Origin of the sequence: Cohnella sp. GbtcB17 (assembly GCF_019091135.1) — a bacterium.
GTDB lineage: Bacteria > Bacillota > Bacilli > Paenibacillales > Paenibacillaceae > Cohnella.
Window position 1 is genome coordinate 1 of the sequence record NZ_JAGXJW010000021.1, and the last position, 57,671, is coordinate 57,671.

Below are 57,671 nucleotides of genomic sequence, written 5' to 3' on the forward strand. Positions count from 1 at the left end.
GGCTAATTATCAAATCGCCGCACAAGTTTCCGCAATGGATGTACATTATGCGCCCGACGCCGAGGCGCCCCCCCATCCTTTAAACGGGAAACGTATCAAGGTTCTAACCTTAAAGCTGAAAGACGGGCAATTGATGAACGCCTATCCGTTTCTGAGCAACGGTACGTTTCTTCTGCTGCACTTCCATTTAAAAGAACAGAATAGCGGTCAATGGGAGAATTATAGCAACCTTCAAGTCGTACATGCTTCTTTGGTTGGGGCAGAAGCGGATTGGAACGATGTTCATACGGCACTAATTCGGCCGGATGGACATATTGCCTGGGCGATTTCTCTATCGGATCCGAATCCAATGCAGACCATAAATGAAGGAATCGCTCGCTGGTGCGGTCATCATCCAGCTTAAGTTCAAAATGAAAAAGAACGTCCGGGAGAAGGACGTTCTTTTTCACCTGCGGCCGCCCAGCTTCAACTTGCCGCTCAACGCCCCAACGCCCTGTCTCCCGGCACTCATCCGCATCTTCAAGATCGCCACGAGCACGATCGCAATGGCGACGCCAGCCATCCCAACCCATGTAACCGACGAGAGGGACGTCCGGTCGACGATGACCCCTCCGATTCCAGCACCCGCTGCCATCGACAATTGCATCGTAGATTGGTTCAGACTCAGCATAATTCCAGAATAATTCGGCTCAATTCGCACCAGATTGTATTGTTGCGTTGGACCGGTGGACCAGGCCGCAAACGACCATAAGATCAGGAGGGTGACAATCGGCAGCCATGCGTGCGTATAAGCAACGGTTAGAGAGAGGAGGAGCAGTGCGGTGACGTGCAGGAGCATTCCCCCGGACAAAGTCGGGAATACGCCCCATTTATCCGTGCTGAAGCCGCCGGATCTGGATCCGATCAGGCTGGCGATGCCGAATGCCAACAGCACGCCGCTCAGCATTCCTTCTTTCAAACCGGCAACATGAAGCAGGTATGGTGAAATGTAGGTGTAGGCAATCGAGTACCCGCCGAGCCAGAAAAAGGTGATCGCAAGCCCTAGCGCTACTTTGCCGTTTTTCAGGAAGGCTAGCTGCTCGGACAAGGGAATCGGTTTATCCCCTTGAACCCGAGGGATGACGGCGTACAGGACGACCATAGCTGCCAGACCTGCCAGTGCCAATAGACCGAACACGGATTTCCACCCGAATTGCGCTGCGACGATACGTCCAAGCGGCACGCCGATAATTAAGGAGGCTGTGAAGCCCATAACGACGGTGGCAATCGCGCTCGCTTGTTTGCCTGCAGCGGCGATTTTCGCGGCAATGTCCAAGGCGGTGACCACGACCATTCCCGCGCCTATGGCCATGACCACGCGAGCTGCGACAAATAGGGAATAGCCGGGTAAAATGAATGAGAGTACATTCCCGATTACGAAGATGCCCAGCGCCCCGACCAACAATTTTTGTCTTTCTGCCTTGGCCGTGAGTGCCATGAGGATCGGGGTGCTGATGGCGTACACAAAGGAAAAAATCGTGACCAACTGCCCCGCAGAAGTAACGGAAATGCCCATCGTATCCGAGATCTTATCCAGGATGCCGGAAATAACGTACTCGGATGTGCCCACCAAAAAAGTAACCAAAGCCAAGAAATAGACTTTCCACGTGTTAGACAAGGCTGCTCTTCTCCTTTTTTATTATTTAATGATCGCCAACTAAAACTACATATCGTGATATGTCGATCTGTATAGCGAAATAAAAACTGAATACGTTTGAGGTATTCAGTTCAGATTAGAGTTCCTGATTCAAATAGGCAGCCAGCTCGCTTATTTTCTCTTCGTCGCGTTTGTAGTAGGTGTATTTGCCGATCCGCTCGGTCCGAATTAATCCGGCTCGTTGCAGAATGGACAAATACTGCGAAGCCGTTGACTGCGTCATATTTAACTTATCCGTCACCTGGCTCACGCACACCCCGATTGTCCTCATATCCACTCCTTCATGGGGCACAAAATGTTTCTCGGGCTCTTTGAGCCACTGTAGAATCTGCAGCCTCGACTCATTGGACAATGCCTTGAATACTTCAATAGGATCCATAGCTCATATTATATCTACATTTCTCGATATGTCAATTTCATATTATCGATCTTAGCTATGAACTTGAGCACTCCTGCCAAGGAATTCATGTTTATATATATCAGTGATTCTGTCCAGTACACGCTGCGCATATTCGGTGAATTTCAAGTCCGCAACCCGACCTTTTAACAAAAACACGCCTGATTTATCGCGATGTTTGCCGAGGGCTGCCTCATATAATTGGTCGGCGCCATGGGTCGGCGGGGAGGATAGGATTCTAAAAAGCAGTTGAAACCATAGGGGCATTCCCGAATCCTTTCCTTTTTTGAGCGTATTGTTAAGTCCCGGATCGACGCTGCGGATCTTGATGCCTTCCCTGGCAAGCTGCGGCGCCATGGCTTGCGTCCACAACGATAGCGCCAATTTTGAGGTCGCATAAGGACCAACCATTTTGCGAAAAGCTGTGGGATGCTCCAGGTTCTCGATCGAGAACTCCTTCGTAAATTTAAGGACCTGCGATGAAGTGTTAATTACCGTTTTTAATCGGCCGTTCTTCAACAGTTCCTTCAATTCCATCAGGATGAGATAGGGCACGACCGTCAATAACTCATAATGCTTTTCGCGGCCTTACAACGAATAGCACAGCTCGCTTAACCCGCCACCGGCGTTGTTGAACAATATATCGATCTTCTGCTCCTTGCCTTTGATATCCTCCAAAGCGCGCCTCAAGCTGTCATAGTCGGTGAGATCCGTTACTTTATAGGCTCGAAGCGATCCGTTCTTGAGGGCGTTTTGAATGAACGTATCGTCCGCCGGAAAGTCGGAACGGTTCAAAGTAACCACCTGCCAGCTCTGCGATAGCAATTTCCGCGCTAATGCCAACCCGATCCCCTGGCTTGCGCCTGTGATCAACGCGATTTGTTCTCGTTGGTTCGTACTCAATGTCTACCCCCCTTTTCCAAATACTTGTCTGGGCGACCGGGAATGTGGTGTGCTCAGATCTGGGAGCCGCCTCCGTCGACGGGGAACTCAGCCCCGGTCGTATAGGTGGCGTCAAATGCCAGGAATGCTACGACTTTGGCAACCTCGGACGGATCGCCCAAACGCAGCATCGGGATCTGCTGTGTCATCTGTGCCTTGGTCTGTCTGGCGGCTTCTTCCGGCATGGCCTTCTCCATAATACCTGTGTCAATGACGCCAGGACTGACTGCGTTGACGCGAATATGTCGAGGCAATAGCTCACGCGCCAGACTTCGAGTCATGGAGCGCAGTGCCGCCTTACTAGCTGCGTATGCACTCAGCATCGGGAGACCGACTACGTTTACGATCGAAGTGGTAAGGACGATCCCGCTTCCTTCGCTCAGAAGTGGAGCGAGCTTTTGCACGGTGAAGTACGACCCTTTGACGTTGATTGTATGTATCTCGTCGTATGCTTCTTCGGTCGTTAACTCGAAAGGGGCAAAGCCCGTGACACCTGCGTTAACGAATAGGGCATCTATCGTTCCAAATTCAGCCTTCGCTCGATCGGCCAGCGCAGCGATATCCTCCATGGAGGCGGCATCGCTCGATAGTGCGATGGCGTTGGCGCCGAGTTGCTCGCGAGCTGCGTCAAGCGTCGCCTGCGTACGTCCGGTAATCAGAACGCGTGCGCCTTCATCCACGAGCAGCTTCGCCGTCGCGAGGCCGATTCCACTGCTGCCTCCCGTGATCACAACCTTCTTGCCAAACCATTTGCCGTTGCCGAATGACTTCATTGAATATTCCTCCCTTTAGATGATCCGCAACCGGATGATTGGGTACAGGACAGATTATACAACAAACAATTAATAAAATAAACTCAATTAATTAAATTAGTAAATCTAATTCATAATATAATTGGTGTAAATAAAAGCAGCATATTTGTTATAATGCATTTGACAAGCATCAAAGGGGGCCTTTTCGTGAGAAAAACCGTAAGTGTAGAGACCTATGTAGAAAAAATAAAACCCGTCATAAGAAGGACCAAGTTCAGCCAATTGAAAGTCGACGATCTCGCCAAATGTATGGATATTAGCAAAGTGACGCTCTACAAGCATTTTGCCTCCAAAGATGACATTATCGAACAGGTTGTCCATTATTACATTGATTACGCGGAGAAAGCCGACATCGTGGTCCAAGATGATTCCGTTTCTTTTCTGGATCGTTTTCAAACGACATTTTTACAATCCTTGATGTGTGCCGCTTATATTTCTGATTTGTTCCTGCAGGATCTCAAGGATTTTTATCCGCGCCATTTGGACAATCTGTCCCTTGCCCTGCAGAATCGGAATAAAAGCTTGCAAACCTTTTTTGAAAAGGGAATGGAGCAGCATATTTTCAACCGATTGAATGCCGTATTGTGTATGGTACAAGATGACGCCGTGCTGCGGCGCTTTATCGAGCCGTCCTTTTCGATTCAGTACGATATCACCTTGAAGCAAGCCATTATGGATTTCTACCGCATGAAGAAGTATCAACTGCTCCAGCCTGAATATTTGAACAGGATCGACGACGCCGATATGGAAAGGAAAATCGTACAAATTTTGCAAACCATCTCATAGATGAGGCATGAGGCCGGATCGCTTTGGCTTTCAATGTTATGAAATGTCACAAAACAATCCACTAATTTCATCTAATATTGATGAAAATTACGAATGTACACAATCGTTATTGACTATCAATGGTTATAAGGTTATATTCCCTTACATACAAAGGAGGGGAATGCTACATAATGAATCAATTAAAACGTCTGCGTAAAGGTAAAAAGCAAGTGATAGCTGCTTCAATTGCATTCTCCGTTATCGCAACGGGCGTGTTTCCGTTTCAATCTGCGGATGCCTTAACTCGAGTTACCTCTGAGAGCGGCACGGTATGGGAGATTCACGATGCTTTTGCCCCTAGCTTAGACACGGGAAGCTTACGTACGGTGGGTACGACGCAGGTACAAGGCTTCGGCAATATCTTTGTTAAAGTGTCATCCCCCTCAGCTTCGCTGATGAACGGTCAGATGATGCGCGGGTTTAACTTGTCCTATGACGGCGTCAATAAATTTGTTTCCACGCAATCTGTAAATCTGGGAAATATATTGATCACCCGCGAGGTTTACGTTGATACCAAAAATAATAGAACGAGATTTTTTGATACTTTTACGAATGTGAATAACGTGGCCGTAAAGGTCGATGTCTCATTTGGGGGCTCTTTAGGATATGGTACAACAACGAATGCCGCAGTCGTAAAGGCAACCTCTTCGCACGATCTCAAGGTGACGACGGATGACTCATGGGTGGTTGTAGACAGCACCGCTAAAAACAATAAGCCGCTAGGTATTGCCGTCGGATCTCCGGATCCATTCGATAATGGATTAACCGGATTAGGCGACCAGCAAAAGGATCCATTCACGACGCCGTTAGCCGAATCCGGAAACGAAGCGAATTTTTATGGATTCATTCATACCTTACATATTGAGCCGGGCGAATCGAAGTCGCTCGTCAATTATGTACAAGTCGGAGAAGCCGGCGAAGAAGGATTAAACAATCTGGTTGCTACGCTGGATGGACTTAACGGTCAGCTGGATGTAACCGGATTAAGCAATGCGCAAATTCGTTCCATCAGCAACTGGGATATATCCGGCATCGAGGGACTTGATACGGGAGATCAGCTGGTTATTCCAAATGCGCCTGCAGCCAATCCATTCGTAACTTCATCCCCCTATGACGTGACCAATAAATCGATTGCAGAAATGCAGCAGGATATGATGGCTGGCAGAACCACTTCCGTACAAATTACGCAAGCCTATCTGGATCGGATTAAGGCCTACGATATGGGTCAATTGGGATTTCATGCCTTCTTGCATGTATCGGAAACCGCACTTAACCAGGCACAAGCTGCTGACAATGCTCGCGCACAAGGGGCAAAAGGCGATCTGCTAGGGATTCCGATTGCAATAAAAGATATTTATGATACGAAGGATATGCCGACGACAGGCGGCAGCAAAGCGCTCGAGGGCTGGCGGCCTGAATCCGATGCCTTCCAAGTCAATAAGCTGCGAGAAGCGGGAGCCGTCATTATCGGTAAGGTAAACACATCCGAGTTTGCGAACAGCGGCAGCTTTAGCGAGAGTGGCTGGCAGCAAACATGGAACGCGCTGTATCCATCCAAAACATCGTTTGGCTCGAGCGGCGGGTCCGCAGTATCGGTTGCGGCTGATTTTGCAGCGGCGGCCATGGGATCGCAAACAGGGGTATCTCTCTATGCGCCGACGACAGGCGCTAGCCTGAAGAGCTTCCGCGGTACGGATGGGATGGCCAGTACGACGGGCGTGATTCCGCTCACTTGGGGACAAGATTATGCAGGTCCGATTGCTAAAACGGTGACGGATCTGGCGATTATGTTGAATGCGACAACGGGTACGGATCCGAAGGATATTTTCACAGTGACCGCCGATGCAGATCACAAACGTCCCGCCGACTGGAAGGAATCGCTAGACGTTAATGCCTTGCAAGGAAAGAAAATCGGCTATATTCCTGCATCCTTCGTATCCACCTATGCGGACGATGATACCGGACAAGCCGTCATGGATAAGTTCTCGCAGCTTCAAGCGGCCGGCGCAACCATGGTTGAGATGTCGGCATTGCCGGCAGCGCCTACTCGTCCTGCGGGTATTAACGGATCTACGGAGGGCTGGGCACGTTATATTGAGCTTCATAAGGATTTCCCTTACGCGGATGGAGCGAGCGTATTAGCTTCGGATAAGGTGCTTATCTATAATAAAAGAGATTATACGGCACCAACGCGTATGACGGAACAGGCTGTACAAGATTACATGAAGTATCGAACGGACTATAAGGAAGTTATTAAAGGTTGGATGGACGCAAACGGCGTCGATGCTGTCGTCTACGCAGGCTTCATCAGCGACGTATATAACAATGATGCAGCAGCCGCTCAACTAAGCTCCGACCGCGGCACGGGCGTATTGACGTCCAATGTCGGTCTGCCTACGGTAGTTGTTCCCGTAGGGACGAACGATAGCGGATATTCGATCTCGATGCAGCTTGTAGGCCGAGCATGGGATGATGCAAAGGTGCTAGGTATGGGCTATGCGCTTGAGCAACAAACGAAAGCCAGATTGCTCTCATCGTTTGTTCCGGCACTGCCATACGTTTCAAATAATCCGGGCCCCATCATCGATAATGGACCAACGCCTCCACCAGTTAAAGAAGAGCCTGTGACGCCTCCAGAAACAACGACACCTCCTGAACAGCCGGAAGTCGTTCATTTCACGGATACAACGTATCATTGGGCTAAAGCCAGCATTGACGTTCTTATTGCTAAGGGATTACTAGCGGGTTACTCCGATGGAACATTCCGTCCGAACGCGGGATTGACTCGTGCCGAAGCCATTAAGGTCATTGCCACTTACATGGGGCTTGAAGGAAAAGAAAGTAACTTTGCAGACGTATCCTCAACGCATTGGGCAAATAAGTTTATCGGTGCAACTGCCGAAGCTGGCTTGATGACCGGATATAGCGACGGAACATTCCGTCCGGATGTGAAGATGAATCGTAGTGAGTTAGCTGCACTCATTGCCAGAGCCTTTAAGTTAACGGGCACCGGACAAACGTCATTCAAAGATGTTAAAGGAAATGCCTGGTCGTACGCATACATTGATGCACTCGCGTCCAATCAGATTATTACAGGCTACACGGACAATACGTTCAAGCCTGAACAAGAAATTTCCAGAGCGGAGTTTGCAACGATTATTGCCAGATTGATAGGAACGAAGGAATAAGCGTGGCAGTGCAGATAGCTGAAACAAAGCCTTAAACGTAAAACGGGGCGGAGCAGGGGATTTCCTGCTTCGTCCTGTTTGCGTTTTGGTCCATGGGTCTGGACTTTCATAGTTCTTTCATTGGCCCATGTTATGATGTGGGACGGAAAATCATGGAGTGATGCGTCGGGAAAACTGTAAATTTATTTGTGAGTAGGGGGCAGTAAAATGAAGGATATGCGAGAACGATGGATCATCGTTTTTCTCGTGTTTGTGCTGTGTTGCGCTTCTTTCCCGGGATGGATGGCGACTGGGGGGATCGTTTACGCGGCGGACGACTTTGCGGGAGGAGACGGAACGACGGGCGACCCTTATCAGATCGAATCGGCAGATCAACTGGATCGTGTGAGGGATTACTTAGACAGTCACTTTGTTTTGAATCATGATATCGATATGCGTGCGTTCGATGCCGATCATCCGTGGGAGCCGATTGGCGATGAGACGATCCCATTCACAGGGAGTCTGGACGGCCGAAATTTTAAAATTACGAATTTAGTCATTAATGCCCCTGCTTCCAGTCAGCCTGTGGGGCTATTCGGCGTTGTAGCAGGGACGAGCAGTTTTATACAGAATCTCATCATCGATGCAGTTGAAGTAAGAGGCCTTGATTACGTAGGGGTGCTGGCTGGCCGGAATAGCACGACGATCCATAACGTTGGCGTTGCGGGGAACGTATACGGTCAAAACTTTGTAGGCGGTCTGGCAGGGGCGAGTGCAGACTCCCATTTAACGAACAGCTATGCGACTGGCGACGTATTCGGAACAAATGATGTAGGCGGCTTGAGCGGACGCGTGGATAACGGAGTTGTATCCTACAGCTATGCCGCGGGCGATGTCAGCAGCCCGGTTGATGTAGGCGGACTAATCGGTAAACAAGAGGATACCCATGTCTCTTACAGCTATGCAGTTGGTAACGTAACGGGCTGTGAAGATGTCGGCGGTCTCGTAGGAGATAATGGCGACAACTCGCTCATTTCCAACAGCTATGCCACTGGAGCGGTGACCGGCTCGTGTGAATCCGGGTATCCAGGCGATTCTGTGGGCGGACTGGTAGGGGATAATAGCGATGGCGATATTGAAACGAGTTATGCAATCGGGCGAGTTATAGGGGGTTCTAACGCAGGCAGCCTGGTCGGCATTAGCGGCAGCGGGTATGTGGACAACAGCTTCTATAATATGGAGACGACGGGGCAGTCGGATGTTAGCGGGCAAGGTCTGACTTCCGACGAAATGAAGGACAAGCAGAACTACACGGGCTGGGACTTCGATACGGTATGGAACATGGAAGCACCGCACCACGGTGGATATCCCTATGTAAAGGCCATTCAAGCTTTCGTAACTTATGCCGGGAACGGTACGGACGGTAGTGGTGAACGGACGAGCAGTCAATCTTATTTGCCCGGATCGTTTGTGGAAATTCAAGATATAAGCCACGAATGGACAAGAGCGGGCTATCGATTCAATGGCTGGAACACAGCGGCAGACGGCAGCGGGGATGCTTATGGCGCCCATCAGACGATTACATTGAGCGGCAATATTCTTTTGTATGCGAATTGGAAGCAGCCAGCCGTACCTGCGATCGCGACACCGACGGACGGTGAATATACGAATAACCGCTTGCCGGCGATCAGCGGTTTGGCGGATGAAGGCGTATCGGTAGTGATTAGATTGGATGGAAGCGAAGCGGCAACGGTAACGACAGCGGCTGATGGGAGCTGGTCATGGACGCCGCCTGGCGGACTTGCAGACGGCTTGCATACTGTGAGCGCTGGCGTAGTCGATTCAACCGGGAATCCAGTCAGCTTATCGGCGGAGCATGCGTTCACGGTGGACACGGTGCCCCCTGTCATTGCCCTGTCCGGAGATGCGACGGTTACCCTCACGGCAGGAACCTCCTTCGTTGATCCTGGCGTAACCGTGGCAGATGCGGAAGGGGACATCGTGGCTTCGGTCACGGGCAGCGTAGACCATCAGGTGCCAGGCACTTATACCTTGCGATATGATGCGACAGATCGCGCGGGAAATGCTGCGGTGCCGGTGATCCGTACGGTGCAGGTGATCCCGCGGAGCTCCGGGGGAGATATTTATCAGCCGTCAAACAACGCGAATCTCGTGCGGTTGATCGTGAAGGCGAAGGAAGGCGATCTGGCATTAACGCCGGCATTCCCGGCAGGCACGACCCGTTATCAAGCGGAGACGACTGCGAACGAGGCAACGATCGAAGCGATCCTTTCCGATGCGAAAGCGACTGTAACCTTGGATAAGACCAATCTGGTTGGAGGAATAACGGTTGCCCTTGATGAGGGAGACAATGCGTTCGAACTCATCGTTAGAGCGGAGAGCGGCGCCCTCAAGACGTACAACCTGACGATTCGTCGTTTGACAAAGCCCGAGGAACCAGGGACGGTAACCCCCGTCTGCACATTCCGGGATATCAAGGGTCATTGGGCAGAGCTCCCCATTTGCGAAGCCTTCGAGATCGGGATTGTAGAGGGCCGGTCCGAGGCGGCGTTCCAGCCTCAAGCGGATATTACCCGCATCGAGTTTGCGGCCATGCTGCTGCGTGCGCTTGGCACTGACACAGGGCCTGCCGAGCGCGCGCTCCCCTTCACCGATCAGGGGCGAATTCCTGCTTGGGCGAGCGATGTGGTCGGTACGGCAGTAGAGAACGGCGTATTGCAGGGTTATCCGGATCGTACGCTTCGACCGATGCAAAGGGTAAGCCGCTCGGAGATGGTTGTCATAATGGCAAGGGCAATGAAGTGGGAGAGCGAGCCGGGAGGCACCGCCTTCGCAGACGATGCGGATATTCCGCATTGGGCGAGCGGATACGTCCAGGGCGCCGTTCGGAGAAATCTGGTGCAAGGACGCGAAGGCAATCGGTTCAGTCCATCGGATCCGGCTACAAGGGCGGAAGCAACGGCGTTGCTATTGCGACTGTGGCGCAATCTCTCAGTGGCTCATTGATGTATTCTCCGGTTAGAATAAGGTGACACGAATGGCGGCCATAGGGCCGCCATTCCTTTTGGCCGATAAACCTGTTAAGGAGAACCGTACCATAAATAACGGCATGTTTTGTGCTTGCTGCCCGAGCTGCGGTAACCTTTTGCACGGAGGCCGGCACTTAGTATGTAAGACACGGATACAAAGGAGGTGCCGCAGGTGCGACAATGGATAGAACAAGCGAAGCTGGGCGATCCATATGCCTATGAACAGGTTGTTCTTCATTTTAAGGGAATGGCTTATACAGTGGCATATGGAAAGTTAGGGGATCCGTTCTTGACGGAGGATGCGGTGCAAGAAGCATTCGTGGAGGCATTCGCCAATCTCGCCAAACTGCAAGATGCTGAAGCGTTCCCTGGATGGTTTAAAAAAATCGTCGAGCGTCAATGCTATCGATTCCTTCGCAGGAAGAAACGGATCGCGTTGCCGCTCAGCAAGGCCGTTGCTATACCGGCGGACACCGGCGACGTGGAGTCGATCATTGAAAGCAAAGAAAGGCGGGAGACGCTGCTCCTCTCTATGGAGGGTTTGCCTCAGCATTTGAAGCTGGCGGTACGCCTCTTTTATTTTCAAGGCTACTCGCTTAAGGAAATATCGAGTTATTTGGGCGTGTCTTCCTCGGTCTTGAAAAAACGGCTTTTCGACGCCCGGCGAAAATTGAAGACGTCGCTGCTGGTCTCCGACTTTGTATCCGTGTTTAATGACTTGTACCAGGGAGGAGTACCCATGCTCCATATTGTGAACGGGGACGTTGTCGGTAATAAGCTAAGACAAGGAAATATCGCGGGAGACATTTTAGTCTGGAGGGAGATCTATCCGGTGGGCCCGGCGTTTGAAAAAATGAACGGGCGCAAGGAAAGGTTATGCAGGGCTCAATATTTGGAGCGGACCCTCGGTATACCTGCTATGGACTTCATTAAGAACTGCGAAACGCAGGAGCAAGCGATCCAGCGCTTCAAAAAGTACGAAGAAGTGGTGATGTGGTTCGAGCATGATTTATTCGATCAAACCATGTTGTGCTACTTATTGGATTGGTTTGCCAAGCAATCTTTAGGCAGAACCCGGATCAATCTCCTCTGTATCGGGGACTATCCCGGTATCGACTTGTTCCGCGGGATGGGACAGCTGACATCCGAACAGTTGATGACTTTATCCGGCACGTGGAGCCGCATTGGAGAAAGGGAACTTGAACTGGGCAGCCGTATTTGGAAGTCGTACACCTCACCGCGTATAGAGGATCATATTGAAATCTTGCAGCTGGACACTTCGGCACTGCCTTTTGCACGTGCGGCTTTTACCCTGCATGCAGCTCGTCTTCCTTCACCGGTTAATGGATTGGGCATTGTCGAGCAAACGATTCTGGCGTTAGCCCAAGCGGGCATTCAATCATCTATCGAACTGTTTAAGGAGATGGGCAAGCTTCTGCACGAGCTGGGAATGGGGGACTTGGAGTACTGGTATCGGTTAAAAACGATGTCTGCGCAACCGGGTGCTCTCCTTATACTTAACGCTCCGGATGCATCCCTAGACAAATCCATGGTGGAATTAACGGATCTGGGGAGGAGGGTATTGTCCGGAGAAAAAGATTGGCTAAAGGAAAAAGGTATCGATGAGAGATATGGAGGTTTGCATCTTACGGAAAATACCGAGTGGCGCTGGGACCGGACGGGGAAACGGTTAGTCTATATTTAGATGGAGCAGGATCAGGGCTCCATGGCAATGCCGGTATTCGAGGGCGCCAGCCAATGGGTTACTAAAGTATACCTTGTTTACATCTTCATATTGATTTTACAAGACCCGATATAAACTGTTGGACAAACAACCAGTGCAACAGGTATCGGAGGACGGAATTTTATGAAGTTCAAGGGGAATCGGGGAAGAAGCTCTATACGGCTGAAGCTGTCGATCGTGCTGCTCATGATGGTCATTCTTCCCTTGCTAGGTACGACGGTGTTCTTTATTCAGTACTTCACAGGCGTCTCGAAAGACAACAATGGACGAATCCAGGAGACGATCGAAGAGCTGAATATTTCCCGAATCGACGATTGGATGCAATCCAAATTTTCCGCTTTACAGGAGTTAAGCGGGCAACATCAAGGCGAGTTCCAGACGGCGGATCCAAAGAAAATCATACCCATCCTTAAGGTGCTCGACGAGAGCGATAAGGAGATCGGCGCGTATACTGTGCTTGATTCGAACGGCAAAGGCATCGATACGAACCAGCTACCCCTCGACGCTTCGGATCGGGAATATTTCATCAAGATTAAGGAGACGAAGCAGCCGGTCATCTCGGACATGCTGGTCAGCAAAAAGACGAAAAAGTACGTCTTGCCTTTGGTCGTTCCGCTGCTGGATGCTTCCGGCCAATTCGTCGGCGCCATTTCGGCTAGCGTGTCTCCCGAGATTCTAACGACGTTGACCAATAAAATCAAGGTTGGCAAAACCGGGTTCGGTTACATCCTATCGGGAAGCGGCGACTATTACACCTATCCGGACCAAAGCAGGATTGGAAAAAAGCTAGAAGACTTCCAGCCCTCCGATAGCGAGAAAAAAGCCTTTCAGAAGATTCTGGCGGCCAACTCGAGCGGGTCTGTCGAATACCGGGAGTCTGGAGGAAGGCAGCTTATCGTTCATTACGACTCGATTCCGAACACGGATTGGAAGCTGATCGTGGCTGCGCCCAAAAGCGAAATCATGGCGGATGTGAATCACGCCAAGACATTGACCGCTTGGATTATCGTCGCGGTACTTCTGATCGTCGGACTGATCGCCGTGTTCGTGACGGGCTTGATCGTCAAGCCAATCTTGGCGATCTCTGGCGTGATGAAAAAAGTGGCTGCCGGAGACTTGAAGGACCGTGTACCAGTCCGGACAAAAGACGAGCTCGGGCAGATGGGCGGCAACATTAACGAGATGATCGACTCCCTTGCCGGAATCGTACGGCAAATCAATAAGACGGTAGACCAGGTGGCGAGCGAATCGGAGGAGCTGAAGCGGTCGGCAGAGCAGTCTTCCGATGCCGCTTCGCAGATTGCAGCCTCGATTCAAGGGGTGGCGGACGGTGCCGATGCGCAGCTGCAAGGGTCGGAGCAATCAGCCCGGGCCATGGAGGAGGTGGCTGGCGGCATCCAGCGAATCGCCGAGTCCTCCGGCAGCGTGGCGGACATGACCAACCGCGTTGCTCTTGAAGTCGAAGACGGCGTCGCCGACATCCGCACCGCGATCGAGCAGATGGATGTGATCGGCGCTTCCGCGGGAGAAGCGTCGACTGCGATGGAGGAATTGTCCGCACGCTCCAACGAGATCGGACGGATCGTCGACGTCATCTCGGAGATTTCGAACCAAACGGCGCTTCTCTCCCTGAATGCCTCGATCGAAGCCGCACGTGCCGGCGTACAGGGCCGAGGCTTCGCGGTCGTGGCCAATGAGGTCAAGAAGCTCGCGGAACAAACCCAACGTTCGGTAGAGGACATTGGCAGCCTGATCGGCGGCATTCAACTGACCTCGGACAGGGCCCTGCGCTCTATGCAGCGAAACGTGGAAGCGATCGACGAAGGCGTCGTAAAGATGAGAAGCATCGGCGAAGGGTTCCAGCAGATCCGCGTCGCGGTGCGAGATACGGCCGGACAGATCCAGGATATCTCCGCCACGACCGAACAGCTGTCCGCCGGCTCGGAGGAGATATCTGCGTCCGTCGCGGAAATGGTCGGAATCTCCAAAGCATCTGCAGAGAATACGCAGACCGTGGCAGGTTCGGCGCAAGAGCAAAGCGCCATTGCAGAGGATATCACCGCTTCGGCGCAGACGGTGAATCAGCGGATGGTCGAGCTCAGATCGATCGTGCATACATTCAAAGTATAATCGTGATCGCCGCTATGTCCTTTTGCTTATAATAATTGACCAGTACGATCCTTCTACAAAGACAGGGCCATCCCAATGGGACGGCTCTGTCTTTTGCTGCCTTGGTTAAACAAAATGCAAGGCACAGTCAAATTTTATCCCTAGAGAGTGGGCTTGCCCCACTCCTTTCTTTGAAGAGGAGGACTATTGTAGAGGATAACGGTAACTGCTTGCGAGAGATAATGAAGGCGGTTACAAAACGTTTATTTTAGGAGGTACATATGCTAACGAGAAAAGTAACGGCTTTGCTACTCGTGCTTGCCATCATCCTCACAGGCTGGATGCCCCGGACGGTCGGTGCTGCCGACTTCGATCAGAACGAGACCGTGTCCTTAACGGATACCGCCGCCACGGCTGATTTGATCTCTTCGCCGCAGGCCGCCGAGGAATCGGCGATCGTGCAGAGCTATCCGATGCCATCCATCTATACGCCATCTCAAGTCTATTCCTTAAAGGCGGGCAATGAAACGGTTCCCGTCATCGAATATTTGCCGGAATACGACTACGCCGAGTTTTCTTTTTCCGGGACGGTCAGCATCGAGGTGACGGCGGATGAGCCGATTACCTCGTATTCGATCAGCCCGCTGGCCAAGAACATCCAGGGGACGATCGACGGGAACAAGCTGACGTTTACGCTTTCTTCCTCTACCTATGTCATCGTGGATATCAATGAAGTTCCGGGGGAAAAGGCGGACGAGACCGATCCTGCGAAAATCCGAAAAAGACTCGTCATTGCGGCCGATCCGCTTGAGACGGATATTCCCGCAGCTTCGGGTCCCGGCATTTATAACGTGACGGCCGCGCCCTACAATGCGGACAACACAGGGGCCACGATGGCATCGGATGCGATTCAGCTAGCGATCGACGATGCCAATCAAGCTGGGGGAGGCACGGTATATATTCCAGCCGGCGTCTATCTCTCCGGCAATCTGACCTTAAAAAGCAACGTCACCTTCTATCTGGCCGGCGGCGCCGTCATTGTCGGCACGGGCAGGGGCGAGGATTACCGGAACGACTTCCGCAAAGATTCCATCTCGGACGGCACGTACTTTATCCGAACGGAAGTGAATTCGGAGAATATCACCATGCGCGGCCGCGGCACGATCGACGGCAAAGGGATCGAGATGCGCAAGCGCAAGATGACGAATCCCCCGTCTACGCATAAGGCAGGGGAAGGCTTCATCAACAACCTGGTAGTGCCGATGGCGACCAGCCATTTTACGTTCGACGGATTGATTCTGCGCGATGGCGGCTTCTGGGCGTTCCTGGTCGTTCGTTCCGACAATGTGACGATCACGAATTACAAGGGCTTTCAAGATCTGCATGTGCTGGAGGATGACGCCATCGATATCAACGAGAGCCAGAACGTGCTGGTGAAGCATGCTATCGCCATCTCGGACGACGACACCTTCTCCACCAAGACATGGCCGCAGAAAGGCATGTCCAAAGATTGGCCCGGCGCGATCGAGAATCTGGTGAATGTAGTGTTCGACGATTGTCTGGCCTGGACCCGCGCGGCGGCCTTCAAGATGGGCATGGGCATATGCGTGCCGCAGATCGGCGTCGTCTTCCGCAATTCCTATGTGTATCAAAGCGCCAGAGCGCTGCTCGTCGATCATGCTTATACGGAAAATCCGCTTCCGGTGGAAGGTTGGGCCAAGGACATCACGTTTGAGAACATCGATATCGAGCGGGTCGGCATTAACCAGTTCGGGAATTATTGGCTCCGGGTATCCACCAGCACGGCCGGCGACGTGAGCAACGTCCTGCTCAAAAATATCAATGTCCGCCAAACGGGAGGAGAATCCCCGATTCAAGGAAACCCCGTCAGAGGCGGCATGGTGAACGGGGTCACGTTTACGGATATTTATGTGAGGGGCACGCTTGCGAAAAGCTTGAGCGATATGAAGGTAGCCGTGAAAAATGAAAATGTGAGCGGCTTGGTCATTGCCAACTCGACGCCGGCCATTTTCAGCGACAACTTCGAGGATGGCGATACCGGGGGATGGACCAGCTTTGCAGGCAGCTGGACGGTGACAGACGACGCCTCGAACGGCGGCGCCGCGAATAAAGCGTTGTCCAGCTGGAACCAGACCAAGACCTCTCTCCTTACCGCCAACGCCGGCGCCTCCTGGTCGGATTATGCCTATGAAGCCAAGGTGAAGCTGCCTTTTATCAACGGCGAGGAGAACGCAGGCCTTCTCTTCAGGGTGCAGGATGAAAATAACTATTACATGTACCGGATGAACGCCAAGTCCAAGAAGATGGAGCTGTTCAAGTCCGTAGCCGGAACGCTCACCCTTGTAGCCGACACGCCCTTCACGTCCGCGAAGCAGTGGTATACGGTCAAAGCGGTCGTCCACGGGAATACGGTCAAAGGCTATGTCGACGGCGAATTAAAGACGGAATGGACGAATCCGACAACAGAATTGACAGCGGGCGGAATCGGTTTCCGCACCACCTCGGCCAAGGTATTGTTTGACGATGCAGCCGTGTCCGCCATTAATGAAGCGCCGACGGATATCGTGCTCTCGCATGACAGTATCGCCGAAAATACGACCGCGGGAGGCGTTGTCGGAACCTTCTCCACCGTCGATCCCGACGAGCAGGATACGTCCGCTTATGCGCTGGTGGAAGGGGAAGGCGATACGGACAACGGCAGCTTCTCGATTGCCGTGCTCGGGAATGCGCTGATGGTCCGCTCCGAACCGGATTACGAAACGAAGGACAGCTACAGCATTCGGGTGAGAACGACGGATTCGGGCGGACTTTATTACGAGAAGAGCTTTACGATTCATATTCTGGACAGGGATGAGACTCCCGTCGATTCGGATCCGGATGCCGTCCTGTACAGCGACGATTTTGAAGACGGGAATACGGCCGGATGGACTTCTTCCGGAGGCACCTGGAATGTCGCGACGGATGTCACGAAGGCGCTCGTCCAGAAGTCGAGCACGACGGCCTTTATTGCAGCCGGCGATTCATGGACGGATTACGTATTTGAAGCCCGGGTCAAGGTTCCGATTACGAATGCGAATGCAGGCATCGTCTTCAGAGCGACGGACAACAAGAACTTTTATATGTACCGGATCAACGCCTCCAACCAAAAGCTGGAGTTGTACAAATGCGTGGAAGGCACCATGACCCTCGTATCCAGCACGTCGTTCACGGCTGCCGCGAAGCAGTGGTACACGTTAAAAGTGATCGTGCAGGGGAATACGATAAAGGGTTATGTAGACGGGGAACGGAAAATCGAGTGGACCAATCCCGTAAACGAATTGACTGCAGGCAAAATCGGCTTCCGAACGACCTCTGCAGATGTCATGTTCGATCAAGTTCTCGTGACGGGCATCGCGCAGGCGCAGTCCGAGCCGCACAAGGCCGATGAATCCAAGAACACTGTAACCCTCGACCGAAGCAGCGCAGCCGCAGGGCAAACGGTCGTCATAACGGCTGAAGGGGACAGACAGTCGGCTGACGGCGCAGTTGAGGGAGACGAGAAATTCGTCCCTGCAACCTGGACTTCCACAGAGGCCGGCAAAAACGGCAGCTTTGCCTGGGATGAGGAGGCGGGCGCGTACATCTCCAGCTATACCGTCTCCGAGGTCGGCGCTCATGCCGTAACGGCTACTTTTCAGAAGCAAATATGGACGGAATCCGCCTGGGTTAACGAAACGACGGCTGCCCGGTCGGTGACCCTTACCGTATATGCGCCGGCGGACGTCAAAGAAAATTTCCTCAGCGTCAGTCCAAGCCAATTGGTGCTGGGGCAGACCGCCGTCCTGACGGCGGAGGGCTACCATCAGAACGTGGAGCCTTCGATCGTCGGCGAGGAACGGTATTATCCAATCGCGTGGAGCTCCACGGAAGCAGGCAAGTCGGGGGAATTCAGCGTAGCCGGAATCGTATATCAGGCAGACTACACGCCCGCCGAGGCAGGGCGCTTCACGATAACGGCGACGTATCGGAATCAGGTGTGGGACGGAACGGCATGGACCGATACCGATCTGACCGATACCAAAGCCGTGAATCTGACGGTTGTGGCCAAATCAACAGACGATGGCGATGGAAATGGTAATGGTGATGGCGATGGCGATGGCGATACGCCTCCTTCGCCGGCACCGGGTACCACGGGAACAGGTACGCCTGCGGCTACGCCGCTCGATATCGGCCAGGCCACGTCCGCGCAGGAAGGCGGGAGGACCGTCACAACCATTTCGATCGACCCGGTTAAATGGGAGCAAAAGCTGGCGCAGGGTGGCATGGGCGCCACCATTGCCATTCCGGTGAATGCGCCATCCGACAAGACCGTGGTTGAATTGACCGGGCAGTTGCTGAAGGCGATGGAAGCCAAGGAAGCCGTGCTGCAGATCCGGACGGAGAAGGCCACCTATACGCTGACCGCGGCGCAAATCGATATGGATGCCGTATCAAGGCAGTTGGGGGCGCCGGCGGACTTGCAGGACATTAAAGTCGGCATTACGATCGCGACGCCAGCGGATGAAGTCGTGAGTCAAATGCAGGACGCTGCCAAGGAGAAAGGGTACCGGATCGTCGCGCAGCCGATTGAATTCAAGATTACGGCCAGCAGCGGCAGCAACGCTTTAGAGGTCTCGAGCTTTAAAGGTTATGTGGAAAGAACCCTTCTTCTTGAAGAAGGGACCGACCCGGGCCGGATGGCGACGGGCATCGTTTTCCACGAGGACGGATCCTTCTCTCCGGTGCCAACTCAAACGGTGGTCGTCGACGGAAAAGTGTATGCGAAGATCAACAGCCTGACCAATAGCATCTATTCGGCCGTTTACACTTCCAAGTCCTTCACGGACATCGCTTCGCATTGGGCCAAGGATGCGATCGATGACTTGAGCGCGAGACTTGTCGTCGACGGCAGCGGCAACGGGCGGTTCGAACCCGACAGGGAGATGACCCGTGCGGAGTTTGCGGCTATCCTCATCAAGGGACTCGGGATCGCGCGGCCGGGTACCGGAACGGATATTTATAACGATGTGACCGGCGACAGCTGGTATTACGATGCCGTCGCGCAAGCGCATGCATACGGAATCATCGACGGGTATGGCGACGGCGCATTCGGACCGTCGGATACGATTACCCGCGAGCAGGCTATGACCATGACAGCAAAAGCGATGCAAATCACCGGATTAAAGGCGGAGCCGGCGAAGGACGAAGCCGATCTCCTACTGGCCAGGTTTGACGATGCCGGCGATGTCTCCGACTATGCCAAAGCCGGCATCGCATCCTGTCTGAAGGCCGGGATCATTTCCGGACGGAACGGAACGACCCTGGCGCCAAAAGATTCGATCACCCGCGCGGAGGTGGCCGTCATCGTTCAGCGGCTTTTGCGGCAATCCGGATTGATTTAGCAACGGCATGGCCAGCGGGGCAGCGTTCCTCTTACGGGAGGGCACGCTGCTCTTTTTTTGGCGGTAGCGGCCTGCTTGAAAAGGCACTTTATGATCTGATCGCAGGCATTTGAACCCCATTTACGCATATAAATTGCTGTTAGCAGTTTGAACCGGTCGGAGGGGATTTTTATCCAAGCGATGCTGCCGAGCGAGAGGTACTTTGGCAAGTTCGAGGCGGTTTTTTTATTTTACGGCGCGATGCCTACAGGCGTTGCTGTTTCTGAAACCGGGCGAATTTTTACTTGTTTTCCGAAATGGGGAGACGACGTTAAATTTACGGTCGCTGAAATCGTTCGCGATACGTTGGAGCCTTACCCTAATTTAGAAGCGAATGAGGCAAGCCCGGCGAATATCACAACGTCGTTTATTAGCGTCCAAAGCGTCGTTGCCGATGGAAAGGGTACGCTCTGGGTGCTGGATACGGGAGCTCCTAATTTCTCCGAACCTATCAAAGGAGGGGCGAAGTTAGTCGCTGTTGATTTAAATTCAAATACCCTAAGACGCATATATACATTCACGGAGGAGATTGTCCTGCCGACCACTTATTTGAATGATGTCCGGTTTGATTTTCGTGTCGGCAAAGCAGGCTATGCTTATATACCGGATTCGTCTTCCCGGGGGCCAGGAGCCATTATTGTCGTCGATTTAGAAACCGGCCATGCCTGGAGACGGTTAAACGGAGCCCATTCGACTTCGCCCGATCCCTTTTTCTTGCCGAAAGTGGAAGGCCAAATCCTGGCGAACCGAAACAAGGACGGATCTACTTCGCCCTTTAGATTGGCATCCGACGGTATCGCGATTTCTCCGGACGGCAAGACGTTGTATTATTGCCCGCTCTCCAGTCGTCATCTGTACTCGATATCAACGGAAGCGCTGAGGGACCGAACGATACCGGATATGAATGTACAGCAGCAAGTGATGTATCGGGGAGAAAAAGGAGCTTCGGATGGCATGATCACCGATGCCAAAGGAAACGTATACGCGGGAGACTATGAAAACAATAGCATTCGAAAAATATGGCCGAATGGAACCATGGAAACCATCGCGCATGATCCGAGAATTTTATGGCCGGATACGTTTTCGATTGGCCCCGATCGATACTTATATTTTATCGTGAACCAATTACACCGGCAGTCCAGATTTCATTATGGCAAAGACCTGCGGCAGAAGCCGTATAGTCTACTCCGTATGAAAATAGACGAACCGCCTGCTCCATCCTTGTAGTTAGCGAAATTCTATGTTTGACTCCAAAAACGAAAGATACTTTGGGTCGTCTTCCATAAATATCTCAATGCCGGCGCCCATGTAAGCCCGAGTTAACTCGTCGGCTGACTTTTCAAAGTTTTCCTGTTCGTAATAGATCTGCCCCAGCCGAAGATGAATATACGGATTACCCAACCCCTTCGGACACTGTACGGCATTAAAAAAGCACTTGAAGGCCTTATCGTAATTTTTCATCCGATAGTGGACATCCCCGATAGCGACATAGATCCAGGTAGCGGCTTCCCATTCTTGATGATTTTCAGGCAATAAACGGAGGGCGGCCAAATAGTTTTGCTTGGCAGCCTCCAGATCGCCTGTCTTCACTAAATCATCGCCTTGTTGACATAGTGCCCTGATTGCGGAATGAATGGAATCTGAGAGCTGCAACGCGATCGCTCCTGTTCAAGCCCTCTCGTGATTACGCATCGCGAGAGGGCTTACCTTTTATTTTTTAACCACAGGAACCCAAAATTCGCCGTAGAAATGGCCGTCACCGTTTTCCTGGCGATAAGTCGCATTCGGACCGCCGATATAAGCATAGTCGGTGACTTGCGGCAACACTTCGCCAAAAGCACGGTAAGTCAACTGATCGAACAAAGCTTCCTTTTCGCCGGTTCCTGCAACCACGATGTACTCGCTCTCCGGAAACTCGATGATGCGCGTGGCGTCAGCCACCGCTTTGCCGGCTTCCACCGCGAAATAATTCCACGGTTTGCCTTGATAAACCTCGTTGACCGACCATTCGCGATCGTCTTTGGCCGCCGCTTTGAGCTTGCCGAAACGCCCGTCAGCCTTGAGCCCTCCCCAAAACGCCGCTTTTTCCTTTTGCAAAGCCGGCGCGTCCTGGAAATTGGACCGAATGGAAAAGCCATAAGCGGTTAAAGTAAACGATTTTTTATATTCAATGCTGTAATTCGCCATGAGCGTGCTCCTTTTGGCTTTTATCAGCCTGCTGCTTTTTGCGCGCGAAGCCACATCTCGCCGTAGAATTTACCGTCTTCAGCCGGCTTGACGAAGGTTGCGTTGCCGGGACCCACGTACTTGTAGTCCGTAATTTCTTGCAGCAGGCCGCCGAAAACTTTCCCTGTTATTTCGTCGGCGAGCGTGTCTTTGTCCGCGCCTGTGCCGGGCACCACGAGGTAGTCGCCGGCGAGGAAGTCGAAGACGACCGCGTCATCCACGTCGTATGCGCCCATCACGCCGAAGCCGCGCCAAGCCTTGCCGTCGAGGACGTAGTTGATTTGATACACTTGCCCGTCGGCGAGCGCGAGAAGCTCGGCAAGCTTGCCGTTTTCAGTAATTTCGGCTTTTTTTGCTGCCGTTTTTGCCGCATTGCCTGCCCAGTCGTTGTAGTCTTCCAGTATAACGCCGAAGCCAGTCATTTTGTAGTTTTCCGGGATGGTTTGGATGGTGTAGTGAGACATTTTAATCGCTCCTTAGCGGTTTATTTCTTACAAGATCGATCCTATTGGCTATATGTATCAAAAAGAGATACCTTTTACTGCGTTTCTGATACAATAAAATGATGAAAAAAACAGAACGAGTGAACCTGATTATGCGCTTCATCAATAACCGCGCGCGTTTTACGATTGCCGAGATTCAGCGGGAGTTCAAGATTTCTCGTGCGACGGCGATTCGCGACATTAACGAGATTCAGGCGATGGGCTTTCCGCTGACGACCGAGCTGGGACGCGGAGGCGGCTACAATGTCCTGCAAAATCAATATTTGTCTGCCGTCCGATTTACGCCGGAAGAGCTGAAAGCTATCTTTATCAGCTTTATCGCCTCGAAAAATTCGCAGCTGCCTTATTTGCAAAATCGCCGTTCCATCACAGAAAAGCTCATCGGCATCGCGTCGCAAACCCAGCACGACGAGCTGATCGAGCTGAATCACCTCTTGCTTTTTGAAAATACAAATCCGGCGAATCCGAATCTGCTGGAGCTCGATGATGCGGCGCCTGCGGAGTTAAACCAGTTGATCTCGCTTGCTGCGCGGGATAAGCACTTGCGTTTGACGTATGAGCCGAGTCCCGGCTGGCCGCAGTTGATGGACGTGTATTTGCTTCATATTCTGAATGCTAACGCGCATTGGCTGGTCGAGGTTTATGATCTGGATGCGGATGCGTTTCGTTATTTGCCTGTCGAGATGCTGCGGGATTCGGCCATTTCCGAACAGAAGCTGAGGCGGTCGGAGCAGGAGATTTTAAGCAAAAAACGGCTTGGCGCACGCGAATCCAATCTGGTTGTTAAGCTTGATGCGACCGGGATTCAGCGCTTTAAGCGATTGCATCCGCCAGGGATTGTTTTGTCCTTTACCGGCATGTTCCAGTCGAGCGGGATTTTTAATGTCCAACTGGATGTGACCGATGAAGAGGCGCTAGCGTATTACGCGGATTGGCTTTTGTTCTTGGGGAAAGGGGTCGCGTTTGAACGGATTCCTGATGAGCTTCGTTCGATTTTGGAGGAGCGGTTAAGGGGAAGTGCCGACACTTTAACCAAATACACACCAGGCGTTAGGCCCGAATAATTAAGCTGCTATACCTCTTGTACCGGCTGCCCGGCGGGCGGGCGATCCGCAAGCGATCCGAATCCCCCGCCCCCGGCCAACCCCGCCGTGATTGCTCCTGCGGCGCTTATGGGCGACCTCCCGCCTCATGCTCGGCGTGCGCCTCTTCGATCCTTTTTTGCTGCATATGCTCCGTATGACGCTCGCCCCACTGGTGCATGGCGACGATGACTGGCTCCAGCGTTCTGCCGTAGTCGGTCAGCGAATACTCGACCTTCGGCGGAACCTGCGGGTAGACGACACGCCTTACGATATCCTGTTCTTCAAGCTCCCTCAGCAGACCAGTCAGGATCTTCTGCGTAATGCCGGGGATCAGCGCCCGCAGCTCGTTGAATCGCTTCGTCCCGCCGTTGAACAGATGGAACAAGACGTCGCCTCTCCATTTGCCCGCAAAAATTTCGGCGGCTTCAACCGCGTGGCACTGCTCGATCGATGCCATGCTGCCACCTCCTAAGTTTCTAAAAGCATACTAAGCCACCTAAAAGTGCGTTCTTCCCAGCGACTCGTTCTTGTTCCATAATAACAACTGTGCTTATTATATCACAGTATAAATTTCTTATAACGAATGGGGAGAAAATAAGATGGCAAATGTACTATTTATTAAAGCAAACGACCGCCCGGCCGATCAAGCCGTTAGCGTAAAATTATACGACGCGTTCCTGTCCGCCTATAAGGAGACGCATCCGTCCGACACGATTACGGAGGTGGATCTGTTCGCGGAAAATCTACCGTACTACGGCAACACGACGATCACCGGCTTGTACAAGCTGAGTCAAGGCTTCGAGCCGACGGCCGAAGAACGGCAGGCGGCCGAGCTGTCGAGCCGCTATCTGGAGCAGTTCCTGGCCGCCGACAAAGTCGTGCTGGCGTTCCCGCTCTGGAACTTCACCGTGCCGGCGCCTCTGATTACGTATGCCTCCTATTTGTCGCAGACGGGGAAAACGTTCAAATACACGGCCGAAGGTCCCGTCGGCTTGGCCGGCGACAAGAAGGTCATGCTGCTCGCGGCACGGGGCGGCGACTACTCCAACGAAGTGATGGCTCCGTTCGAGATGGCCGTTAATTATGTCAAAGTCATTCTCGGCTTCTGGGGCATTACGCAGCCCGAGTCCGTAATTGTAGAAGGCCACAACCAATTCCAGGACCGCGCCGCCGACATCGTCGCAGCCGGCATTAAAGAAGCAGCCACTAAAGCGGCTGCGTTCTAAATAAAGCATTCATCGACTCCCCGGCCGGCGATACGCCTGCCCCCGGGGAGTTTGCTGCGTCAGTACGGAATGTTCAACGCGGTATCTATATTTTGCAGATCGAGCTGAACTTGCTCCTGCATATGGTACGGGTGATACAGGCCTCGCTGCACCATGTAGTTTGTTATCTTTTCATGGGCGTCGATCGCTTCGTCGAGCTGCTTCATCAATATATGCTTGATTTCGGGCGTGGCGCATTCGGTGACGGCCATGGCGTAATTTCTGACGCCGCTCTTGGCGTTTACCAACAAATCCATCGCGATCACTTCGTCCGTCAGCGTATGAAGCCCTGTCATGTGCTCAATTATCGTATTCATGTTTGACCTCCCTATAGGGTCGCTTTAGACAGCGCGCCACTGAGCTCCTGGAGCTGCTGCTGCGATAATTGCACGTCTTGCTGCAAAATCTCGATGAGCTCCGGGTCGGTTACGAGCGCTCGCATCGTTTTCGATTTGGTCAAGCAAACGGTCTTGAACGCCGCGATCTCATGAACCTCGAGCATCTCATGCATAGCGTAATTGGATTTCATTCGATTGTCCTCCACTTTTTGATCGACATTCAAGGCTTCAAGACAACTTTGATGCAATTGTCGGTTTTCGTATCGAACACTTCATAGCCGCGCTTCGCCTCGCTGAGCGGAATGACGTGCGTAACGATGTCTCCGGGGTCGACCTTGCCCGACGTCACCAGCTCGTACATATACGGCATGTAATGAATGACCGGGGCTTGTCCGGAACGGATATTCACGTTGCGCTGCATGATGTCGCCGAACGGGAATCCGTTATAGCGTCCGCCGTATACGCCGGTGACCTGGATGGTCCCGCCTTTGCGTACAGCCTGAGACGCAATGACAAATGCGCTCATAGTGCCGCCTTGCAGCTTCAAGCCGCTGGCCAGAAATTCAAGATCGCTCATCTTGCCGTCCATGCCTACCGCATCGATCACGACATCGGCGCCGCCCTTGGTCATTTCCTTGAGATGGTTGCCGATATTTTGATCCGATTCGAAGTTGACGATCTCCACATGGTTCGTTCTCTTCGCATGCTGCAGGCGGTAATCGACATAGTCGACGGCGATAACCCGCTTGGCTCCCTTCAGCCAGCAGAATTTCTGTGCCAGAAGTCCGACCGGGCCGCAGCCGAGCACGATGACCGTATCTCCGTTCTTGACGCCGGCGTTATCTACGCTCCAGAATGCCGTTGTCATGGCATCGGCGATCAGGCTCAGCTTTTCGTCCGGCTGCTCGCAATTTTCGGGAATTTTAAAGTGGGTAAAATTCGCGAACGGGACGCGTAAGTACTCGGCTTGCCCGCCAGGATATCCGCCTGTCGTCCCGGAGTAGCCGAAGTAAGCGCCCATATCCCCGTGTTCGTTTGAATTGTCGCACTGGCTTTCCAGCTGATTTTTGCAATAAAAGCATTCTCCGCAAGCAATGTTAAAAGGGATGATCACCCGGTCGCCTTTCTTTACCTTGGTCACGCCGGGGCCCACTTCTTCTACGATGCCCATCGGTTCATGCCCGATGACATAGTTTTCCTGAAGGTTAGGGATCATTCCGTGGATCAGATGAAGGTCCGAGCCGCAAATGGCGGAACTGGTGATTTTTACGATCATATCGTCCGGTTTCTCAATCTTCGGATCCGGGACTTCTTTGACCGCGACATTTTTAATCCCTTGATACGTTACCGCCTTCATGCCTGATGTCCTCCCATATGCTCATCTGGGGTCCGATCGAACATCCCTTTGCGCGACGTATCTTCCGCGAACAAATTCATTTGCCCGATCATCACCGTATTTTTCGCCGACAGCTGGTCGAGTTGGTACTGTTCGTTCAGCTCGTAAGGATGGAACCATTTTTTGCGAATCATAAGCTCCGAGATTTCCTGGTGCATCGCAATCCCTTGCTTAAGATGATTGCGCAGCAGCGTTCTTACATCCGGTGAAGCCGTTTCCGTCAGCGCAATGGACAGATTTCGCACGCCTTCCTTGGCACGAAGAAGGAAGTCCATGGCAAAGGTCATGTCCGCCATTTCCGGCATATTTAACGCATTGATCGGGTCCAGATAATCAGTGTTCATGTACGTTCCCCTTTAATGTGTGATAGGCGTCGGGTTATTCGGGACAGGCGCTTGGAAAGGCACTCTTGCGTAGATGGCTTGGAGCTCGGCGAGCTGTTGCGTGGATTGAAGCACGTCTTTCTGCATTAACGCCTTCAGCTCCTGGTCGAAGACAAGGCCTTGCATCAGCTTTGACTTTGCCAGGCAGAGCGTTTTGAAGTTTAACGCTTCATGCAGTTCCATCGACTCGTGCGGCGCTAGCGTGGGCAGGGTCATTGTGAATGATTCTCTCCTTTCTTTCGTCCGAGTTAGCTTTTCCTACACATTGGAGCCTATACAAAATGGATTTCCGGAAATGCGGGGGCCGATTATCCCCATGCGGCGGCCAGAATATAAACAAAATCACAACCGCATACTTGTTTCGGTATGCGTTATCGATCTTTGCTCAGGGAGGGATAAATCCACATGCCCAATGAAAACAAAATTGATCTGTCCACCGAAAATGCAAGAAAACCGGCAGCAGGTGCACTTCACGCGAGCGGCAATGCGCTGGAGCAGCATGCAGCTAATGCGGTTTCCGAAGCGCAAGCGGCTTTAAATCAGGCGACAAGCTCGATCACTGAAGCTAATGGGGCCAAAAACGCACAAGCTTTGGAGGTCGCAAGGCAGCAATTGACCCGAGCGGAGGAATTTTTAGATCAAGCGCAAACTTCGGCAAATGCCTTACAACTGCCGGACCAGCAATAAAAAGTTATCGCGCAGATCGACTTGGCAGATTGAATAAGGAGGGCACAGAAGGTAGATTCTGTGCCCCGATTTGCATTCAGCTTACGGCAGCGGTATACTGACTTTGTTATTGATCAATCACTATCTTTTGGAGGGACATAGTTGGCTAAATCCGATTTCACTTCTGTTAATCGCAAGGCGGAGATTATTTCCGCGGCGATCGAGGTGTTCGCCGAAGTCGGCTATTACCGGGCTACGACGGCACAGGTGGCACAGCGGGCGAACATTTCACAGCCCTACGTTTTCAAGTTTTTCTCGACAAAAGAACTTTTGCTGTTAGGCGCTTTGGAAGCCTCGTGGTCCAGAGTGATCGAATCGTTCCGTCAGGTGATAGAGAAAACGTCGCCGGAATTGCTGGAGGCTACACTGATCCAGGAATACGAGAACATTCAGGCGATGCACCATAACGAGATTTTATTGCAGATGCAGGCGCAGACGATTCAGGAGGAAGCGATCCGGCAGTCGATGATGAACGGCTTCAAGGAAGTCCGAGAAATGGTGCTTGCCGCATTCCAGGAAGCCGGTGTCGACAAAGCCGAAGAGCGAACGATGCTGTTTCTTGCGCGAGGCTTGCTGTGCAACGTCGCTGTGGCGCTAAATATGCCCGAATTAATGAAGGGATGAGGAGAGGAGGATTTCATTTTCAAAATAAGTTATTGACCAATCACTCACTGTTTGTTATAGTAAAAAACAAGTTAGTGATTGATTAATCACTGACACGAGACATTAAAAGTAAATTCCGGCAGGCCAAGACGCTCGGCATCTGGAATGTAAAGTGAGTGACTAATCAATCACAATTAAGAAAGAGGTCGATTGGAATGACGATAACGAAGGCAATGGTCATTGGAGCAACCGGCGGAACGGGTGCCGCAATCACGGAAGAGCTGGTTAGACGCGGGATCGACACGATTGCGTTCGGGCGTTCGCGTCACAAATTGGAGCAATTCGCGAGTCGGCTAGGCAACCCGGCACATCTGTCGCTTGCCGTTGGGGACGCTATGCGGCCGGACGATATCGCTTCCCAAGCAGGCGGCGCAGACGTATGGTTCCATTGCGCGAATGTTCCGTACCACGAGATGACGAGCAAGCTGATTCCGCTGGGCGAGTCGGTGATGGAGGCGGCGGACCGCATGGCTGCCCGAGTCGTCGCGATTGACGGAATATACCCTTACGGAAGGAGACAATCCAACCCCGTAACCGAGGAGCATCCGAAAGCGCCGCATACGCGAAAAGGCAAAGTCCGCTTGGACTATGAACGGATGTTGTTCAGCAAGCGGTGGAAAAAGGCCAAGGTTGCGATCGCCCGATTACCGGATTATTACGGACCTACCGCTAACGAAGCCTCTTATTTGGGCTCGACGCTGGAAGCGATCGCGGCCGGCAAGATGGCGTTTTATATCGGGAATATGCATATTCCCCGCGAATTCGTCTACTTGCCGGACGCGGCTGCCATGATTGTCGAGCTGGCCGGCAGAGACTTCGCCTACGGCCAGAATTGGCACATCCCGGGTGCCGGGTTAATCGCAGGGCGAGACATCGTGAAGATCGCGCAATCGGCAAGCGGCAGCGCCAAAGCGGTTATTCCGTTAAAGAAGCGGGGCTTGTCCCTGCTCGGACTCGGCTTGCCTGTGATGAAGGAAGTGGTGGAGATGCTTTATTTGACCGAAGAGCCTCTGACGCTTAGCCGAGACAAGTACGAGCGGCTCATCGGTCAGGTCATAGCGACACCGTTCCAGGAAGGGATCGCCTCGACGATCAAAGTTTTGCAAAAAGAGAAATAACCAACTGAGAATCGCTCGCGGTCAACAGTCGAGAATCATACGCAAGCAGGGCGAATTCTGTGCCATGCAAATTCAACCAGCAGAGGTGTTTAATAAATAACGGCGAAGGGATAAAACCCCTTCGCCGTTATTTATTTTGCCATGAGCTTCATTGGTTCTGCGCGTTTCCATCCTTATCGGGCCAATCGCCTCTACTATTCCTACTTCTACTTCCTGATTCTAGATTGAAGTCAAAGTTTTCTTTAGGTTTCAAATAAGAGCTAAATCGCTATGCTACCATAGCCTAAGAAAATAATGGATGCACAAGAGGTTGGATCCTGCATATGACAGGGCCCGGGTTTTAAAATGCCGGTTCACATCATTCATTTTTTAGGGAGAGATCGTATTTGTACAAACGGATGATACGTTTTACGCTTTCTGTATTATTATCGATATCTTTAGTGGCGCCAAGTCTGGCAGCGGCGCAAACGCGCAGTGTCAGTGATCTGAGCGGTTTTAGCGGGTTGAGTCGTTTTAGCGATTCCAGTAATGCTGGCGAATCTAAAACAGAATCGTTAGCGTTACCCCCAACCAATGCGTTATCGAATAGCTGGAACGGCATCGTGCAAAATATAAGTCCGGTTGCCGCTGTACAGAATCCGACGAATGCGAATACGACAAGCGCTTTTAACGATGTGAAGCAAGGAGATTGGTTTTTCGATGCGGCCAATTATGTGAATCGAAATGGCCTATTCCAGGGGACAGGCGAGAAGGCCTTTTCGCCGCAAGGCACGATGACGCGCGCAATGTTCGTTACCGTTCTTGGACGTATTGCGGGAATCGATGCTTCAACATATACCTCTGCATCCCCATACACGGATGTGTCCGCGGGTTCTTATTATGCGCCATACGTACAATGGGCAAATGAGCACGGTATTGTAACAGGCATAGGGAGAAGTAAGTTTGTACCCGATAATACCGTGACAAAAGAGCAAATGGCTACGATTATGGTGAGATATTTTGAGAAATTTAATATCGACTATAAAGCAGGAAATGCCGTTACTACAGAACCGACCGATATCGATAAGGCCTCGAGCTGGGCAAGGGATGCGATATTGGAATTATGGAGAGCCGGTCTAATCACCGGGGATCGCAACGGAAATTTTAATCCGACTTCTCATGCAACGCGTGCTGAAGCAGCTACGTTTGTCATGCGCAGCAATGAAGTGATTAAAGGAAGTTCCCCTTCGACGCCAACATCGACACCTATACTTACACCGACGCCAACGACTTCGCCAACGCCGACTCCGGCTAATCCAACGACGCCAACAACACCGACACCGACGACCTACACCATTACGTTCTATACGGACGGTGGAACCCCGATCGCGAATAAGTCTGTCGTTGCAGGCCATACCCTAGGTGAACTGCCGACTGCAAGAAAAGCAAACTACAGCTTCCTCGATTGGTATACGGATCGTGCGCTAACGAAGGTCGTGTCTTTAGATGCAATCGTAACTAGCGATATGACACTGTATGCCAGGTTCGTAGAATTGTCGGAACAAGCGTTGGAAGTCCAAAGTATACCCGTCATTAGCAAGCTGGATCAACCCAGCACATTTTCAATTAAAGTCGTCGATCGCTCTGGACAATTAGCAGAATCTGCGATTAAGAATGCGATTGCGTTCAGCTCGTCTTCGCACCTTGATTTTGCGGCGTATTCAGGCATTTCTATCACGAAGTCTGGTAATGAATATGTGATTGCCGCCAATAACGAGAATAAGAAATTCCCTGAGGGCGGCACCTTTAAGCTCGTATTGAATGACGATGCTTTAGTCTTCAAGGAGGGAGATACGGAATACGATTCATCAACAAGGGAAGTTGCATTTACGACAGCCAAAGCCGAAGTCAACAACATAAAATTCAATTCAAAGCTAAAATATTTAAGCGCGTCCGAAGTATCTTTAATGAGTCAGGACGGGCAGCAGGCCAAGTTTATTGCGAACTCGCTATATACGTATGAGATCGAAGGCGGAAGTGCGCAAACCATTGTAAGCGACTATGAGAATGGCTATTTCATATATGATGGCGGCGGAATCGAAGTCGGAGATACCGTTGCGATTTATGATGGCGCACATCCGAATGCGCGTAATGGAAGCGCACCGTTAGAAGATGAAGGGAACGTTTCTTACGTTGAAATTTTTTCGATTAAAAATGGCAACGAGTATCATTACGGTTCGCCGGATGTAGCGGATATCATTTTTGTACCCGATGTTCTGCCTGTAAATGTTGCCGCGGATACGGATGGCGCTCCCAACGATTTTTCGATCACGGTGCCGGAATCAACGATGGATTTCTCCGATGCCAAGTATGAGGGGTTTAAGTTCAGAGAAGATCTTAGCGTCGAGCCGGGAGATTTTATCGCCTTCTATACCGGCGAGTGGAGCGAGGCCTCTCAGCTTGCCGACTATGCGCAGATCAAAACCGTTGATCTTGCTAATCACGCGTATACGATTACTTACGAGATTATTAGCGAAGAAGCCATGCGCAATTCATTCGATTATTACAAGAAAAATCAGAAGCTAGAGAATGAAGAGCTGCTTAACGATGACAGTATTGCCCGATTGGAAGCAGAGATGACGAAGAGCGCGATCGATAGTGGATTTGCGCGACAGGCTTCGGGCTATCTTGCGTCAATGGCTCTGCAAACGGACAGCTTTAAGGAACTTAATGCAGATTCCGCCCAGTTTAACGATAGCGACATTCAGTATCTTAAAGAAAATGCGGCTCAAGGTACTAGCTTGATGAAAATAGCAGGTTCAAAGGTAGAGGTATCCGTTGAACAGGTAAAGGTAAATATATCAAGCAACCTCAAACATTTTGAAGGAAAAACGGGGATTCGGGCCTCTTTAGAAATTGCGGCAGAAGTAACGATTGAAGTCAGCGCGGATCACGAAATCAAAATTAAATTAACGGGAACCTTTGAACAAGAGTTTTCAGTTAACCTTAGCGTTGGAGGCGAGATTTACTGGGAAGACTTCTGGTTCATATCCATACCTGTCGATTATTCGGTAAATGCAGATCTTGATGTGTATACGTATACGGCAGTAAGATTCGATGCCAATCTCGGTCTGTTCGAAAAAGAGGAAGATATTGATTGGAACAGTGACGACGTCATTAACGTCGCCAGACAAATTAAAAAGGTGATGGAAGAAACCGAAAAGTACACCGACAATGAGATCGATGACATTTCAAACGACTTACCCGAATTATATCAGGAGTTTTTGGAAAACGAAGATATCGATTGGGTTGACATCGTTAAGAAAGAAATATTTAGAACCAGCACGCGAGTCGTTTACGGTATTTTTGAGGTTGTATTCAAGGCAGAGTTCGTCGTGAGCGCAAAGGTTAATATCTCGGTTGGAATTATATATACGTATGAAAACGGACAACGTTATAGCTTTAATATGCGTATCATAGCAGCTCAGGTTAGAAACGCTCAAACGACGCTTGTACCCGAAAAGTATAACTTTACCTTCTATGCGATGGGAGAATTAGGGTTAAGGGCGGGGATTCGCCTTACGCTAGAGGTCGGTGCCCTATCCACGACGCTGAATAGCATTGGGGTGCAAGCAGAGCTGGGCGGATATATAAAACTATGGGGTTTCTTCTATTATCATTATGAGAGGGTAGCCGGCAGCGCTTCGACTTCTAAAATGAAAGGCGCTTATCATTTAGAGATCGGGCTATATTTAGATATAAAAATTATCGCGCAGGCGTTCAAGGGAACTTTCTCGGTCGTCCCCTTCTCCACGACCTACGAGAAGCCTTTATTTGAAGTGGGCACACGTAACGTGATTCTGGATTTCTCTTACGATCAGGATGATATAGAGCCGATCACGATGCATGGCGAGCTTGGAAAGACCTCTTATCAGTTACCGCTTGAATACTTTATGATGGATAAGATGGATTTACACGATGGCGAGATTACGCCTTCGATACATGATCCTTCTTCCTTTCGCATCAGCTTCGCGGAGCGGGACTTGTTCAGATACGACCCTCGCAATCGCACGATTACGCCTGATCGTGATGAAGACGCCGGCTATGAGACCAAGTTATATATTACCTATAGCGGATCAAGCGCATCCTTGGGTTCTGGCGGTCTGACGCGTACCTATAAACTCTCATACGATAATCTTCATGATAGCTATACGCTTACCTTGAAGGAACTCGATGACAATTTGCCGATTTCCGAGATGAGCGTCATGCGGCAGATTAGCGGTCCCTATCTATCGGCGATTCCTCATATTCCGAATCCGACAAAGCAGGGTTATACATTTGCGGGTTGGTATAATGAGAGTATGGGAACGATAGGGATAAAAACGTCGCTTCCGACTGTGATGGACGTTAAAAATAGCAACTACTATGCTGCATTTGTGCCTGCTACGGATACGCCGTATCTCGTCGAAACCTATTCCGAGAATTTACATGATAAGGGCTACACATTAGTCGATACGGAAAAATCAAGAGGAAAAACGAATGCTCTTCCTTCAGCAGATCCGAAGTATATCCCGGGGTTTATTACGCCTCAAAAGACCCAAGAGGCGATTAAAGCAGACGGATCGACGGTAATCAAGTACTACTATAAGCGCGACACGATCAAGCTGATCTTCCAGCACGACTATTCGAAGGCAACAGGCGATGTACCGATTTCCGCAGGCACGTATATTGAGTACATGAAGTATGGGGACAGATTAAATGTTCCGGGCTATGTGACGAATGTCGAAGGTCTTGCTTTCCTGGGTTGGGAATCGATCGATGAGGTTGTTCCGGCTGCGTCGAAAACCTATACGGCCTATCTCGACGTGAAAAAGGACATGCGGGTACGCGTAGACTATTATTCAAGAGATAGCTACGAGGGAGAATTTACGAAAGTCGGCAGCGAAATTTATTTGGCCACCGCATTCCAAGAGTTTAATGCTCGTTCCCAGGCTGCAGGCGATTATAACAGTCCAGACGAGTACGAGTTAGCGGATGACTGGGGGCTTCCAACGGATTATAAGATCATGGTGGACCCGGATCATGCTAAAAATCTTGTGGTAAAACAATATCTGCAGCGCAAGTTTGAGCTAACGTTTGATTTAAAGGAAGGAACTTTTGCGGATGGCACTTCCGCAAAAAGCTATTTGACTGCAGGAACGCCTTATCCAGTACCGTCTAATCCAACGCGTGAAGGTTATATATTTGCAGGCTGGTCGCCTGCAATTCCGTCCGGGTATCGAGAAATGCCTGCGGGCAATCTAACCTACACGGCACAGTGGACAGAGGACGCAGAAAAGCAAAAGTATACGGTGGAGCATTATCAAAGAGGAACGGGGATTGACGATCCATTTGAATTGGCCGATAGGGAAGAATTGCAAGGGGCAATTGGGGACACGGTAACCGCAGCCTATAAAACCTACTCCGGCTTCTATGCGCTGCAGGGATCGGGGACCGATTACGAAACCGTAAGCAGCGGAATCGTGAATGCGGATGGCACTACGACGCTGAAGCTGTATTACGATCGAAAAGTGTATAAGGTGAAATTTATCGTTATCGATCCGTCTACCCAACAGGAAAAGATCATCAATGAAGAAACCTACCGTTTTGGCGTGCAGTTTATGATTCCAAGTAAAGTCGTCTGGGAATTAGGCGTGACCGGTACCGGATGGAAGGCGTTAGACGGAGCGCCGGAAATCAAGGAATATGATTTGAACTTGGTACCTGCACAAAATGCGACTTATGAGCTCATTTTGGAGGGCGGAGAAGGCGGGGATCCAGGCTTTCCGGGAGATCCGGGTTTCCCAGGCTTTCCGGGTTTTTGAGGGGTTTAATCCGGTTGTTGTGCTTGAGTTTCGTTTTATGAAAAGGTTCATCGCAGCCGACTGCTGCGATGAACCTTTTTTACAAGTAGGAGCAAAACAGCAGGATACAGACGCGATTGAAGTTGGTTATAAACAGTGTTACGCTAGCAACGATACGTACAGCCACTATTCTAGCTACAAAGAAAGGTCATACGATGATAAAAGTCGAACGACTATCCTTCTCGTTTCCGCAAAAGGAGCTCTATAAAGATATTTCGTTTACGCTTGAGGAAGGGCAGCATTGCGCTTTTATCGGAACAAGCGGCAATGGGAAAAGCACGTTAATAGACATACTGATGGATCCGGACAGATATCTGTTCGATGGCGGCCTAGAAATAGACCCGGTTTGCAAAATCGGGCATGTAAGTCAATTCTCGCAACTGGATAACACGAAAGACACAACCGTTTTTGAATATATAGGGGAAGACTTTATTCAGATACAAGATGAGATCGCTTCAATTTGTACGGAGATGGAATCGGCCTCGGAGCTGGAATTATTATTGGAAAAGTATCAACTCGCTTTAGATGCATTAGAAGCCATCGGCGGGGATGATTTTGAAAGCAGCATCAATAAGAAACTGAATCTAGCCAACCTCACGAAGCTAAGAGATCAAAGGGTATCGGACCTGAGCGGCGGGGAGTTCAAGCTTATTCAAGTGATGAAGGAAATGCTTCGTCGTCCCGACGTACTGATCATGGACGAGCCGGATGTATTTCTGGACTTTGAAAACCTAAATGCGCTTAAACATCTGATTAATTCTCACAAAGGGACATTGCTTGTTGTGACGCACAACCGATATCTGTTGAATCATTGCTTCGACAAGATCCTGCACCTTGAAAACAGGGAGATCCAAGAGTTTGACGGGCGGTATATGGATTATAACTTCTCCTTGCTTCAGACTAAGGTGGAGCTGCAAGAAATCGCAGTCGCCGAGGCAGAAGAAAGCGAAAGAAACGAGAAAATTATCCATAACCTAAGAGCGATTGCATCCTATAACTCAGAAGCCTCAAGGGGTAAAGCGTTAAAGGCCAGAGTCAGGTTTCAAGAGCGATTGGAAGCGCGCAGAATTAAAGCGCCGTTCGTGGCGTTGAAGCAGCCGGCGATCCGTTTCGATCTGGATCATGAACTCGAAGATCGCACCGTTATACAGGTCAGCAACTATAGCGTTGCCTTTGATGATCTGCTCTTGGACCATGTTAGCTTTGAGATCAAATCTACGGATAAAGTAGCCATCATCGGCGCCAACGGCACCGGGAAAACGACTTTACTCCGAGATATCTTTAAAAACAGTCATGATTCAATTGAGATCGATGCCGATGTTAAAGTGGCGTATTTATCCCAGAATCAAGGCGAAGTGCTCCAGGATTCGAACACGATATTGGAAGAGTTCATCGAGGCCGGGTTTAAAACTTACGATGAGATTAGATCGTACATTTCAACCTATGGCTTTGAAGGAGAAATCGTTAATCAAAAGATAGCCTCTTTATCCGGCGGAGAGAAAAATTTGCTTCAAATCGCTAAAGTAGCCGCCAGTAAGGCAAACGTACTGCTTCTGGATGAACCGACCAGCCATTTAGACACCTACACGCAACTCGCCCTGGAGAAAGCCATTGAGGACTATAAAGGCGCGATTCTCATGATTTCTCATGATTTCTACGCGGTTGTAAACGGTATGGACTATGTGTTAATCGTTGAAGATAAGACGATCAGAAAAATGAGCATGCGAAAATTTAGGCAGATGATTTATGCTGATCATTTTGATCGAGACTATCTGGAAAAGGAAGAAAAGAAAAAGTCGGTTGAAATGAAAATCGAATCGGCTTTGAAAGATACGGATTTTGAACTTGCAAAAGGTTTGGTCGATGAGCTGGAAGCGTTGATTAAGTTACTTTAAGTTTACGGATAATCCGGCCTGTTTTGCGAGAGAAGCTACCAGCCATGGTAGCTTCTTTGTCTATCGTAGGTGTAGCTATTTTGCCGCTAGATCCGTTAGTATTGATCCAGCAGATTTAATCGAATTCCACATGGGTCAGCTGTTCGGATACTTCCCAGAGTCTCGATGCGACAGCAGGATCGAGCGCTTGCGGAGCAATCTTGCCCGGTTTGGGCAAGCCTCTTAGTTCGGAAAAGCCGCTTGGACCATAATAAGTCCCGCCTTTTGCATGGGGCGACGTGGCTGCGAACAGCGTCGGAAGAGCGCCCTGGGCAGCCGGTTGGAACAAGACCGAGCCCAGCGTCCTTCTTAAAATCCCGGCAGGGCTGTTCGGTCCGGATCCGTTCACGATCAGCTCCGTTCGAGAAATTCCCGGATGAACCGGAATGCTCATTAGATTCCAACCGGATGCATCGCTTCGCCGTTGAAGCTCCAGCGCGAACATCAGCATGGCTATTTTGGATTGAGAATAAGCTTCCATGGCATGATAGCGGCGTTCGAATTGCAGATCGTCAAAATGGATGGCGCCGTTGCGGTGGGCAATGCTGCTTAGGTGGACTACACGCGGGTTTTTCCCTTTACGCAGCAAAGGCATGAGGTGAGCGGTCAATGCAAAGTGCCCGAGGTAATTCGTTCCGAATTGAAGCTCAAACCCGTCTTTCGTGGTTTTGCGGGTGGGCGGCGTCATAACGCCGGCGTTGTTGATCAGCAGATCCAGGCTTTGACGCTCCTTCGTCATCCGCTCTCCGAACGCTTGTATCGAGGACAGACTGGCAAGATCCAATTCCGCAAAGCGTACTTGGGCTGAGGGTACGGTGCTGCGGATCTTTTTAACGGCATCCTCTCCCTTCGCATGATCGCGGCCCGCCAAAATAACTTCCGCGCCATGCTTGGCCAATTCCAGGGCCGTTTCATAGCCCAAGCCTCCCGTGCCGGTAATAATCGCTGAGCGGCCTAGCTGTGTTGGAATATCCGTTGCTGTCCATTTAGGAAAATGGTTCATTTCCTTTCACTCCTATCTTCCTGATTGAAGATCGACGGGCTGCTCTTTATACTTAATGCTAACGCTTAGAGCTTTATCGAAGTCAAGCGTTTATTCCCAAAATCGACGAGGTGAAGGGAAATGTACAGCATCAATGAAGTAGCTGCGATTTGCGATGTGACGGCGCATACGCTCCGCTTTTACGACAAAGAAGGGCTGTTGCCGTTTGTGGGTCGTAATGGGGCGGGGAACCGGGTGTTTTCCGAACGAGATCTGACGATTGTAAAATTTATATGCTGCTTAAAGAACACGGGGATGGCGATTAAAGAGATCAAGAGGTATATCGAACTGGGCATGGAGGGCGAAGATACTGCGGCAACTCGGAGGGATATGATTATCGAACATCGTAAGGAAGTGCAGCGGCAAATCGACGATTTGAAAAAGAGCCTGACGATTATTGATTTGAAGGTTGCATTTTATGACTCCTATAAAGTTGAATTTCATGGTGAACATTAGTCTTATTTCCATTCACTGTGTTCCTTTAAACCCCTTTCACTTGGAGTAGACTCTAACGGCAAAGGCATGCGAGGAAAAAGGAAGTGAACGACCTTGAACAAAACCGAGCGCATGCTGGCCATCGTCATCGAGCTGCAGCGCAAAGGGGTGCTGCGGGCCGAGGATCTGGCCGGCCGGTTCGAGACGAGCGTCCGTACGATCTACCGCGACATGCAAGCGCTCAGCGAGATGGGCGTGCCGGTGGCGGGAGCGACGGGCATAGGCTACTCGCTGATGGAGGGCTACTTCCTGCCTCCGGTCAGCTTCACGGCGGAGGAAGCGACGGCGCTGCTCGTGGGGGCGGACTTCGTCGAGCTGAGGCTGGACGCGACGTACGGCTCGAATGCCCGAAGCGCGCAGGAGAAGATCGAGGCCATTTTGCCCGACCATGTGCGCGAGGAAACAGCCCGGCTGCGGTCGGCGATCCGGCTGCTGAACGATCGAGCGGCGACAACGCGCGGGGAGGAAAAGGAAACGTTCGAGCAGCTGCGCCGGGCGATCGTACAGAAGCGCAAGATTAGGTTTGGCTATTCCAAAAGCCTGCCGGGATCGGACGGCCATCGCCACAGCGAGCGAACGGCCGACCCTTACGGGCTCGTATTTTCTCAAGGGGCATGGGTGCTCGTTGCGTTTTGCCATTTGCGGGGAGACGTTCGCCATTTTCGGCTGTCCCGCATGAATGAGCTTGTCGTCCTTGACGCGTCGTTTGAAGTGCTGCCCGGCTTTAGCCTTCACAACCGGCGGCACAGAGACGATCGGAACGTCATCGTGCGGATGCTGGTCGATCCGGCCATCGCCGACCTGGTCCGGGGTTCGGACAACTTCTATATGGAAACGTTCGAGCCGGGGGAGGAAGGCTGGCTGGCGACATTCCGCGTGCGGCAGGTCGAGGAGCTGCTTCAGTGGACGCTCGGCTGGGGGGCGGCGGTGCGCGTGCTGGAGCCGGAGTCGCTGCGGGATCGCATGGGCGCGGAAATCGAAAGCATGCGAAAAAGGTACTGACAAGCTTGTGTCAGGAGCGATGTCGTATGCTGGAGCCAACTCAGTCAAAGGAGTGGTTCCGGCCATGAACACGAAGGAAACGCTGCGCCAATTCGAAGCGACGGTAAACGACTATATTCAGGAGCTGGAGGACTTCAGCCTCGAGCAGCTGCTATGGAAGCCTGCGGAGGATGAATGGTCGCTTGGCCAGATGCATATGCATTTGATCCTCTCCGCACAGTTCATGCAATTGAGGAATGTTGCACTGTGCCTCGCGCCGAACGGCGAGTCGACGGGGGCGCCTGTGGGGAAGACCGCGCAGGGGGAAGCATTGTTCAGGGCGGGCAGCTTCCCGCCTGAGCGCGTTCAGGTGCCGCCATCGCCCCAGTACACGCCGCCCCAGCCGGAGAGCAAGGAACAAATCGCAGACGGGCTGCGCGAGACGGTGCGTCGGATGACCGAGATCGAGCCGAAGGTGGCGGCAGTTTTTGATCCGGCTCCGGCGGCTCAAGACGTATCGGAGCCGAGCAACGACCAGGCTGTCGAGCTTGCGCAAAGAACGGTCGCTCACCCGCGGCTCGGCGGCTTGAATGCGCTCGAGTGGTTCCGGCTGATCGAGATGCACTACCGCCACCATCTGCTGCAGAAAAAGCGGCTGGTCGACGCCTGGAAGCAAGCATAGAAGAAAACAGTCGGGCCGGCTGCCGGTCCGACTGTTTCTTATCGGAAGATGCCCATTTAGCGCCATTAGCGCCAAAAAGTAATGTCCTCGCCGGGCAAGCGCACGGATTCGTGGCCCGCTTCTTTAGCTTTTCCGATCGCGACGATCATGACCGGTACATACCGTTCGTCGTCCAGATCGAATGCGCGAACGACCTGATCGCGTTCAAAGCCGCCCATCGGATTCGTATCGTAGCCGTGCGCACGGGCGACCAGCATGAGCTGCATGGCAAACAAGCTGGCATCGACTTTGGCGATCTCGATCTTTACCTCTCGCGGCAATTGGGGGAACATGCCCATGATCTGTCCGACCAGATTGTCGCGGACGTCGCTGGGCATTTTCCCTGCTTCCACAGCCGCATTATAAATTTTTTCTACATACCCTTCACTCTGCGTATCCCCCAATATAATGAGCATCGCCGCAGAAGTGTCGTTTTGACGCGTATTAAACTGTACGAGAGGCCGAAGCTTGTTCTTCCCTTCCGGGGAATGAACGACGATGACCCGCCACGGCTGCATATTGGCAGAGGATGGCGCCAAGCTTGCTTCCTCGATGATCGCTTGCATTTCTTCCTTCGCGATTTTGACGTTCTCATCGTAAATCTTCACGGAACGACGTCCGGTCACGATGTCGGTAAAATCGTTATTTTTGATTGGCTCCAGCATGTTATCTCTCCTTGGATCGGACCAGTTATTTTGACAATGGCGTTGTCTCTGGTTATCCTGTTCGTTAGTATGAACTATGAACCTTGGTTCATAGCAAGCACCTATTTCGATAAGCGGGAAGGGAATAGAGATGAGAGCGAATGAGGTTTCCAAGCGGACGGCGCTGCCCATTTCCACGCTGCGATTTTACGAACGCAAACAGTTGATTCCGGTGACGTTTATTTCAAGAGATGAAAATAACTATCGCGTTTACGATGAAGAAGTCGTTCAGTATTTGCAGGATATGAAGATGCTGCTTTCGTTAGGCTTTACGATCGAGGAATTGATTTTTCTTGTAAACGAAAGCTCTCCTGAGGAGAAATTAGCACGCGTAAAGGACAAAATCGCTTATATCCAGGAGCTGGAGGCCAAGCTGGAAGCGTCCAAAACGTTCCTGAACGATCTATTGGCGGGCAAGGCGAATTTTCAGACGCGCTGCCGTATCGAGCATTAGTCGAGCTTGGCGCGAGCAAATTTAATTTTGCAGGAGACGTTTATATGGAAAAGCAACAAAAGCACGCCTATAAAATTCTCGTCGTCGACGACGAGCACGATCTGCGCAAGCTGCTTGCGGATTTTTTTGAAATGAACGGCTATGCGGTCATGACGGCCCAAAACGGTCAAGAAGCGCTTCGACAGGTTGAAAAGCATCCCGACCTTATCTTGCTGGACATCAACATGCCGGGGACGGACGGTCTTGAATTGTGCGCGAAAATCAGAAGCTTCGTATCCTGCCCGATCTTATTTCTGACGGCCCGCGTGGACGATTCGGACAAGATCTCGGGTTTTCGCGCGGGAGGGGACGACTACATTCAAAAGCCGTTCAGCATTCACGAACTCGGCGCACGGGTGGAGGCGCACCTGCGGCGGGAAACGCGGAGCCAACAAAAAACGTCGATCAAGTTTAGCGAGGACTTGGTCATCGATTATTCGGCTCGCGAGCTTTACTTCCGTGACGGACGAATCTCCTTGGCCAAAAAGGAGTTCGATATTATCGAGCTGTTGTCCACGCACCCCGGCATGGTTTTCGATAAAGAGCGCATTTTCGAGAAGGTATGGGGAATCGACGACGAAGGCGACAGCGCCGTCATCGTGGAGCATGTCAGGCGAATTCGCAACAAATTGAAGGAGCATGGCTGCGAGGACAGAGTCGAGACGGTCTGGGGGGTCGGATACAGATGGCGCAGATCGTGAACGGGCTGCGACTGAAGCGGATGAGCTTGCTCCAGTCGTTCATTTTTTTATGCTGTCTCACGCTTGTCGGGATTTTGGGCATTATCGTATTGGAGTTTCAGGCGGCCGAGAGCCTGCGACAGCGTTATGCCGGGCATGCGGGCGTCAACGGCTGGATCCTCCCTTCGCTCATCGCGTTGGTGCTGTTAACCGTTGCCGCCGGCATCGTGCTGATGGCCAGCCTTTTTTACCGTTGGAAGCTAAGGACGCCGCTTGATATTTTGATGAAGGCTTCTGAGAAAATTTCTTCGAACGATCTGGGATTCCGGATCTCGTACGACAACGAGGACGAGCTGGGCGAGCTGTGCCGCGTATTTGAGATCATGCGCGGGCAGCTGGAGACGAACTATAAAACGTTATGGCGATCGGTTGAGGAACGCAAGCAGCTGAACGCCATTTTTGCGCATGATTTGCGAACACCCTTGTCCGTGCTGAAAGGCAATTTCGAGTTTTTGAACACGTATGTGCCCCAGCGCAAAATTTCCGAGGAAAAGCTGCTGGACGTCCTTCAGACGATGAGCGTACATGTCGACCGTCTCGAAAAGTATATGGAAGCGATGAGCTCCATTCAAAAGCTGGAGGACATGCCGGTACGAACCCAGGAGATCGAATCGGACCGGCTGTTCGCTTTGCTGAACGAGAGCGCCCGCCAAATCGTCGGACAAAGGGGGAAGACGTTTAAGACGACGGTCACCGCGGATGCGGCAAGCATCGCCGTCGATGTCCATTTGGCGCTGCAGGTTTTTGAGAATATAACCGCGAACGCATCGCGATTCGCTTCCGGCCATGTGCGCATCGATTATGGCGTCGATGAAGAGGATTTGACGATTACGGTTACGGATGACGGCACGGGTTTTTCGGAAGCGGCGCTGCAAAAGGCGATGCTGCCTTTTTATCGCGGCGAAGTATCGGAGGCAAGCGAGCACCATGGACTGGGACTCTATATTTGCAAAGTGCTATGCGAGAAGCATGGAGGCGATCTGCAAATCCGTAACGCTCCGGGAGGCGGCGGACAAGTCGCGGCCCGTTTTTCGGCGGGGTTGATAAATCGTTGATAATTATCGTTTAGCATTTCCTTATCAAAGCGTTAAGGAGTGCTAAATATGCGAATCGTAGTTAGAAAAATGGTGTTGAGCTTGACCTGCTTTATGTTGCTGTCCATCGCTGTCTTGACCGAACCTGCTTTAGCCGTCGGCGTCCAGGACAAGGCTGATCTTCTGCAGAAGATCGATCGTTACGTGACCAAGACGATGAAAAAGAATCATATTCAAGGCGCGTCTCTTGCGATCGCCAATAACGACGAGGTTTTCTATGCGCAAGGCTTCGGATCGCTGTCCGACGGCAGCGCGATCGACGGCGGCACGCCGTTCCCCATTGCGTCTCTAAGCAAGTCGTTTACGGCGCTGGCCGTGCTGCAGCTGGCGGAGAAGGGACTGGTGGAACTGGACGCGCCCTACGCCTCCTACTTCCCCGAGCTGTCGCCCAAGGACGAACGCGTTCGCGAGATTACGATCCGGAATCTGCTCAATCAGACCAGCGGTCTGAACGACAAAGTGAATCCGGACATGACAAGATCCCCTCAATTTACTTCACTGGACGAAGTGAACCGATCGCTGGATACCGTTAAGCTTGCCCACGATCCCGGCACTTCTTACAGCTATCACAATCCGAATTACGCATTTTTGGCGCTGCTTGTGGAACGAATAAGCGGACAGTCCTTCTCCGAATACCTCGCAAGCCATATCTTCAAGCCTTTGAGCATGAATCAAACCTTTAATGTCAGTTCTACGCAGCAAATCAACGATAATGCCGCGATTCCAAGGGGACACTATCTGGTGTTCGGCAGCCCCGTCGCGCAAGCGGAATCTTCCTGGTTCGTTGACGGTCCCGCGGGTATCGTCTCCACGGCCGAAGATATGGCGAAGTGGATGCTTGCCCAATACAGCGGCAGCCTTTTATCTCCGGCGCTCATGGAGCAGTATCACCAGGCAGGACAGATCAGTCCGTATGGGATGGGTTGGCAGGCCGGCTCCGACGACCAGGGGCGGACGATTTCCCATAGCGGCATTTTCTGGACCTACAAGGCGGAAGAGACGATCTATTTGGATGAGCGGCTGGGCATCGCGATGATGTTCGATACGGGGTTGAATGCGTTTGTGAGTTATTCGGCGTTTATTGACGGCATCGCAAAGATCATTCACGGCCAAGAGCCCGGCGCCTCCTTGATTACCGGTGGAACGGTGGAGATTGCGATGGCGGTCTTGACCGCTGCCACGATCGTCTGGGGCATCTATCGCCTGATCCGGTTGGGAAAAAGGAAAAAAGCGATCACGACCGGAAGATTGATTTTGTCGACGGCCGGGCGAATCATTCCCATTTTGATTCTGTTGTTTTTGCCGCAATTAGCGACCTTTGTCGGCGCGGGGCGCGTCGTGCCTTGGCATGGTCTGTGGACCGCCTTGCCTTCCGTTATCATATGGCTTGCCGTGTTTTCGCTTTTGAATATCGTGAATTTGGCAGGCCGGTTCAGACTTACATTCGCTCGAGGCAAGAGAAGACGCTTGTAACCGAAGGCTGATCGGCCGTGTGGGGGAGCACCTAGTCGCTCCCCCATGCCTCCAGCCTGTCCTTCAATCCTTCCACAATCTCCTTCGGCATTTCCCTGATCCTGATGTCCGCTCCCAAGAAAAGCAGCCAATTGGTGATCTCGGCCAACTCATCCGGATGGTGAACATGGAGGAATGCCTTCAAGATCGCCGTCGTCTGATACGGATTCGTATAGGAAATCGTCATCTTTAGCGGATGATACTTTTTGAACTGGGCGATCGCCCGGGGACCCAGCTCGACGACGAGATTGATGGTCTCCTCCCGTTTGCTTAGTTGCTCGGCGATCTTCTTCGGGCTTATTCTTTTTTTCTCCGGGTAGGGTTGGACGTCGGCGAGATGGTCGACGGGAATGATACGCCGCTTCTCCTCCGCAAGGTCGAAGCCTTCGATTTGCCAGGCGCTCTTCTCGCGATACAGGCGCATGAGATAGACGGCATACGTCTTGATTTCCTTGCCTTCCTCGACGGAAGTCAGCAGGTAGCGGTCCTCGAGCAGAATCTGAATGAGCTGCTCCAGCATCGGATGCGGCAGATCCGACAGATCGAGCAGATCGGGATTGTGAGGGTTGGTCCCCTCGAACAGCAGAATCTGATTCAACAGAACGAGGTCGTTCTGCTGATTTTGCGAGATGAGGCCGAGCAATTTTTCCGCCAGAGAGTGGCGGCTCTTGAGATAAGGGAGCTGCAGATTGCGCGTGGCCATGAAGGCGATAAAAAGCGCCTTAATCTCGTTGTCGGTAAAGCGGACCGTGGGCAGGACGGAGTTGTTCATCACAAAGTAGCCGCCGTCCCTCCCGACTTCGGCGACCAGCGGCATGCCCATCGCTTCGATCTCCCGGATGTCCCGGATCGCCGTCGAGCGGGAGATGTCGAACTCGTTCATGATTTCCGAGATGGTAAAATGGGCGCGGTTGTTGATGTACCGCATGATCACGTTAATCCGTTCTACTTTTTTCATCGGACCTCTTTAAACAGTATCATATTTTGACATGATTAATCGTTATTATAAGCTCATCAAGCGGAAAAACAAATAACGAAATCCAGGAGGAATGGAAATGAACACGATGACCGGAAATGAAAAGATCGCAAAGGCAGGAACTCGCCCGACGGGAAGGACGGCCGCATATTGGATCGTTACCGCCATTCTCGCCTTCTCTATCGCCTTAAGCGGGATCGGGCAGTTGATGCGGTATGGCGGCAATGTCGATTTGGTCACCGCGATCGGATTCCCGTTGTACATCACGAGCATACTGGGGACGTGGAAGTTGCTTGGCATCGTCGCGATTCTCATCCCGGGCTTTCCCCGGCTGAAGGAGTGGGCGTACAGCGGCATCTTTTTCCTCATGACGGGCGCGTCTATGTCTCATGTGTTGGCCCATGATTACGGCGATGGCGGATTTAACGTGATTCTCCCGCTTTTCTATGCCGCGCTCGCCGTCGCTTCCTGGGCGCTGCGTCCAAATAGCCGCAAACTTTAAAAAGTCACACTAAAACGTAGCAGATTTTGACACCGTTTATGGTTATGATAGACCTATCAAGCGATTCGCCCCATCCATTCAACCATTTATAAAGGAGTTGGAATTATGGCAACCTATGCGTTTGAGGAAAAAGACAGCTTTATCGTGCTCGGGATCGGAACGGAGCTGAAGAGCGATTACACCGATTATGTCGGTATCAATAAGGAAAAGGAAAGCTTCTGGCGGACGGTGGAGCAGGATGGAAGACTCGACACGTTAAAAGCGATCGCCGCGAACGAATTCATCTTTGCCGTCAACGAAGCGGTCAATCACAAGATGATGTATTACGCCGGCGTCATGACCGATGCATCGGTACCGGAAGAGCACAGAGTGATCCAATTTCCCAAGGGACAATACCTCGTCGTCAGAGGCGAAGGGAAGTCGGCCGACGAGCTCAGCAGCATGCTGACGGGCATTGCCTTCGGTCAAGCCTTGCCGGCCGCCGATAATTACGCCTATGTGGGCGGTCCCAATGCGACGGTCGAGATGGGGCAGCGGGACGGCCTCGTCTATGGCGAGATGTGGGTTCCGGTCGTCGAAAAATAAACGAGAACAGCAGGAGGAATGAGCCATGTCCATGATCGTTGATTTTAAAAATGTGTCCACCGCCGGTTTGGAATCTTCGCCGGTAGCCGAAGCGCTGGCCGGTTTGCGTGCGAACGAAGCCCGGTACTTCATGAACAAATACAAGCATGAATTTACGGTCGTACCCGCCGGCGAAAGCCGGGAGACGCTGGATTACGTAGAACGGGTGTTGCGGGAAGAACGGGGCATCGTCTTTGCCGCCCGACCGCTGGAAACGTCGCGTTTTCAAGTCGAAAATATCGACTGGGCCTACGTCTTCTACGAGGACGGCCTGGAGGTCAACGTGCTGTACACGATAGACGATCCGAAGAAGCGCGCCGTCGGCTTTAAGCTGTCCGAGGGGATGGAAGTGCCCAAGGAGCTGGAGGAGAAGAAGTTCAAATTCGCCAGGCAGAAGTCCAAGCTGGCGGGCACCATCCGGGGTTCGTTTTTCGTCATTAAAGGCGAGTATTGAGGCGAGCAAGCATAATAGAAACCGTCAGGGGCGCTTTTCCCCTGGCGGTTTTTATTTTCGGGGGGAATGTTAAGGGATTGTTAAAAAGACGTCAAAAAAGATCAATGTTTCGATCAAAAAACATCAAATGGTTTAAAACCATCGATGCTACACTGAGACAGATTCAACGCTTGGGCATCATCCAACTTAGGGAGGAGAAAAACAGGTGGGGAAAATCATTCGCATGCTTTTGATCTCCGTGATGGTGGCTGTCTCGATTACCGCTTGCAGCGGCAAATCCGAACAAGAGGCTGCACCGTCCACATCGGCATCCGCGGGGGGAGCAGGCTCGTCCGTCGGCGAAAAGACAAAAGTCGTGTTCTCGACCGGCATTCCGGATAATGCCTGGAGACGCGCGCTGGAGTTTTTTATGAATACGGCCAACGAAAAGCTGAAGGACAAAAACATCGAAGTCGTCGCGGAATATTATCCGTCCGAGGAGGAAATGTGGAAGGTTCTGCCTGCGCAGATCGTGTCGGGCTCGGCGCCGGATCTGATCGGGTTGAACAACGAGGGCGTCCTGGAGCTCATCACGAACGGGACCTTTACTTCTCTGGACGACCTGATCAAGGAAGTCGGCTATGACACAAGCAAGCTCGATGCCGCGAACGTCAACGGGTGGAAGTATGAGGGCAAGCAGTACGCGCTGCCGTTGACGACCACGATCAGCGCGCTGGCGGTCAATATGACGATGCTCAAAGAAGCGGGCATCGCAGAAGCGCCCAAGACGATGGACGATCTGGTCAAGGCGGCGCTTGCGGTGACCGATAAGGAAAAAGGCCAATATGGCGTCGGCGTCAATCTTCACGAATTCCACATCTCGCAGTACTTGCACGCCTTCGGCGGCGGCTGGAATTTCGGCAAGGATATGAACAGCGCGGGCAATCAGCAAGGCCTGCAGTTCATCGTCGACCTGTTCAACAAGCATCATGTCGCAGCTACGCCCGCACAGCTTGGCGTAAACGGCGATACCGACGCCTTCGCGTCCGGCAAAGTGGCGATGACGACGGCCGGCCCCTGGTATGTCGCGACGCTGCGCGACAAGAAGGTCGACTTTGAATGGAAGCTGGTCCCGATTCCGGAAGGCACGGTTCAGAAGTCGACGCTGTACGGCTGGGCGCTCGCCATGCTGGATTCCGCGAAAAATAAACAAGCGGCGATGGAAGTCATCGCAGCCATGCTGAGCGACGAGTCCTATCGTTATCTTGCAGAGGAACGAGGCGATATTCCCGCCAAGACCTCCTTCGTCCCCACGTACGAACAGCTCTATCCGGAAATGAAAGTGGTGCTGGAAACGGCGGGTTCGGCGGTCGCCTTCAATTACCCGGTTGCGGCCAATCGCTTCAAGACGGATCTGGTCACCGGAATGGAGTCCATCATCTTCCAGAATCGCGGCAATGTCAATGAACTGCTGGAGAAGATGGCCACGGACGGTTATCAGAAATGATCGATTGTTGCTGCGGAGGAGGGACACCGTATGGCATCGACTGCAGCCAAAACCAAATTATCGTTGGCCCAAAGAGATTATGTCGCAGGCTACATTTTCGTAGCGCCTATTCTGCTGCTCATGCTCGTCTGGTTTTACTATCCGGCGCTTCAATCTCTGCTTTACAGCTTTCAGGAAATTAATTTCCTAAAAATGGCGGACGCCCGGTATATCGGCCTGGGCAATTTTCAAAAGCTGTTCGCCGATCCTGCGTTTTGGCAGGCTGCCAAAAACACGGTGATCATCACCGCTGTCAGCGTGCCGGCGCTCGTGATCTTCGGCTTTCTCGTCGCCTACAACATCGAGGCCGTCATGCGCGGCAAGGCGGCCTATCGCACGCTGTATTATATACCCGCGGTGACGTCGGCGGTCGCGCTGACCATCTCGGTCATGTACCTGTTTATCGAGCGCGGCGCGATCCCGACCTTGCTAAATCGCGTGTTCGGCATTCCCGATGTCACCTGGCCCGCCGATACGCGAACGGCGCTTGCTTTCGTTTGCATCCTCGTGATTTGGAAGAACCTCGGATTTTTCGTCGTCTTGTTCATCACCGGCCTGCAAGCCATCTCGAACGAGATCATCGAAGCGTCCAAGGTCGACGGCGCCACCGGCCTGCAGCGCATGTGGTACATCACGATTCCGCAGCTGCGGCCGACAACCTCGCTGGTCGTCATTCTTAGTATTATTTGGTGCATGCAGTGCTTCGACGAGCCCTATACGCTCGCGCGCTCCGGCGGCGTCGTCGGCAGTCCGGCAGGCACGACCAGTACGCTGGTCACGTTCTTCTATTCGCAAAACTTCCGTTACTTCAATCCCGGTTACGGCAGCGCAGCCGCCTTCGTGATCTTCGCGGTGCTCATGCTGGTCTCGGTTATCCAACGCGCGTATTCAGGCCGCAGTCAGGACCACGCATGATGAACAAGGCCAAACTTCAGCTTAGATCGCTATCCGTCCTTCGCCACTTCGGCTTGATCGGGTTCGTGCTCCTTTATTTGCTGCCTTTCCTGTTTGCGCTGTACACTTCGTTCCTCGGCAAGCCGGATATCGGGAAGTTCGTCTGGCCGGATCGCTGGGTATTCGAGAACTACCGCGATGTCTTTAACGCAGGCTTGCTTAACTGGTACAAAAACACGGCCATTATGAGCGGCGGCATTATACTCGGCAATCTGGTCGTTAATACGATGGCCGGATACGCGCTGGCCAAGATCAAATTTCCGGGCAACAAGCTCGTATTTTTTATCATCATCGGCACGATGATGATTCCGGGGCAAGTGACGCTGGTGCCGATTTACACGATGAGCGTGCAGCTGGGATGGGTGAACACCTATCAGGCGCTGATCATCCCTTTTCTCACGAGCGGCATGCTTACTTTTTTCATGAGACAGTTCTTCTTGTCCATCCCTCACGAGATCGAGGAAGCCGCGCGGATCGACGGCCTCGGCAGATTCGGCATCTTCTTCCGCGTCGTTCTTCCCAATGCCAAGACGGCGCTGGCTACGCTGGTCATCTTCGCCTTTAAGGACAGCTGGAACGCATTTTTGTGGCCGGTAACGCTCACGAACAGACCCGACATGCACGTCATTACGGTCGGTCTCAATTCGCTCAAGGGACAGTATTACGAGTGGATCAACATCACCATGACCGGCGTCGTATGCGCCACCTTGCCGATGGTCATCGTTTTTATCATTTTGCAGAAGCATTTCACCAAGAGTATGGCCATGGTAGGCATCAAAGGTTAACGATATCAGACGTAGAAAAGGAGATTATACGATATGTTGCATGCAGATAAACTTGAGCTTGTTCGCCAGCAGATTGCCTCTTTAAAAAAAGCGGTGGAAGGCCGCGATTTGCAGACCGTATACTTCGTATCCTGCGGTGGCTCGCTTGCGACCCTGTACCCGGGCAAGTACATCATGGAACGCGAGACGGACAAAGTGTTTACAGGATTCTATACGTCCAACGAATTTTATCAAGATCCGCCGCGCCGCCTCGGCAAGGATTGTCTCGTCATCCTGAACTCCCAAAGCGGCGGCACGCCGGAGACCGTATCGGCCGCCAAGCTGGCTAAAGAACACGGGGCGCTGACAGCGTGCTTCACCACGGCACCGGGGTCCGCGCTGGAGCAGGCTGTCGATTACCCGATCTATTACTACGATGATCCGGTCAACCCCTACCCGATGGTGCTCAGCATCTATCCGGAAGTGTACATGATGATCTTCGCCTTGCTGGATGCGCTGGACGGCACCGGGCGCGCGGCGGACATGGACGCGGCCATGCTGGCGCTCGAAGCGATTTGCGATCAGGCTGCCGTAGAGCACAAGTCCCGTATCCGTCAGTTCGCGCTCTCGCACCTCGAAGAGCCGATCATTTATACGATTGCCGCGGGTCTCAACTGCTCCGTCTCCTACGTACAGACCAATTGCAATTTTATGGAGTCGATCTGGATACATTCCTCCCCGCTGCACGCCGGCGAGTTTTTCCACGGCGCGTTCGAAGCGATCGGCAAGGACACGCCTGTGTTCGCCTATCTGGGCACCGGCAAGACCCGTCCGATGGAAGAACGGGCGGTCAAGTTCCTGCAGCGCACCACGAGCAAGCTTACCGTGCTGGACGCGGCCTCCGTCGATCTGTCCGGCATTGCGGAATGGACGCGGCCCTACGTTGGCACGCTTGTATTGAACAATCTGGGCACGCGCTACTGCACGGAGATCTCTGCGATCAAAGGGCATCCGATGTCGTCCCGCCGCTATATGGGCGTCGAAAAGTATTAACGGCAAGGGGGCGCCGCACGGATGAAAATCTTGGGCGTAGGCGACAGCGTCATGGACGCTTATCTTCACAAGAAGCTGCTGTATCCCGGCGGAAACGCCGTAAACGTGCCAGTTCTGGCCCTCCGCTGCGGCGCGAAGGCGGCGGGTTATATCGGCTTGATGGGCGACGACGAGCCCGGCCGCCACTTTGTCCGGGCGCTCGAGGAGGAAGGCCTGGACACTCGCCGGATACGCGTGCTGCACGCGAAGACCGCGCAGAACTATATCCGCGTGGACGAGACGGGCGATCGCCACTTCGTCGGCAACAACGGCTTCGACGTGGCGCAGTTGATGGCCCAGCTGCGGCTTCGCGACGAGGATTATGCGCTGATGGAGCAGTACGACCTGGTCCATACGAGCGTGCACAGCTTTCTGGACGAATTTCTGCCGGCGATCGCGCGGAGAGCGCCGCTGTCGATGGACTTTTCAGACGGCTACACGCCTCAGAATATCGAGCGGATCTGCCCGCTTTTACGGTTTGCCTTTTTCTCCGGGGGCGGCAAGTCGGACGAAGAGGTGGACGATCTGGCGCAGTTGGCGCTGCGCAGCGGCGCGCGCACCGTCGTCATTACCCGCGGCCTGCAAGGCTCCTGCATATTCGAGCAAGACCGCAAGCTGACGCAGAAGGCGGTTCGGGTAGACGCCGTAGATGCGCTTGGCGCAGGCGACGCATACATTGCCGCCTTCCTTACCGCTTATTTTAGCAATGGCGGCGATGCTGCGCTTGCCGCCGAATCCGCTTCGGCTTTTGCCGCGCAGAGTTGCCTGCACCATGGCGCATTCGGATGCGAGCTTCAGCTGTGATCCGATCGGATTTTTCGCACCATGCTTACGTATGAAAAGGATGTGGCCGCTTGCGGTCACTCTTTTCTTATTGTTGCCGCTATTTTTTGCTAAACTAGTTATGACACATTCTGCGTGACCGTCGGGGGAATCGACATACGGCCAAAGAGATCGAATCAGCTGTGGAAGAGCGGAATCTTAAAAAAAATCATGCTTTTTCTTGTGTTCGGGTTTCTTTTTCCGCTGGTTATTGCGGTTCTCTTTTTTCTGCAGCGCCTCTATCAGGAAATGAGCGTCCAGGCGATCGCATCCTACCAAAATGTCAATCAGCAAATGCTGCAAACGCTGGGCTCCGTATTGGACAGCGTCAACAAGTATACGACGTACCCGTACTACAACAGCGATTTTCAATCATTTTTGCATCGCGACTATCGGACGGAGCGGGGTCTGCTGGACATCACGACCGATACGCGGCTGTACAAGCGCTATGTTCACGAGCAAATATTAAGATATAACAGCAAGATCAGTACGGCCGTGCTGTTTAATACGACTTCCGATACCCGGTTCGTCGGCGGGTATTATCCGGACGAGGACGTCATGCGCGCCCTGGATCGGACGATGTCCCGTTTGCAGGATGCGAATGCGGCGGACGGCACGACCGTTACTTTTCAAGGGCTCGACCGTTATCGCGCCACCTATATTGCCTCGGCGCGCCCCATCTTCGATCCCGCGGACCGGCGTTATTTGGGTTACTTCTGCCTAATCATTAATGCGCAGGAATTGAATGAGACCTTCCGTCACCAGCGGCAGAACGGCGTTCGCCGCTATATTCTGGATCAGAACATGAAGATTGTCTACGACAGCGGCGGAGAACGGATCGGATTGACCGCCGATGGTCCGCTTGCGGCATTCGCCGCCATGGAGACGGATTACAAGCAGCAAATGCTGGACGGCCAGCATATGGCGCTGCTGAAGAGCGTATCCGAGCCTACGGGCTGGCGCGTGGTCACGTTCGTCAATTCGGATCTTTTATTCGAAGACGTCCGCAAACGCCAGCAAAATTTAACGCTTATCCTGATGGCGATGCTGCTGGCGGCGATCGGCGCCGCGATCTGGTTCGCCGTATCGATCTCTCGCCCCATCAATCGCTTGCGCCATGTCATCGCCAGCAACGTCGAGAAGCGCTTCCGTACGCTTGTGCCGGTAACGTCGAACGACGAGGTCGGCGATCTGGCGCACAGCTTCAACCAGATGCAGGAGGAGATGAAGCAGCTGCTGAGCCAGGTCGTGGCGCAGGAGCGGGCGAAAAGAACGGCCGAAATCCACGCGCTGCAGGCGCAGATCAATCCCCATTTTCTTTACAATACGCTGAATACGATCAAGTGGATGGCCAATATGCAGTGTGCCGACAATATCGGCGAAGCCACCGCGAGTCTCATTTATATGCTCCGCTACGCATCGTCGATGCAGGGCGATCTCGTGACGATACGCGATGAACTGCAGTTCGTCGAAAAGTATCTTTCTCTGATGCAGCTGCGATACTGCGACCGGTTCGATGTGAGGTTCGACATCGAGGAGGAAGCGCTCGACGGCCTGAGTTTACGATTTTTGCTGCAGCCGTTCGTGGAGAATGCCATTTTTCACGGATTTCAAGGCAACGAAGCCGCCAATCTGCTGACCATCGGCGCGCGCGTCGATCGCCAGGACTTGATATTGACGGTGGAGGACAACGGCGTGGGGATGACCGACCGCCAATTGATGCATATTCAAGCGGACGATCTCCATCGCGAAGGCTTCAATTCCATCGGCATACGCAACGTCATGGAACGTATCAAGCTGCATTACGACGACAGGTACGGAGTCGTTTTATCCAGCGGGCCGATGCGCGGGACCCGGGTCGTCATTAACCTTCCAATGGAAACGAACAAGGCGGGACGGTGAAGCATGCATGCGGATTATGATCGTAGACGACGAGACGTTTTTCCGGACCAGCTTTGAAAAATACATCGATTGGCAATCGCTCGGGTGCGAGGTCGTCGGTCTCGCCTCCAACGGGCAGGAAGCGCTGGAAGCGATCGGCCGCTTACAGCCCGATCTTGTATTTTTGGACATCCAGATGCCCGTGATGAACGGACTTGAATTTCTTGAAAGGTACGGCGGGCAGAAGCAGAAGCACAAAGCTCGCATCGTGGTGCTGAGCAGTTTTCATGAGTTCGAGTATGTCCGTCAGGCGTTGCGGTTCGGAGCGGCGGATTATATTCACAAGGAAGAAATGGGAGGCGAGCTGCTCGCGCGCATCATCGAGCAGCAGAGCGATGCGATGCAGGCGCTTCGCAGCTCCGGGTCCGAACGACCGGGCCCGCTCGCCTCGCAAGCCTACCTGCAAAAAATGCTGCACGATTTGGACTTCGAAGCGCTGGACGACGGTTCGTCCAGTCCGGCCTTGTCGATTCGACCCGGTCATCTTTATGTGATTACGATGCGATTTCGCCAGTTTCCCGCCATCAAGCAGCGCTACCGGGGCCATGAGCATCGGCTGTACGAAGGCGTGCAGGCGACGATGAAGGAGATGCTGGGCGGGCAGAAGGAACTGGAATGCCTGTTCTACGACAAACGCACGTTCTGCATGATTAAATCGTTCTCCGACACCGCTTCGCGGTTGAGCATGCAGACGGAGATCGCCTATCTGGCTCAAAAAGGCGTCACGGGATTGCGGCGTTTTTTTAACTTGCAAGCCTGCGTCGGCGTCAGCCGTGCGCATCGGTCGTTCAGAGACTTGGCGCAAGCGGCGGAAGAGGCGATTATGGCCGGCATGATGGAGTTTACGTCCGCCAAGGATGCGGTGCGCTATTATTCGGATATGCAGCATTGCCGCTTCGTGGAGCATGTCTCGACGGACAAGCTCTGTCGCGCCCTTGAGACCGCTTCGCCGGATGACTGGATGAAGCTGCTTCAAAGCGGCTTTTACGTCGATGACGCGCAGGCGATTCTGAGCCCGGCGGCAACGGCCGTAGCGGCCAAAAACATCGTATGCCATTTTGTCGCCAGCCCGGACGGACGGGACAGGGCGTTCCATCAAATCGAAATGGCCGAGAGCCGGGACGAGATGCTTGAGCTTCTTGCGCAGCTCCTGCATAGGCGTCATGTCGTGAGCACGTCCAAGTCAGATAGCGGCCATCCGTTGATCGCGGCCGTCCGGGGGATTATTCACGAGCATTACGCGCACGCCGCCCTGTCGCTGGAGCAGATCGCCTCGCAAGTCAACGTAAGCGAAAGCTATCTAAGCCGGATCTTCCGGAAGGAAGTCGGATTGACGGTCACCGATTATATTAATCGTACGCGAATCGACAACGCGCTTCATCTGCTGGAGGGCGGCGAGGACCGGATCTATCAGGTGGCGTACGCCGTCGGCTACAGCAATGTCGAACATTTCAACCGCACCTTTAAAAAGCTCACGGGCCGCTCCCCCGGCTCCTTCCGCGCGCGCAAATAGAGGGCGGGCGTGCACGCGCTTCGCCATTCATTCTCAAGCTCGCTTTCTTAGATGTATTTGTATAATATAGGATCAAATACAAGCAAGGGAGATTTGAATGATGCCTAGCATGCACGTATGGGTAGGATATTTTGAATCTGAAGAACAGTTTGAGCAATATGTAGACCAAAAGGAATATTTAAAGGCTTGGGCCATTTACGATAACGAACCTCCAACAGGGGGAGCGGAAGATGCAGAACCGAGTCCTGCGTTACGATGTGAATTTTGCAAGGAAGTCGAGCTGGACACCTATGACGAAGACTACATAGAACTACAATATTACGGAGATTCAGTGGATATAGATCGCATAGCCGATGCCGTTATGGCCGATAAAGAAGAGCTCGCAAGGTTGTGGAGTCGGCATCGGTTGGATCGGGTGAATGCGCTGATCGCCTACGAAGACAAGGATTTAAGCACGGAGAGCGCGTCAAAATCCGTTCGTACAACATACTTGGGCAAGGTAAACAGGATTACTGAAAATAAAGAAGCCGATCGTGCTTCCGTTCATTATTTATGGGTTGGGGAAAGCGAGACGCTGTCCATACAAACGTCCGCAGCGGTAAAAAAAGAATTGCAGAAAATGAACATCGACGAAGATGCGATTGGAAATATTCATTTTTACTATAGTCGTAAAAAGGAAAAGCTGGACGAAATGATCATCATGCAAGTAGAAGACTTTCATGTTGCGGAAAGCATGATTTTAAAAGTCGACGACATGCAAATATCCCCTACGGCAAATGCCATTCTCGATTTGATTGTATATGAAAAATTTAAAATAGACGGTTCGGCGATCGGTTCTGCTTTAGGGATGACGTATATCGGAAAATTTGATTCTGAATGAATCGCCTCATCGATGAAAAAGCCGAATGAGGTTCGAGATTTCTTCCAGCGTTTCCTGTTGACCGTTTTTGATCCACGTGATCCAAACTTCAAAAACGCCGG

50 protein-coding genes and 1 pseudogene (1 of these 51 running past the window's edge) are annotated in these 57,671 nt (G+C 52.1%); 33 read left to right on the forward strand and 18 right to left on the reverse strand.

Features of this window, described 5'->3' with window-relative positions; translation table 11 throughout:
* Nucleotides 1-403 (forward strand): aromatic-ring hydroxylase C-terminal domain-containing protein (locus KVT38_RS13330; RefSeq protein ID WP_483298171.1); only part of this gene is annotated, 403 nt, incomplete at its 5' end.
* Between the two features lie 42 nt (nucleotides 404-445).
* Here KVT38_RS13330 and KVT38_RS13335 read toward each other — a convergent pair.
* The 4 genes and pseudogenes from KVT38_RS13335 to KVT38_RS13350 all read right to left on the reverse strand — a co-directional run bounded on the left by KVT38_RS13335 (nucleotide 446) and on the right by KVT38_RS13350 (nucleotide 3,808).
* Entirely contained in the window at nucleotides 446-1,657 is a 1,212-nt protein-coding gene (locus tag KVT38_RS13335) for an MFS transporter (RefSeq protein ID WP_217594218.1), read from the reverse strand.
* Nucleotides 1,658-1,772: 115 nt separating this feature from the next.
* The gene (locus KVT38_RS13340; protein ID WP_217594219.1) at nucleotides 1,773-2,075 is read right to left on the reverse strand and encodes an ArsR/SmtB family transcription factor; all 303 of its coding nucleotides are present in this window, start codon (nucleotides 2,073-2,075) and stop codon (nucleotides 1,773-1,775) included.
* A gap of 51 nt (nucleotides 2,076-2,126) precedes the next feature.
* Nucleotides 2,127-2,996: pseudogene (locus KVT38_RS13345) on the reverse strand (SDR family NAD(P)-dependent oxidoreductase).
* A 53-nt stretch (nucleotides 2,997-3,049) separates the two neighbouring features.
* The gene (locus KVT38_RS13350; RefSeq protein WP_217594220.1) at nucleotides 3,050-3,808 is read right to left on the reverse strand and encodes an SDR family oxidoreductase; all 759 of its coding nucleotides are present in this window, start codon (nucleotides 3,806-3,808) and stop codon (nucleotides 3,050-3,052) included.
* Nucleotides 3,809-3,994: 186 nt separating this feature from the next.
* Here KVT38_RS13350 and KVT38_RS13355 point away from each other — a divergent pair, with 186 nt between their 5' ends.
* The 7 genes from KVT38_RS13355 to KVT38_RS13385 all read left to right on the forward strand — a co-directional run bounded on the left by KVT38_RS13355 (nucleotide 3,995) and on the right by KVT38_RS13385 (nucleotide 21,449).
* Nucleotides 3,995-4,633 carry a TetR/AcrR family transcriptional regulator gene (locus tag KVT38_RS13355; protein ID WP_483298172.1) on the forward strand — a complete coding sequence of 213 codons (639 nt, stop codon included), beginning with the start codon at nucleotides 3,995-3,997 and terminating at the stop codon, nucleotides 4,631-4,633.
* Between the two features lie 170 nt (nucleotides 4,634-4,803).
* Nucleotides 4,804-7,860 (forward strand): amidase family protein, encoded by a 3,057-nt coding sequence (locus KVT38_RS13360; RefSeq protein ID WP_217594222.1) that lies wholly within the window; start codon nucleotides 4,804-4,806, stop codon nucleotides 7,858-7,860.
* 207 nt (nucleotides 7,861-8,067) lie between these two features.
* Nucleotides 8,068-10,866 (forward strand): S-layer homology domain-containing protein, encoded by a 2,799-nt coding sequence (locus KVT38_RS13365; protein WP_217594223.1) that lies wholly within the window; start codon nucleotides 8,068-8,070, stop codon nucleotides 10,864-10,866.
* A 195-nt stretch (nucleotides 10,867-11,061) separates the two neighbouring features.
* On the forward strand, nucleotides 11,062-12,594 hold the full coding sequence (locus KVT38_RS13370) for a sigma-70 family RNA polymerase sigma factor (protein ID WP_217594224.1): 1,533 nt from the start codon (nucleotides 11,062-11,064) through the stop codon (nucleotides 12,592-12,594).
* Nucleotides 12,595-12,756: 162 nt separating this feature from the next.
* Nucleotides 12,757-14,763, forward strand: a complete 2,007-nt coding sequence (locus KVT38_RS13375; RefSeq protein WP_217594225.1) for a methyl-accepting chemotaxis protein — start codon at nucleotides 12,757-12,759, stop codon at nucleotides 14,761-14,763.
* A gap of 260 nt (nucleotides 14,764-15,023) precedes the next feature.
* Nucleotides 15,024-20,183: an S-layer homology domain-containing protein gene (locus tag KVT38_RS13380; protein ID WP_217594226.1), complete on the forward strand. Its 5,160-nt coding sequence runs from the start codon at nucleotides 15,024-15,026 to the stop codon at nucleotides 20,181-20,183.
* Nucleotides 20,184-20,363: 180 nt separating this feature from the next.
* Nucleotides 20,364-21,449, forward strand: a complete 1,086-nt coding sequence (locus KVT38_RS13385) for an L-dopachrome tautomerase-related protein (protein ID WP_217594227.1) — start codon at nucleotides 20,364-20,366, stop codon at nucleotides 21,447-21,449.
* Here KVT38_RS13385 and KVT38_RS13390 read toward each other — a convergent pair whose 3' ends face one another.
* Genes KVT38_RS13390 through KVT38_RS13400 form a run of 3 tightly spaced genes read right to left on the reverse strand, consistent with a single transcriptional unit; the run spans nucleotide 21,450 to nucleotide 22,912 of the window.
* Entirely contained in the window at nucleotides 21,450-21,875 is a 426-nt protein-coding gene (locus tag KVT38_RS13390; RefSeq protein WP_217594228.1) for a tetratricopeptide repeat protein, read from the reverse strand.
* A 57-nt stretch (nucleotides 21,876-21,932) separates the two neighbouring features.
* The gene (locus KVT38_RS13395; RefSeq protein ID WP_217594229.1) at nucleotides 21,933-22,409 is read right to left on the reverse strand and encodes a GyrI-like domain-containing protein; all 477 of its coding nucleotides are present in this window, start codon (nucleotides 22,407-22,409) and stop codon (nucleotides 21,933-21,935) included.
* Nucleotides 22,410-22,432: 23 nt separating this feature from the next.
* Nucleotides 22,433-22,912 carry a GyrI-like domain-containing protein gene (locus tag KVT38_RS13400; RefSeq protein WP_217594230.1) on the reverse strand — a complete coding sequence of 160 codons (480 nt, stop codon included), beginning with the start codon at nucleotides 22,910-22,912 and terminating at the stop codon, nucleotides 22,433-22,435.
* Between the two features lie 101 nt (nucleotides 22,913-23,013).
* On the opposite strand from KVT38_RS13400, the gene KVT38_RS13405 reads away from it, so the two are divergent.
* The gene (locus KVT38_RS13405; RefSeq protein WP_256454855.1) at nucleotides 23,014-24,015 is read left to right on the forward strand and encodes a helix-turn-helix transcriptional regulator; all 1,002 of its coding nucleotides are present in this window, start codon (nucleotides 23,014-23,016) and stop codon (nucleotides 24,013-24,015) included.
* 106 nt (nucleotides 24,016-24,121) lie between these two features.
* On the opposite strand, the gene KVT38_RS13410 is transcribed toward KVT38_RS13405, so the two are convergent.
* Nucleotides 24,122-24,493 carry a winged helix-turn-helix transcriptional regulator gene (locus tag KVT38_RS13410; RefSeq protein WP_217594232.1) on the reverse strand — a complete coding sequence of 124 codons (372 nt, stop codon included), beginning with the start codon at nucleotides 24,491-24,493 and terminating at the stop codon, nucleotides 24,122-24,124.
* Between the two features lie 112 nt (nucleotides 24,494-24,605).
* Between KVT38_RS13410 and KVT38_RS13415 the strand changes: the two genes are divergently transcribed.
* Nucleotides 24,606-25,262, forward strand: coding sequence for an FMN-dependent NADH-azoreductase (locus KVT38_RS13415; RefSeq protein ID WP_483298173.1), 657 nt, complete (start codon nucleotides 24,606-24,608; stop codon nucleotides 25,260-25,262).
* 59 nt (nucleotides 25,263-25,321) lie between these two features.
* On the opposite strand, the gene KVT38_RS13420 is transcribed toward KVT38_RS13415, so the two are convergent.
* Genes KVT38_RS13420 through KVT38_RS13440 form a run of 5 tightly spaced genes read right to left on the reverse strand, consistent with a single transcriptional unit; the run spans nucleotide 25,322 to nucleotide 27,634 of the window.
* Nucleotides 25,322-25,618 carry a spore coat protein gene (locus tag KVT38_RS13420; RefSeq protein WP_217594234.1) on the reverse strand — a complete coding sequence of 99 codons (297 nt, stop codon included), beginning with the start codon at nucleotides 25,616-25,618 and terminating at the stop codon, nucleotides 25,322-25,324.
* Nucleotides 25,619-25,629: 11 nt separating this feature from the next.
* The gene (locus KVT38_RS13425) at nucleotides 25,630-25,830 is read right to left on the reverse strand and encodes a hypothetical protein (protein ID WP_217594235.1); all 201 of its coding nucleotides are present in this window, start codon (nucleotides 25,828-25,830) and stop codon (nucleotides 25,630-25,632) included.
* Nucleotides 25,831-25,859: 29 nt separating this feature from the next.
* Nucleotides 25,860-26,996 (reverse strand): zinc-dependent alcohol dehydrogenase, encoded by a 1,137-nt coding sequence (locus KVT38_RS13430; RefSeq protein WP_217594236.1) that lies wholly within the window; start codon nucleotides 26,994-26,996, stop codon nucleotides 25,860-25,862.
* Complete coding sequence (locus KVT38_RS13435) at nucleotides 26,993-27,379, reverse strand: spore coat protein (RefSeq protein ID WP_217594237.1); 387 nt, start codon at nucleotides 27,377-27,379, stop codon at nucleotides 26,993-26,995. The genes KVT38_RS13430 and KVT38_RS13435 overlap by 4 nt, the downstream gene beginning before the upstream one ends.
* Before the next feature lie 12 nt (nucleotides 27,380-27,391).
* Nucleotides 27,392-27,634, reverse strand: a complete 243-nt coding sequence (locus KVT38_RS13440) for a spore gernimation protein GerQ (protein ID WP_217594238.1) — start codon at nucleotides 27,632-27,634, stop codon at nucleotides 27,392-27,394.
* 189 nt (nucleotides 27,635-27,823) lie between these two features.
* On the opposite strand from KVT38_RS13440, the gene KVT38_RS13445 reads away from it, so the two are divergent.
* From KVT38_RS13445 to KVT38_RS13465, 5 genes are all read left to right on the forward strand, one after another.
* Nucleotides 27,824-28,105 carry a hypothetical protein gene (locus KVT38_RS13445; protein ID WP_217594239.1) on the forward strand — a complete coding sequence of 94 codons (282 nt, stop codon included), beginning with the start codon at nucleotides 27,824-27,826 and terminating at the stop codon, nucleotides 28,103-28,105.
* 141 nt (nucleotides 28,106-28,246) lie between these two features.
* Nucleotides 28,247-28,768: a TetR/AcrR family transcriptional regulator gene (locus KVT38_RS13450; RefSeq protein WP_217594240.1), complete on the forward strand. Its 522-nt coding sequence runs from the start codon at nucleotides 28,247-28,249 to the stop codon at nucleotides 28,766-28,768.
* A gap of 194 nt (nucleotides 28,769-28,962) precedes the next feature.
* Nucleotides 28,963-29,925: an NAD(P)H-binding protein gene (locus tag KVT38_RS13455; protein WP_217594241.1), complete on the forward strand. Its 963-nt coding sequence runs from the start codon at nucleotides 28,963-28,965 to the stop codon at nucleotides 29,923-29,925.
* Between the two features lie 386 nt (nucleotides 29,926-30,311).
* Nucleotides 30,312-35,768, forward strand: a complete 5,457-nt coding sequence (locus tag KVT38_RS13460; protein WP_217594242.1) for an S-layer homology domain-containing protein — start codon at nucleotides 30,312-30,314, stop codon at nucleotides 35,766-35,768.
* 194 nt (nucleotides 35,769-35,962) lie between these two features.
* Entirely contained in the window at nucleotides 35,963-37,702 is a 1,740-nt protein-coding gene (locus KVT38_RS13465; protein ID WP_217594243.1) for an ABC-F family ATP-binding cassette domain-containing protein, read from the forward strand.
* A 115-nt stretch (nucleotides 37,703-37,817) separates the two neighbouring features.
* Here KVT38_RS13465 and KVT38_RS13470 read toward each other — a convergent pair whose 3' ends face one another.
* Nucleotides 37,818-38,744 carry an SDR family oxidoreductase gene (locus tag KVT38_RS13470; RefSeq protein ID WP_217594244.1) on the reverse strand — a complete coding sequence of 309 codons (927 nt, stop codon included), beginning with the start codon at nucleotides 38,742-38,744 and terminating at the stop codon, nucleotides 37,818-37,820.
* A 120-nt stretch (nucleotides 38,745-38,864) separates the two neighbouring features.
* Between KVT38_RS13470 and KVT38_RS13475 the strand changes: the two genes are divergently transcribed.
* The 3 genes from KVT38_RS13475 to KVT38_RS13485 all read left to right on the forward strand — a co-directional run bounded on the left by KVT38_RS13475 (nucleotide 38,865) and on the right by KVT38_RS13485 (nucleotide 40,941).
* The gene (locus tag KVT38_RS13475) at nucleotides 38,865-39,239 is read left to right on the forward strand and encodes a MerR family transcriptional regulator (RefSeq protein WP_217594245.1); all 375 of its coding nucleotides are present in this window, start codon (nucleotides 38,865-38,867) and stop codon (nucleotides 39,237-39,239) included.
* 93 nt (nucleotides 39,240-39,332) lie between these two features.
* Complete coding sequence (locus KVT38_RS13480; protein ID WP_217594246.1) at nucleotides 39,333-40,280, forward strand: helix-turn-helix transcriptional regulator; 948 nt, start codon at nucleotides 39,333-39,335, stop codon at nucleotides 40,278-40,280.
* Nucleotides 40,281-40,344: 64 nt separating this feature from the next.
* Nucleotides 40,345-40,941, forward strand: a complete 597-nt coding sequence (locus KVT38_RS13485) for a DinB family protein (protein ID WP_217594247.1) — start codon at nucleotides 40,345-40,347, stop codon at nucleotides 40,939-40,941.
* A gap of 65 nt (nucleotides 40,942-41,006) precedes the next feature.
* On the opposite strand, the gene KVT38_RS13490 is transcribed toward KVT38_RS13485, so the two are convergent.
* Nucleotides 41,007-41,645, reverse strand: coding sequence for a nitroreductase family protein (locus KVT38_RS13490; RefSeq protein WP_217594248.1), 639 nt, complete (start codon nucleotides 41,643-41,645; stop codon nucleotides 41,007-41,009).
* 130 nt (nucleotides 41,646-41,775) lie between these two features.
* On the opposite strand from KVT38_RS13490, the gene KVT38_RS13495 reads away from it, so the two are divergent.
* Genes KVT38_RS13495 through KVT38_RS13510 form a run of 4 tightly spaced genes read left to right on the forward strand, consistent with a single transcriptional unit; the run spans nucleotide 41,776 to nucleotide 45,484 of the window.
* Nucleotides 41,776-42,138 (forward strand): MerR family transcriptional regulator, encoded by a 363-nt coding sequence (locus KVT38_RS13495; protein WP_217594249.1) that lies wholly within the window; start codon nucleotides 41,776-41,778, stop codon nucleotides 42,136-42,138.
* 44 nt (nucleotides 42,139-42,182) lie between these two features.
* Nucleotides 42,183-42,878 (forward strand): response regulator transcription factor, encoded by a 696-nt coding sequence (locus KVT38_RS13500; RefSeq protein ID WP_217594250.1) that lies wholly within the window; start codon nucleotides 42,183-42,185, stop codon nucleotides 42,876-42,878.
* Nucleotides 42,863-43,972, forward strand: a complete 1,110-nt coding sequence (locus KVT38_RS13505; protein WP_217594251.1) for a HAMP domain-containing sensor histidine kinase — start codon at nucleotides 42,863-42,865, stop codon at nucleotides 43,970-43,972. The genes KVT38_RS13500 and KVT38_RS13505 overlap by 16 nt, the downstream gene beginning before the upstream one ends.
* Before the next feature lie 48 nt (nucleotides 43,973-44,020).
* Nucleotides 44,021-45,484 (forward strand): serine hydrolase domain-containing protein, encoded by a 1,464-nt coding sequence (locus KVT38_RS13510; protein WP_217594252.1) that lies wholly within the window; start codon nucleotides 44,021-44,023, stop codon nucleotides 45,482-45,484.
* Between the two features lie 31 nt (nucleotides 45,485-45,515).
* On the opposite strand, the gene KVT38_RS13515 is transcribed toward KVT38_RS13510, so the two are convergent.
* Nucleotides 45,516-46,481, reverse strand: coding sequence for a helix-turn-helix transcriptional regulator (locus tag KVT38_RS13515; RefSeq protein WP_217594253.1), 966 nt, complete (start codon nucleotides 46,479-46,481; stop codon nucleotides 45,516-45,518).
* Between the two features lie 97 nt (nucleotides 46,482-46,578).
* On the opposite strand from KVT38_RS13515, the gene KVT38_RS13520 reads away from it, so the two are divergent.
* From KVT38_RS13520 to KVT38_RS13555, 8 genes are all read left to right on the forward strand, one after another.
* Complete coding sequence (locus tag KVT38_RS13520; protein ID WP_217594254.1) at nucleotides 46,579-47,001, forward strand: DoxX family protein; 423 nt, start codon at nucleotides 46,579-46,581, stop codon at nucleotides 46,999-47,001.
* A 105-nt stretch (nucleotides 47,002-47,106) separates the two neighbouring features.
* Complete coding sequence (locus KVT38_RS13525; protein ID WP_217594255.1) at nucleotides 47,107-47,586, forward strand: GyrI-like domain-containing protein; 480 nt, start codon at nucleotides 47,107-47,109, stop codon at nucleotides 47,584-47,586.
* Nucleotides 47,587-47,611: 25 nt separating this feature from the next.
* Nucleotides 47,612-48,079, forward strand: a complete 468-nt coding sequence (locus KVT38_RS13530) for a phage tail protein (protein WP_217594256.1) — start codon at nucleotides 47,612-47,614, stop codon at nucleotides 48,077-48,079.
* Between the two features lie 205 nt (nucleotides 48,080-48,284).
* Nucleotides 48,285-49,565 (forward strand): ABC transporter substrate-binding protein, encoded by a 1,281-nt coding sequence (locus tag KVT38_RS13535; RefSeq protein WP_217594257.1) that lies wholly within the window; start codon nucleotides 48,285-48,287, stop codon nucleotides 49,563-49,565.
* A gap of 30 nt (nucleotides 49,566-49,595) precedes the next feature.
* Nucleotides 49,596-50,519 (forward strand): carbohydrate ABC transporter permease, encoded by a 924-nt coding sequence (locus KVT38_RS13540; protein ID WP_217594258.1) that lies wholly within the window; start codon nucleotides 49,596-49,598, stop codon nucleotides 50,517-50,519.
* Nucleotides 50,519-51,343: a carbohydrate ABC transporter permease gene (locus KVT38_RS13545; protein WP_217594259.1), complete on the forward strand. Its 825-nt coding sequence runs from the start codon at nucleotides 50,519-50,521 to the stop codon at nucleotides 51,341-51,343. The genes KVT38_RS13540 and KVT38_RS13545 overlap by 1 nt, the downstream gene beginning before the upstream one ends.
* A gap of 33 nt (nucleotides 51,344-51,376) precedes the next feature.
* The gene (locus KVT38_RS13550; protein WP_217594260.1) at nucleotides 51,377-52,375 is read left to right on the forward strand and encodes an SIS domain-containing protein; all 999 of its coding nucleotides are present in this window, start codon (nucleotides 51,377-51,379) and stop codon (nucleotides 52,373-52,375) included.
* 21 nt (nucleotides 52,376-52,396) lie between these two features.
* Complete coding sequence (locus KVT38_RS13555) at nucleotides 52,397-53,218, forward strand: PfkB family carbohydrate kinase (RefSeq protein WP_217594261.1); 822 nt, start codon at nucleotides 52,397-52,399, stop codon at nucleotides 53,216-53,218.
* A gap of 177 nt (nucleotides 53,219-53,395) precedes the next feature.
* On the opposite strand, the gene KVT38_RS13560 is transcribed toward KVT38_RS13555, so the two are convergent.
* Nucleotides 53,396-53,539: a hypothetical protein gene (locus tag KVT38_RS13560; RefSeq protein ID WP_217594262.1), complete on the reverse strand. Its 144-nt coding sequence runs from the start codon at nucleotides 53,537-53,539 to the stop codon at nucleotides 53,396-53,398.
* On the opposite strand from KVT38_RS13560, the gene KVT38_RS13565 reads away from it, so the two are divergent.
* From KVT38_RS13565 to KVT38_RS13575, 3 genes are all read left to right on the forward strand, one after another.
* On the forward strand, nucleotides 53,531-55,138 hold the full coding sequence (locus KVT38_RS13565; RefSeq protein ID WP_217594263.1) for a sensor histidine kinase: 1,608 nt from the start codon (nucleotides 53,531-53,533) through the stop codon (nucleotides 55,136-55,138). The genes KVT38_RS13560 and KVT38_RS13565 overlap by 9 nt on opposite strands.
* 7 nt (nucleotides 55,139-55,145) lie before the next feature.
* Complete coding sequence (locus KVT38_RS35370; RefSeq protein ID WP_217594264.1) at nucleotides 55,146-56,690, forward strand: response regulator; 1,545 nt, start codon at nucleotides 55,146-55,148, stop codon at nucleotides 56,688-56,690.
* A gap of 97 nt (nucleotides 56,691-56,787) precedes the next feature.
* Nucleotides 56,788-57,570 carry an immunity 22 family protein gene (locus KVT38_RS13575; RefSeq protein WP_217594265.1) on the forward strand — a complete coding sequence of 261 codons (783 nt, stop codon included), beginning with the start codon at nucleotides 56,788-56,790 and terminating at the stop codon, nucleotides 57,568-57,570.
* Nucleotides 57,571-57,576: 6 nt separating this feature from the next.
* On the opposite strand, the gene KVT38_RS13580 is transcribed toward KVT38_RS13575, so the two are convergent.
* Nucleotides 57,577-57,671: the 3' portion of a TetR/AcrR family transcriptional regulator gene (locus tag KVT38_RS13580; protein WP_217594266.1), read on the reverse strand. The gene runs 439 nt beyond the window's last position; 95 of the gene's 534 nt are visible here — the last part of the coding sequence; its start codon lies beyond the right edge, outside the window — the gene reads right to left on this strand; it ends in the stop codon at nucleotides 57,577-57,579.

Excerpts from the sequence above, each read along its gene's own strand:
- KVT38_RS13340 (WP_217594219.1), bottom strand. The coding sequence starts at position 2,075 with ATGGATCCTATTGAAGTATTCAAGGCATTGTCCAATGAGTCGAGGCTG.
- KVT38_RS13350 (WP_217594220.1), bottom strand. The coding sequence starts at position 3,808 with ATGAAGTCATTCGGCAACGGCAAATGGTTTGGCAAGAAGGTTGTGATC.
- KVT38_RS13360 (WP_217594222.1), top strand. The coding sequence starts at position 4,804 with ATGAATCAATTAAAACGTCTGCGTAAAGGTAAAAAGCAAGTGATAGCT.
- KVT38_RS13365 (WP_217594223.1), top strand. The coding sequence starts at position 8,068 with ATGAAGGATATGCGAGAACGATGGATCATCGTTTTTCTCGTGTTTGTG.
- KVT38_RS13375 (WP_217594225.1), top strand. The coding sequence starts at position 12,757 with ATGAAGTTCAAGGGGAATCGGGGAAGAAGCTCTATACGGCTGAAGCTG.
- KVT38_RS13380 (WP_217594226.1), top strand. The coding sequence starts at position 15,024 with ATGCTAACGAGAAAAGTAACGGCTTTGCTACTCGTGCTTGCCATCATC.
- KVT38_RS13385 (WP_217594227.1), top strand. The coding sequence starts at position 20,364 with ATGCTGCCGAGCGAGAGGTACTTTGGCAAGTTCGAGGCGGTTTTTTTA.
- KVT38_RS13395 (WP_217594229.1), bottom strand. The coding sequence starts at position 22,409 with ATGGCGAATTACAGCATTGAATATAAAAAATCGTTTACTTTAACCGCT.
- KVT38_RS13400 (WP_217594230.1), bottom strand. The coding sequence starts at position 22,912 with ATGTCTCACTACACCATCCAAACCATCCCGGAAAACTACAAAATGACT.
- KVT38_RS13405 (WP_256454855.1), top strand. The coding sequence starts at position 23,014 with ATGAAAAAAACAGAACGAGTGAACCTGATTATGCGCTTCATCAATAAC.
- KVT38_RS13410 (WP_217594232.1), bottom strand. The coding sequence starts at position 24,493 with ATGGCATCGATCGAGCAGTGCCACGCGGTTGAAGCCGCCGAAATTTTT.
- KVT38_RS13420 (WP_217594234.1), bottom strand. The coding sequence starts at position 25,618 with ATGAATACGATAATTGAGCACATGACAGGGCTTCATACGCTGACGGAC.
- KVT38_RS13425 (WP_217594235.1), bottom strand. The coding sequence starts at position 25,830 with ATGAAATCCAATTACGCTATGCATGAGATGCTCGAGGTTCATGAGATC.
- KVT38_RS13430 (WP_217594236.1), bottom strand. The coding sequence starts at position 26,996 with ATGAAGGCGGTAACGTATCAAGGGATTAAAAATGTCGCGGTCAAAGAA.
- KVT38_RS13435 (WP_217594237.1), bottom strand. The coding sequence starts at position 27,379 with ATGAACACTGATTATCTGGACCCGATCAATGCGTTAAATATGCCGGAA.
- KVT38_RS13440 (WP_217594238.1), bottom strand. The coding sequence starts at position 27,634 with ATGACCCTGCCCACGCTAGCGCCGCACGAGTCGATGGAACTGCATGAA.
- KVT38_RS13445 (WP_217594239.1), top strand. The coding sequence starts at position 27,824 with ATGCCCAATGAAAACAAAATTGATCTGTCCACCGAAAATGCAAGAAAA.
- KVT38_RS13455 (WP_217594241.1), top strand. The coding sequence starts at position 28,963 with ATGACGATAACGAAGGCAATGGTCATTGGAGCAACCGGCGGAACGGGT.
- KVT38_RS13465 (WP_217594243.1), top strand. The coding sequence starts at position 35,963 with ATGATAAAAGTCGAACGACTATCCTTCTCGTTTCCGCAAAAGGAGCTC.
- KVT38_RS13470 (WP_217594244.1), bottom strand. The coding sequence starts at position 38,744 with ATGAACCATTTTCCTAAATGGACAGCAACGGATATTCCAACACAGCTA.
- KVT38_RS13475 (WP_217594245.1), top strand. The coding sequence starts at position 38,865 with ATGTACAGCATCAATGAAGTAGCTGCGATTTGCGATGTGACGGCGCAT.
- KVT38_RS13485 (WP_217594247.1), top strand. The coding sequence starts at position 40,345 with ATGAACACGAAGGAAACGCTGCGCCAATTCGAAGCGACGGTAAACGAC.
- KVT38_RS13490 (WP_217594248.1), bottom strand. The coding sequence starts at position 41,645 with ATGCTGGAGCCAATCAAAAATAACGATTTTACCGACATCGTGACCGGA.
- KVT38_RS13495 (WP_217594249.1), top strand. The coding sequence starts at position 41,776 with ATGAGAGCGAATGAGGTTTCCAAGCGGACGGCGCTGCCCATTTCCACG.
- KVT38_RS13500 (WP_217594250.1), top strand. The coding sequence starts at position 42,183 with ATGGAAAAGCAACAAAAGCACGCCTATAAAATTCTCGTCGTCGACGAC.
- KVT38_RS13505 (WP_217594251.1), top strand. The coding sequence starts at position 42,863 with ATGGCGCAGATCGTGAACGGGCTGCGACTGAAGCGGATGAGCTTGCTC.
- KVT38_RS13510 (WP_217594252.1), top strand. The coding sequence starts at position 44,021 with ATGCGAATCGTAGTTAGAAAAATGGTGTTGAGCTTGACCTGCTTTATG.
- KVT38_RS13515 (WP_217594253.1), bottom strand. The coding sequence starts at position 46,481 with ATGAAAAAAGTAGAACGGATTAACGTGATCATGCGGTACATCAACAAC.
- KVT38_RS13520 (WP_217594254.1), top strand. The coding sequence starts at position 46,579 with ATGAACACGATGACCGGAAATGAAAAGATCGCAAAGGCAGGAACTCGC.
- KVT38_RS13525 (WP_217594255.1), top strand. The coding sequence starts at position 47,107 with ATGGCAACCTATGCGTTTGAGGAAAAAGACAGCTTTATCGTGCTCGGG.
- KVT38_RS13530 (WP_217594256.1), top strand. The coding sequence starts at position 47,612 with ATGTCCATGATCGTTGATTTTAAAAATGTGTCCACCGCCGGTTTGGAA.
- KVT38_RS13540 (WP_217594258.1), top strand. The coding sequence starts at position 49,596 with ATGGCATCGACTGCAGCCAAAACCAAATTATCGTTGGCCCAAAGAGAT.
- KVT38_RS13545 (WP_217594259.1), top strand. The coding sequence starts at position 50,519 with ATGAACAAGGCCAAACTTCAGCTTAGATCGCTATCCGTCCTTCGCCAC.
- KVT38_RS13550 (WP_217594260.1), top strand. The coding sequence starts at position 51,377 with ATGTTGCATGCAGATAAACTTGAGCTTGTTCGCCAGCAGATTGCCTCT.
- KVT38_RS13555 (WP_217594261.1), top strand. The coding sequence starts at position 52,397 with ATGAAAATCTTGGGCGTAGGCGACAGCGTCATGGACGCTTATCTTCAC.
- KVT38_RS13565 (WP_217594263.1), top strand. The coding sequence starts at position 53,531 with ATGCTGCAAACGCTGGGCTCCGTATTGGACAGCGTCAACAAGTATACG.
- KVT38_RS35370 (WP_217594264.1), top strand. The coding sequence starts at position 55,146 with ATGCGGATTATGATCGTAGACGACGAGACGTTTTTCCGGACCAGCTTT.
- KVT38_RS13575 (WP_217594265.1), top strand. The coding sequence starts at position 56,788 with ATGATGCCTAGCATGCACGTATGGGTAGGATATTTTGAATCTGAAGAA.